The organism is Dermacoccus sp. BD5 (assembly GCF_044878485.1).
Taxonomy (GTDB): domain Bacteria; phylum Actinomycetota; class Actinomycetes; order Actinomycetales; family Dermatophilaceae; genus Dermacoccus; species Dermacoccus nishinomiyaensis.
The window spans coordinates 1-57,042 of the sequence record NZ_JANJER010000010.1; the positions used below are offsets into that span (position 1 = coordinate 1).

The 57,042-nt window shown below is 69.2% G+C and carries 52 protein-coding genes and 2 pseudogenes (1 of these 54 only partly in view); 25 read left to right on the forward strand and 29 right to left on the reverse strand.

Annotation, left to right across the window (positions count from 1 at the left end):
- Positions 1-447: 447 nt before the first annotated feature.
- The 3 genes from NQ706_RS08810 to NQ706_RS08820 form a co-directional block, all read right to left on the reverse strand.
- On the reverse strand, positions 448-1,119 hold the full coding sequence (locus NQ706_RS08810; RefSeq protein ID WP_038569711.1) for a response regulator transcription factor: 672 nt from the start codon (positions 1,117-1,119) through the stop codon (positions 448-450).
- 114 nt (positions 1,120-1,233) lie between these two features.
- A complete protein-coding gene (locus NQ706_RS08815) occupies positions 1,234-2,538 on the reverse strand; it encodes a hypothetical protein (RefSeq protein ID WP_338032962.1) in 1,305 nt (434 codons plus the stop codon).
- Entirely contained in the window at positions 2,499-3,389 is an 891-nt protein-coding gene (locus tag NQ706_RS08820; RefSeq protein WP_242686902.1) for a glycosyltransferase family 39 protein, read from the reverse strand. The genes NQ706_RS08815 and NQ706_RS08820 overlap by 40 nt, the downstream gene beginning before the upstream one ends.
- Before the next feature lie 206 nt (positions 3,390-3,595).
- On the opposite strand from NQ706_RS08820, the gene NQ706_RS08825 reads away from it, so the two are divergent.
- Positions 3,596-4,306, forward strand: coding sequence for a hypothetical protein (locus NQ706_RS08825; RefSeq protein ID WP_051806248.1), 711 nt, complete (start codon positions 3,596-3,598; stop codon positions 4,304-4,306).
- A 62-nt stretch (positions 4,307-4,368) separates the two neighbouring features.
- Here NQ706_RS08825 and NQ706_RS08830 read toward each other — a convergent pair whose 3' ends face one another.
- From NQ706_RS08830 to NQ706_RS08840, 3 genes are all read right to left on the reverse strand, one after another.
- On the reverse strand, positions 4,369-5,241 hold the full coding sequence (locus NQ706_RS08830) for an SDR family NAD(P)-dependent oxidoreductase (RefSeq protein ID WP_038569712.1): 873 nt from the start codon (positions 5,239-5,241) through the stop codon (positions 4,369-4,371).
- Positions 5,242-5,307: 66 nt separating this feature from the next.
- Positions 5,308-6,057, reverse strand: a complete 750-nt coding sequence (locus NQ706_RS08835; RefSeq protein ID WP_038569714.1) for a trans-aconitate 2-methyltransferase — start codon at positions 6,055-6,057, stop codon at positions 5,308-5,310.
- A 138-nt stretch (positions 6,058-6,195) separates the two neighbouring features.
- Positions 6,196-9,555: a DEAD/DEAH box helicase gene (locus NQ706_RS08840; RefSeq protein ID WP_038569716.1), complete on the reverse strand. Its 3,360-nt coding sequence runs from the start codon at positions 9,553-9,555 to the stop codon at positions 6,196-6,198.
- Positions 9,556-9,647: 92 nt separating this feature from the next.
- Between NQ706_RS08840 and NQ706_RS08845 the strand changes: the two genes are divergently transcribed.
- Positions 9,648-10,304: a 4'-phosphopantetheinyl transferase superfamily protein gene (locus NQ706_RS08845; RefSeq protein ID WP_051806250.1), complete on the forward strand. Its 657-nt coding sequence runs from the start codon at positions 9,648-9,650 to the stop codon at positions 10,302-10,304.
- Positions 10,305-10,430: 126 nt separating this feature from the next.
- Here the strand turns inward: NQ706_RS08845 and NQ706_RS08850 are convergent, their stop codons facing one another.
- On the reverse strand, positions 10,431-10,814 hold the full coding sequence (locus tag NQ706_RS08850; RefSeq protein ID WP_038569718.1) for a metallopeptidase family protein: 384 nt from the start codon (positions 10,812-10,814) through the stop codon (positions 10,431-10,433).
- The gene (locus NQ706_RS08855; RefSeq protein ID WP_038569720.1) at positions 10,811-11,386 is read right to left on the reverse strand and encodes a hypothetical protein; all 576 of its coding nucleotides are present in this window, start codon (positions 11,384-11,386) and stop codon (positions 10,811-10,813) included. The genes NQ706_RS08850 and NQ706_RS08855 overlap by 4 nt, the downstream gene beginning before the upstream one ends.
- Here NQ706_RS08855 and NQ706_RS08860 point away from each other — a divergent pair.
- Positions 11,367-11,648 (forward strand): hypothetical protein, encoded by a 282-nt coding sequence (locus tag NQ706_RS08860; RefSeq protein ID WP_144694747.1) that lies wholly within the window; start codon positions 11,367-11,369, stop codon positions 11,646-11,648. The genes NQ706_RS08855 and NQ706_RS08860 overlap by 20 nt on opposite strands.
- Positions 11,649-11,687: 39 nt before the next feature.
- Here the strand turns inward: NQ706_RS08860 and NQ706_RS08865 are convergent, their stop codons facing one another.
- The 4 genes from NQ706_RS08865 to NQ706_RS08880 form a co-directional block, all read right to left on the reverse strand.
- Positions 11,688-12,476 carry an ABC transporter ATP-binding protein gene (locus tag NQ706_RS08865; RefSeq protein ID WP_006946336.1) on the reverse strand — a complete coding sequence of 263 codons (789 nt, stop codon included), beginning with the start codon at positions 12,474-12,476 and terminating at the stop codon, positions 11,688-11,690.
- On the reverse strand, positions 12,473-13,528 hold the full coding sequence (locus NQ706_RS08870; RefSeq protein ID WP_038571875.1) for an iron chelate uptake ABC transporter family permease subunit: 1,056 nt from the start codon (positions 13,526-13,528) through the stop codon (positions 12,473-12,475). The genes NQ706_RS08865 and NQ706_RS08870 overlap by 4 nt, the downstream gene beginning before the upstream one ends.
- A complete protein-coding gene (locus tag NQ706_RS08875; RefSeq protein ID WP_038571883.1) occupies positions 13,525-14,550 on the reverse strand; it encodes an iron ABC transporter permease in 1,026 nt (341 codons plus the stop codon). The genes NQ706_RS08870 and NQ706_RS08875 overlap by 4 nt, the downstream gene beginning before the upstream one ends.
- A gap of 89 nt (positions 14,551-14,639) precedes the next feature.
- The gene (locus tag NQ706_RS08880; protein ID WP_038569724.1) at positions 14,640-15,683 is read right to left on the reverse strand and encodes an iron-siderophore ABC transporter substrate-binding protein; all 1,044 of its coding nucleotides are present in this window, start codon (positions 15,681-15,683) and stop codon (positions 14,640-14,642) included.
- Between the two features lie 221 nt (positions 15,684-15,904).
- Between NQ706_RS08880 and NQ706_RS08885 the strand changes: the two genes are divergently transcribed.
- Positions 15,905-16,777 carry a siderophore-interacting protein gene (locus NQ706_RS08885; RefSeq protein WP_200874221.1) on the forward strand — a complete coding sequence of 291 codons (873 nt, stop codon included), beginning with the start codon at positions 15,905-15,907 and terminating at the stop codon, positions 16,775-16,777.
- A 48-nt stretch (positions 16,778-16,825) separates the two neighbouring features.
- On the opposite strand, the gene NQ706_RS08890 is transcribed toward NQ706_RS08885, so the two are convergent.
- The 3 genes from NQ706_RS08890 to NQ706_RS08900 all read right to left on the reverse strand — a co-directional run bounded on the left by NQ706_RS08890 (position 16,826) and on the right by NQ706_RS08900 (position 19,965).
- The gene (locus tag NQ706_RS08890; RefSeq protein ID WP_038569728.1) at positions 16,826-18,868 is read right to left on the reverse strand and encodes an NAD(+) synthase; all 2,043 of its coding nucleotides are present in this window, start codon (positions 18,866-18,868) and stop codon (positions 16,826-16,828) included.
- 152 nt (positions 18,869-19,020) lie between these two features.
- On the reverse strand, positions 19,021-19,509 hold the full coding sequence (locus NQ706_RS08895; RefSeq protein WP_038569730.1) for a DUF3995 domain-containing protein: 489 nt from the start codon (positions 19,507-19,509) through the stop codon (positions 19,021-19,023).
- 27 nt (positions 19,510-19,536) lie between these two features.
- On the reverse strand, positions 19,537-19,965 hold the full coding sequence (locus NQ706_RS08900; RefSeq protein ID WP_074040449.1) for a dienelactone hydrolase family protein: 429 nt from the start codon (positions 19,963-19,965) through the stop codon (positions 19,537-19,539).
- A gap of 148 nt (positions 19,966-20,113) precedes the next feature.
- Between NQ706_RS08900 and NQ706_RS08905 the strand changes: the two genes are divergently transcribed.
- The 4 genes from NQ706_RS08905 (at position 20,114) to NQ706_RS08920 (ending at position 24,642) form a co-directional block, all read left to right on the forward strand.
- Entirely contained in the window at positions 20,114-21,460 is a 1,347-nt protein-coding gene (locus NQ706_RS08905) for a cytochrome P450 (protein WP_038569732.1), read from the forward strand.
- Between the two features lie 150 nt (positions 21,461-21,610).
- Positions 21,611-22,144: a GtrA family protein gene (locus NQ706_RS08910; RefSeq protein WP_235181956.1), complete on the forward strand. Its 534-nt coding sequence runs from the start codon at positions 21,611-21,613 to the stop codon at positions 22,142-22,144.
- Positions 22,141-22,785 (forward strand): NUDIX domain-containing protein, encoded by a 645-nt coding sequence (locus tag NQ706_RS08915; RefSeq protein WP_038569735.1) that lies wholly within the window; start codon positions 22,141-22,143, stop codon positions 22,783-22,785. The genes NQ706_RS08910 and NQ706_RS08915 overlap by 4 nt, the downstream gene beginning before the upstream one ends.
- 183 nt (positions 22,786-22,968) lie before the next feature.
- Complete coding sequence (locus NQ706_RS08920) at positions 22,969-24,642, forward strand: formate--tetrahydrofolate ligase (RefSeq protein ID WP_038569736.1); 1,674 nt, start codon at positions 22,969-22,971, stop codon at positions 24,640-24,642.
- A gap of 165 nt (positions 24,643-24,807) precedes the next feature.
- Here NQ706_RS08920 and NQ706_RS08925 read toward each other — a convergent pair whose 3' ends face one another.
- Complete coding sequence (locus tag NQ706_RS08925) at positions 24,808-25,251, reverse strand: MarR family winged helix-turn-helix transcriptional regulator (protein ID WP_038569738.1); 444 nt, start codon at positions 25,249-25,251, stop codon at positions 24,808-24,810.
- A gap of 85 nt (positions 25,252-25,336) precedes the next feature.
- Here NQ706_RS08925 and NQ706_RS08930 point away from each other — a divergent pair, with 85 nt between their 5' ends.
- Complete coding sequence (locus NQ706_RS08930) at positions 25,337-25,906, forward strand: DoxX family protein (RefSeq protein ID WP_150112812.1); 570 nt, start codon at positions 25,337-25,339, stop codon at positions 25,904-25,906.
- 222 nt (positions 25,907-26,128) lie between these two features.
- Here NQ706_RS08930 and NQ706_RS08935 read toward each other — a convergent pair whose 3' ends face one another.
- The 7 genes and pseudogenes from NQ706_RS08935 to NQ706_RS08965 all read right to left on the reverse strand — a co-directional run.
- Complete coding sequence (locus NQ706_RS08935) at positions 26,129-26,959, reverse strand: crotonase/enoyl-CoA hydratase family protein (protein ID WP_038569740.1); 831 nt, start codon at positions 26,957-26,959, stop codon at positions 26,129-26,131.
- 228 nt (positions 26,960-27,187) lie between these two features.
- Positions 27,188-27,361: a hypothetical protein gene (locus NQ706_RS08940; RefSeq protein ID WP_167539809.1), complete on the reverse strand. Its 174-nt coding sequence runs from the start codon at positions 27,359-27,361 to the stop codon at positions 27,188-27,190.
- Between the two features lie 124 nt (positions 27,362-27,485).
- Positions 27,486-27,872, reverse strand: a pseudogene (locus NQ706_RS08945) (low temperature requirement protein A); the annotation flags it as partial.
- A gap of 179 nt (positions 27,873-28,051) precedes the next feature.
- On the reverse strand, positions 28,052-28,534 hold the full coding sequence (locus NQ706_RS08950; RefSeq protein ID WP_038569745.1) for a cysteine dioxygenase family protein: 483 nt from the start codon (positions 28,532-28,534) through the stop codon (positions 28,052-28,054).
- A 251-nt stretch (positions 28,535-28,785) separates the two neighbouring features.
- Entirely contained in the window at positions 28,786-29,460 is a 675-nt protein-coding gene (locus NQ706_RS08955) for a nitroreductase family protein (RefSeq protein WP_051806252.1), read from the reverse strand.
- 325 nt (positions 29,461-29,785) lie between these two features.
- On the reverse strand, positions 29,786-30,547 hold the full coding sequence (locus NQ706_RS08960) for a DUF4352 domain-containing protein (RefSeq protein WP_051806254.1): 762 nt from the start codon (positions 30,545-30,547) through the stop codon (positions 29,786-29,788).
- Between the two features lie 273 nt (positions 30,548-30,820).
- Positions 30,821-31,755, reverse strand: a pseudogene (locus NQ706_RS08965) (ATP-binding cassette domain-containing protein); the annotation flags it as partial.
- A gap of 142 nt (positions 31,756-31,897) precedes the next feature.
- Between NQ706_RS08965 and NQ706_RS08970 the strand changes: the two are divergent.
- Together NQ706_RS08970 and NQ706_RS08975 are read left to right on the forward strand one after the other, a co-directional pair.
- On the forward strand, positions 31,898-33,343 hold the full coding sequence (locus NQ706_RS08970; RefSeq protein WP_235182055.1) for a sensor histidine kinase: 1,446 nt from the start codon (positions 31,898-31,900) through the stop codon (positions 33,341-33,343).
- 62 nt (positions 33,344-33,405) lie between these two features.
- A complete protein-coding gene (locus NQ706_RS08975) occupies positions 33,406-34,107 on the forward strand; it encodes a response regulator transcription factor (RefSeq protein ID WP_051806265.1) in 702 nt (233 codons plus the stop codon).
- Between the two features lie 234 nt (positions 34,108-34,341).
- On the opposite strand, the gene NQ706_RS08980 is transcribed toward NQ706_RS08975, so the two are convergent.
- Positions 34,342-35,289, reverse strand: a complete 948-nt coding sequence (locus NQ706_RS08980; protein ID WP_038569747.1) for an aldo/keto reductase — start codon at positions 35,287-35,289, stop codon at positions 34,342-34,344.
- Between the two features lie 270 nt (positions 35,290-35,559).
- Here NQ706_RS08980 and NQ706_RS08985 point away from each other — a divergent pair, with 270 nt between their 5' ends.
- On the forward strand, positions 35,560-36,537 hold the full coding sequence (locus NQ706_RS08985; protein ID WP_038569749.1) for a hypothetical protein: 978 nt from the start codon (positions 35,560-35,562) through the stop codon (positions 36,535-36,537).
- An 89-nt stretch (positions 36,538-36,626) separates the two neighbouring features.
- On the opposite strand, the gene trxA is transcribed toward NQ706_RS08985, so the two are convergent.
- Entirely contained in the window at positions 36,627-37,082 is a 456-nt protein-coding gene (gene trxA / locus NQ706_RS08990; RefSeq protein WP_038569751.1) for a thioredoxin, read from the reverse strand.
- Between the two features lie 145 nt (positions 37,083-37,227).
- On the opposite strand from trxA, the gene NQ706_RS08995 reads away from it, so the two are divergent.
- On the forward strand, positions 37,228-38,175 hold the full coding sequence (locus tag NQ706_RS08995; protein WP_150112813.1) for a hypothetical protein: 948 nt from the start codon (positions 37,228-37,230) through the stop codon (positions 38,173-38,175).
- A gap of 28 nt (positions 38,176-38,203) precedes the next feature.
- On the opposite strand, the gene NQ706_RS09000 is transcribed toward NQ706_RS08995, so the two are convergent.
- Both NQ706_RS09000 and NQ706_RS09005 read right to left on the reverse strand, forming a co-directional pair.
- Complete coding sequence (locus tag NQ706_RS09000) at positions 38,204-39,289, reverse strand: CaiB/BaiF CoA-transferase family protein (RefSeq protein ID WP_038569755.1); 1,086 nt, start codon at positions 39,287-39,289, stop codon at positions 38,204-38,206.
- Between the two features lie 90 nt (positions 39,290-39,379).
- A complete protein-coding gene (locus NQ706_RS09005) occupies positions 39,380-40,777 on the reverse strand; it encodes an MFS transporter (protein WP_038569757.1) in 1,398 nt (465 codons plus the stop codon).
- 276 nt (positions 40,778-41,053) lie between these two features.
- On the opposite strand from NQ706_RS09005, the gene NQ706_RS09010 reads away from it, so the two are divergent.
- The 5 genes from NQ706_RS09010 (at position 41,054) to NQ706_RS09030 (ending at position 46,062) form a co-directional block, all read left to right on the forward strand.
- Complete coding sequence (locus NQ706_RS09010) at positions 41,054-42,613, forward strand: glycosyltransferase family 4 protein (RefSeq protein WP_404360782.1); 1,560 nt, start codon at positions 41,054-41,056, stop codon at positions 42,611-42,613.
- Entirely contained in the window at positions 42,607-43,320 is a 714-nt protein-coding gene (locus tag NQ706_RS09015; protein WP_038569760.1) for a class I SAM-dependent methyltransferase, read from the forward strand. The genes NQ706_RS09010 and NQ706_RS09015 overlap by 7 nt, the downstream gene beginning before the upstream one ends.
- A 14-nt stretch (positions 43,321-43,334) precedes the next feature.
- Positions 43,335-44,480: a hypothetical protein gene (locus NQ706_RS09020; RefSeq protein WP_051806270.1), complete on the forward strand. Its 1,146-nt coding sequence runs from the start codon at positions 43,335-43,337 to the stop codon at positions 44,478-44,480.
- Complete coding sequence (locus NQ706_RS09025) at positions 44,477-45,118, forward strand: class I SAM-dependent methyltransferase (protein WP_038569761.1); 642 nt, start codon at positions 44,477-44,479, stop codon at positions 45,116-45,118. Before NQ706_RS09020 ends, NQ706_RS09025 begins: the two co-directional genes overlap by 4 nt.
- 80 nt (positions 45,119-45,198) lie before the next feature.
- Positions 45,199-46,062, forward strand: a complete 864-nt coding sequence (locus NQ706_RS09030; protein ID WP_150112814.1) for a hypothetical protein — start codon at positions 45,199-45,201, stop codon at positions 46,060-46,062.
- Between the two features lie 86 nt (positions 46,063-46,148).
- Here NQ706_RS09030 and NQ706_RS09035 read toward each other — a convergent pair whose 3' ends face one another.
- Positions 46,149-47,126, reverse strand: coding sequence for a TerC/Alx family metal homeostasis membrane protein (locus NQ706_RS09035; RefSeq protein ID WP_038569764.1), 978 nt, complete (start codon positions 47,124-47,126; stop codon positions 46,149-46,151).
- A gap of 222 nt (positions 47,127-47,348) precedes the next feature.
- Between NQ706_RS09035 and NQ706_RS09040 the strand changes: the two genes are divergently transcribed.
- The 5 genes from NQ706_RS09040 (at position 47,349) to NQ706_RS09060 (ending at position 53,637) form a co-directional block, all read left to right on the forward strand.
- Positions 47,349-47,825: a Fur family transcriptional regulator gene (locus tag NQ706_RS09040; RefSeq protein WP_038569766.1), complete on the forward strand. Its 477-nt coding sequence runs from the start codon at positions 47,349-47,351 to the stop codon at positions 47,823-47,825.
- Between the two features lie 93 nt (positions 47,826-47,918).
- Complete coding sequence (gene ilvA, locus NQ706_RS09045) at positions 47,919-49,205, forward strand: threonine ammonia-lyase IlvA (protein WP_038569768.1); 1,287 nt, start codon at positions 47,919-47,921, stop codon at positions 49,203-49,205.
- A 320-nt stretch (positions 49,206-49,525) separates the two neighbouring features.
- Positions 49,526-50,446, forward strand: a complete 921-nt coding sequence (locus tag NQ706_RS09050) for an alpha/beta hydrolase (RefSeq protein ID WP_038569770.1) — start codon at positions 49,526-49,528, stop codon at positions 50,444-50,446.
- Positions 50,447-50,695: 249 nt separating this feature from the next.
- Positions 50,696-52,867 carry a malate synthase G gene (locus NQ706_RS09055; protein WP_038569772.1) on the forward strand — a complete coding sequence of 724 codons (2,172 nt, stop codon included), beginning with the start codon at positions 50,696-50,698 and terminating at the stop codon, positions 52,865-52,867.
- Between the two features lie 380 nt (positions 52,868-53,247).
- Positions 53,248-53,637 carry an SRPBCC family protein gene (locus NQ706_RS09060; protein ID WP_051806272.1) on the forward strand — a complete coding sequence of 130 codons (390 nt, stop codon included), beginning with the start codon at positions 53,248-53,250 and terminating at the stop codon, positions 53,635-53,637.
- A gap of 120 nt (positions 53,638-53,757) precedes the next feature.
- On the opposite strand, the gene NQ706_RS09065 is transcribed toward NQ706_RS09060, so the two are convergent.
- On the reverse strand, positions 53,758-54,831 hold the full coding sequence (locus NQ706_RS09065; RefSeq protein ID WP_235181958.1) for a hypothetical protein: 1,074 nt from the start codon (positions 54,829-54,831) through the stop codon (positions 53,758-53,760).
- 204 nt (positions 54,832-55,035) lie between these two features.
- On the opposite strand from NQ706_RS09065, the gene NQ706_RS09070 reads away from it, so the two are divergent.
- The gene (locus tag NQ706_RS09070) at positions 55,036-56,088 is read left to right on the forward strand and encodes a MoxR family ATPase (RefSeq protein WP_038569777.1); all 1,053 of its coding nucleotides are present in this window, start codon (positions 55,036-55,038) and stop codon (positions 56,086-56,088) included.
- A protein-coding gene (locus NQ706_RS09075) for a VWA domain-containing protein (protein ID WP_051806274.1) crosses the window boundary here: on the forward strand, positions 56,081-57,042 show its 5' portion. The gene runs 721 nt beyond the window's last position; only the first 962 of its 1,683 coding nucleotides appear in the window; it begins with the start codon at positions 56,081-56,083; its stop codon lies beyond the right edge, outside the window. The genes NQ706_RS09070 and NQ706_RS09075 overlap by 8 nt, the downstream gene beginning before the upstream one ends.

The following is a 57,042-nucleotide window of genomic DNA, read 5'->3' on the forward strand; positions in this document are numbered from 1 at the left end:
GTTCTGTACAATCATTAATCACTCAGCCACAACACGCGACACTCCATAAGTGCCACAAAAATGTTTGGCGATGATCACATCGGCACGCTGTTGAGTTCTCAAAACACCATCGCACACCACACGAAGCAGGACCCTTTTCGTTTCCCGCCCCGCTCGGGGCAACTCGTCAACCCTACCACCCTCGCTCCCCCACTTCAACTCGGCGCTTGCTCCTGGTGGAGCCGGCGCGCTTGTCGAAACTGCGATGAGCTTCGAGCTCGTGAGGCAAACTGCCCGGAAACACTGGGGTTTCTGTGCTGTCTGCCCCTCGGCGACTCGGAAAACATTACACGTCCTCCAGGTGGACGCCAAATCACCGTCAGGTGACGTGCGCCACCCCTTGGACACACCGGGGCCGCCCCACCGTCAGTCGATCCTGACGATGGGGCGGCCCTGGCGTGTGCGCGCTCAGCGATCTTGGACGGTGGGATCCGCGACGATGCGACGGTGGTCGGGCTCGAAGCCGTGGCGAACCCCCCACAGCACGGCCTGGCTGCGGCTCGTGACGCCGATCTTGCGATAGCCGGTGCGGATGTAGCTCTTCACCGAGTTGATCGACAGGTGCGTCTGCGCGGCGATGTCGTTGTTCGACAGACCCTGGGTGATGAGTGCGAGCACCTCGGCTTCACGCGGCGTGAGCCCCTCCTCGCGCCCCGGCCATTCGCCGGCGATGGGGCCGGAGCCCACCTCGGCCGAGACGATGACCTCGCCGGCGTGCACTCGCTCCAGCGCCGAGACGAGTTCGCCCGCGGGCAGCGTCTTGGAGAGGTAACCCCGAACGCCGGCATCGAGACTGCGGCGCACCAGGTCGGGCTGGAAGTTCCACGTGTACACGACGACCTTGTCGACCCGGGGCTCCTTGAGCAGGTGCGCCAGCGCCTCGGGCTCGCCCTGCGCCTGCCCGAACGTGTCATAGAGCGCGATGTCTACGGGGTGCTCGACCGTCGACATCGGGCCCTCGATGTCGAGTTCGGCCACCTCGACCCGGTCGCGGTAGCGCTCGAGCATCTTGGCCAGACCGTTGACGACGACCTCGTAGTCGTCGATCACGGCCAGTCGGATGGGGGAGGCGGAAGTCATCACCCCATGAGGGTACGGGGCACACCCGCGCCTTACCCCACCCCTAGAGGTGAAACACATCGAAGAATGATGATTTCCAATGCGTTTCACCCCTGTCGAGGCCGGCTGACTGCCTCAATCGAGCGGCTGTGTCAGGTCGTAGAAGACCGTCGATCCGATCGTCACCTGACGGTAGGTGGCCTCCGCCCACGCCAGGATGCGGCACGCATCGCTCGTCTGGGCCGAGCTCGTCCCACCGCCCGTCGATGTTCCACCACTGGCCAGCAGGTAGTGAACCTTGCCTGCCTTCACCTCAGCCTGGAACTGTGCGAGCGTCGGGCTCGGGTCGGTGCCGTTGAAGCCGCCGATCGCCATGACCGGCTCGCCCGTTCCGAGCTGCAGTCCGGCCGCGCTCTGCGAACCCACCGCCGCGGCCACCCAGGTGTAACGCTGCGCGTCGGCCCGCAGGGCGGAGATGACGGCGGCGCTCGGCGTCGTGGCATTGAGCAACCCGCCCATGCCGCCGCCACCGACTCCCTTCCCACCTGCACCGGTGGGCACGGTGCCACGCGTCGTCGAGGAAGCGGCCGGCGGCGCGCCTACTGTCGAACCACCCAGGGCGCGAGCACCGGGGCCACGGCCGCCCGCACCCGGCATCCCACCCATGCCGCCCGACGCCGGCCCAGCGGTGACGATCGAGCCGGTGTGCCCGGAGGTCAGCGTCGTGAGCGAGTACGCGGTCGGCCCCGCGAGGCCCGCGACCACGGCGCCCGCGACGATCACGGGCAGGGCCCGCGCGTGCAGCCGTCGCCCGAGGACGAGAAGTGCCGCGCACGTCAGTCCGATCGTCAGCACGCCGACGCGCAGCACGTCGCTGTAGGCGCTCGTGCGGGAGAGCAGGACGAACCCCCAGATCGACGACGCGGCGGCCGCGGCAGCCATGGTCAGGGTGCCGACCGGTTCGCGGCGGCGCTCCCAGGCCTGCGCACCACCCATGCCGACGAGTGCCGCGACTGCCGGCGCCAACGCCACCGTGTAGTAGGCGTGGAAGATGCCGGCCATGAACGAGAACGTCAGCATCGTCACCAGGAGCCAGCCGCCCCACACGGCGTAGGCGGCCCGACGGACGTCGGTGCGCGGCGCACGCGCGCGCATCACGACACCCATGACGCCGAGGATGATCGCGGCCGGGATGAGCCAACTGATCTGGCCGCCGATCTCGGCGTCGAACAGGCGCGTCAGCCCCGTCGAACCCCACTGCCCGCCGGCAGCGCCCCCGCCGCCGCCGACCGAGCCCGTCTCCTCACCGCTGAGTCGGCCGAAGCCGTTGTACCCGAACGTCAGGTCGAGGAAGGAGTTGCTCTGGCTGCCGCCGACGTAGGGACGCATGCTCGCCGGGGTCAGTTCGACGGCCGCGACCCACCACCCGGCGGATGCCACGAGAGCGACGAGGGCCACGAGGCTGCCGACGAGGCGTCGACGCAGTGGCGCCGCAGCGGCGCCGCAGCGAGCAGCAGGAACGCCGCCCCGAAACCGGGGATGACGAGGAAAACCTGCAGCGTCTTCGTCAGGAACCCGAATCCGAGCAACACGCCGACCAACGCCATCCAGCGCACCGAACCGCGCTCGAGCGCTCGCATCGTGGCCCAGGCGGCCGCCGTCATGAGCAGGACGAGCAACGCGTCCGGGTTGTTGAAACGGAACATGAGGACGGCGACCGGGGTGAGCGCCATGACGAGGCCCGCGAGCAGGCCGGCGCCCGCGCCGAAGTGGCGCTTCAGCGTCGCGTGCAGGATGGCGACGGTGGCCACCCCCATGAGCACCTGCGGCACGAGGATCGAGAAGCTGCTCAGGCCGAACAGCCGCACCGACAGTGCCATGACCCACAGCGACGCAGGTGGTTTGTCGACGGTGATCGAGTTCGCCGCGTCGGAACTGCCGAAGAAGACCGCCTCCCAGTTCTGGGAGCCCGCCTGTGCCGCAGCGGAGTAGAAGGCGTTCGCCCAGCCACTGGCGGTGAGGTTCCACAGGTAGAGCGCTGCAGTCGCCGCGAGCAGGGCCAACAGCGCCGGGCGGGCCCAGTTCGGGTCGTCGTGCGGGCCGGTGACGAGGCGCGTCAGCCAGGTGCGGGAGGTGTTCGAGGCCGTGGTGCGGATGCCGAGAGCGCCGGGGGTATCGCCGGCATCGGCGCTTGTCGCGCCACGGAGCGTCATGTCGGTTGCCCGGCGGGAGCGATGACGCGGTGCGCGCCGCGCGAGGCGTGAGCCGGCGGCTGAGATCGAGGAGTTCATGGCCCCGAGCGTCACGACCTCGGCTTTGGCCCGGCTGTGCGACGACCAGCCCGGGGCCGTGCAGTGGCCGGCCGACGGGCGGCTTCATGAACCGACGACACGCCGGGCACAGCTTCTCCACAGTGCCGGCGCGCAACGTCGACGGCGGATGACGGGCGAGCGCCCGCGACGTCGCGCCCCGAGGCGCCAGGCACGAAGGAGACACGATGGACCACGACGACCCCCGACCCGACGCACACAGCATGAACGACGACGACCCGACACTGCACGACATCCCGCCCGTCCGCCGCACTGCTCTGCCCCACACGGGCACCGATGGCGACGCCGGCACGGACTACCGCGGGGGGCCGGAGCAGGAGGCGCCGTTTGCCTCGGGCGCTTCGGCCGGCAACGACACGGCAGGCGCTTCGGCGCCGGCACCCGAGCGATGGTCGGCGAAGAAGTCGGCGCTCGTGTCGGCGCTGGCCATGGGCACGGCGTCGCTCGTGTCGATCGGCGCGGCCGCGGCGATGCCGGCCGGAACGTCGGGGGGCGGCATGGGCGGCGGAATGGGCGGGCCCGGTGGCACGTCGCAGAATCAGCAGGGCACGACTGGTGAGATGGGCCCGGGCATGCAGATGCCCGGCTCGGGCACCTCGGGCTCCGGTACCAACGGAACGTCGGGCGACACCACCAGTTCTGCGGGTGCATCTGGATCTGGCACGTCCGGATCTGGCACGTCCGGATCCGGTGCGTCCGGATCCGGTGCGTCCGGATCCGGCACCGCAGGCCAGGGCAGCGGGACGAGCGGGGGCGCCCAGGGCCAGGCGCCCGGCGGCTCGGCGGGCAATGCGAACCAGCAACCGCCGAGCGGCGGGCAGATGCCGGGCGCCGCGCCCGGAGGCACGGGCGGAAACGCCGGAACGTCAGGAAGTTGACGCCGGACACCACCAACTGGCGGCCTCACACTGGCGATACGGGTGCCCGCGCCGGCCGCCCCTCAGGCAGCGCGGCGTTTCACCCACTGCCCGAGCTGGGTGAGTACCGCGGGCTGCGGATCCTTGCCCGCCGCCACACGTTTGGCAGCGCCGGCCATGGCCGCGTCATAGACGGGCCGGACGAAACGCTTGGCGCCGTAGGCGACCCGGCCGTCCGGGTCGGTGAGGATGATGTGTCGGCGCGCGCCGATCCCGGCGAACGCGGTGCGGGCGACATCCGCCGCCGAACGAGGCGAGCCGTTGATGAGCTCGACGGCGTTGGCCTCCATCTCGGTGTCGGCTCCGGCCAACGACTGCGCGAGGTTCGTACGGAAGAACGACGGGCAGATGACGCTGACGTCGATGCCGAACGGCGCCAGTTCGTTCTGCAGCGTCTCGCTGACGGCGACGACAGCGGCCTTCGTCGCGTTGTATGTCGCCATCGCCGGCGCGTGGACGAGCCCGGCGAGCGAGGCGGTGTTGACGATGTGGCCGCTGCGCTGCGTCTTCATCATCGGGGTGAACGTGCGGCACCCCCGCACGACGCCCATGAGGTTGATCGACAGCGCGCGCTCCCAGTCAGCGATCGCCGTCGTGTCGATGCGCCCGCCGACGGCGACGCCCGCGTTGTTGACGAGGACGTCGAGGCGCCCCCAGTGCTGCTCCACCCAGGCGAGGGCATCGGCCCAAGCGGCATCGTCGCGCACGTCGAGCGTCAGGTAGTCGACGCCGTCCGGCACGCTCGCCGGGCGCTCGGCGCGGAGGTCCGCGACGACGACGCGGGCGGCGTCGGCCACGAAGAGCTTGACGAGTTCGAGGCCGAGACCTGACGCGCCGCCGGTGACGAGGACGCACTGACCGGCGTGGCTGGGGGCTGTTCGGCGGCTGAGCTTCATGGGTTTCACGGTAGGTCAGCCACCGGCCGGTTCGCGGCGCTTTCGTCGCTTCGGATGCGGGATGCGTCAGCGGCGCACCGCGTCGATCTCGAGACGTACGTAGTCGAGCACCGGCTCGACCATGGCCTCGCGCACCGCCCGGGTGAACTCGCAGCCCTCCTGCTCGCTCATGCGCTCGAGGTAGGAACCGAGGCAGACGGTCGCGAGGTAGCGCTCCATGACGTCGGGGTCGGCGAGGCGGATCGGGCTCGGGCGCAGCGCGACGCGATCGACGTCGAAACCGTTGCGCTCCAAGCGTTCTCGCGTCTCCTCGGGCGAGGCGAAGGCCTTCGGGGCGAAGCCCTCGGCGTTGACGGCCGCGATCGCGCGCTCGACGTTCTCGATGTTGCCCTCGCCGCCGGAGTCGCTCGTCAGCCGGCCACCCGGGCGCAGCACCGCGGCGAGGTGGGCGAACAGCGTCTCGTGATCGCTGATCCAGTGAAAGCACGCGACGCTCATGACGGCGTCGAACGGGCCTGGCCGCGCGCCGAGCTCCGCGACGTCAAGTGGTTCGGTGAGGTCACGGACCGCGAATGCGGCCCCAGACCCGACCCGCTCGCGGGCCTGCGCGATCATCTGCGACGAGCCGTCGACGCCGACGAGGTCGACACCCGGATGGCGCGACAGCAACTCGGCCGCGTCGCGGCCGGTGCCGCATCCGGCGTCGAGCACCCGTTCGTCACCGCGCAGCGTCATGCGCTCGATGGTGCGTCTGCCCCAGCCGACGTGCGGCAGCGGCAACTCGTCGTAGCTCTTCGCATCCCATTCGCGGGTCATGGCTGGCGCGCTCCTCACGGTGTCCGGCCGGCCGGGAGACCAGCTCTCTTGACATCAAGATACTTTACATCGAGATAAATATTGGGGCTCCGCCCGTGCGGCCCACCCAAGCCGTGCGATCCGTGACGCCCTCGCGCCCTACCCCTCCAGCAGGCCGGCGATGTCGTCGGAGGTGAGACGACCGCCGCCGGCACCGGCGTCGACGACGTCGTCGAAGAGCTTGCGCTTCTTCTCCTGCAACTCCATGACCTTCTCCTCGATCGTGCCCGCGCTGACGTAGCGGTAGACCATGACGTGCTTGGTCTGCCCGATGCGATGTGCGCGGTCGATGGCCTGATCCTCGGCCGCCGGGTTCCACCACGGGTCGAGGACGATGACGTAGTCGGCCTCCGTCAGCGTCAGCCCAGTGCCGCCTGCCTTGAGGGAGATGAAGAACGCGTCCGCTTCGCCGCTCTTGAACTCGTCGACGACCTGCTGACGGTTGCGCGTCGAGCCGTCGAGGTACGTCGTCGAGACGCCGGCGTCGGCTGCGGCCTCGCGCACGATCGCCAGGAAGTCGGTGAACTGACTGAACACGAGGGCGCGATGCCCTTCCGCTGCTATCGCGGCGAGTTGCTGCACGACCGTCTCGACCTTGCGGCTCACCGAACGCCCGGCGAACTCGTCGTCGACGAGGGCCGGGTCGAGTGCGAGACGACGCAAGCGGGTGAGCGCGGCCAGGATCTCGACACGGTTGGCGTCCGGATCCTTGAGCAGGCCCATGAGGCGCTGCTGCTCGCGCCGCAGGTGCCGCTTGTAGACGCGCTCGTGCTGCGGCGACATCGCGACGTCGACGCGCTGCACCTGCTTCTCGGGCAGATCGGGCGCGACGTCGCCCTTGCGTCGACGCAGCATGAGCGGGCCGATGCGCCGTTGCAGGCCCTTGAGCGCATCTGTGGCGACGTGCCCCTCCCCCTGCTCGATCGGCTTGCGGTAGCGACGGATGAAATCCTCCGGGCGTGGAAACAACCCCGGCGCGACGAGGTTGAACAGCGACCACACGTCCATGACGGAGTTCTCCAGCGGTGTGCCGGAGATCGCGAGCCCGAACGGCGCGCCGATCTTCTTGACGGCCTGGAAGGTCTGCGACGTGTGGTTCTTCACCATCTGCGCCTCGTCGAGGATCAGCGCGCGCCACCTGCAGGCATGGAACGCGTCGGCGTCGAGCCGTGCGACGGCGTAACTCGTCACGACGACGTGCGAAGCGTCCCACTGGATCTCCTCGGCCACATCGGTGCCGCGCTTCTTCGACGTCTCGGCGAGCACCTTCACCTTCAGCTCGGGCGCGAACTGCGCGGCCTCGCGCGCCCATACGCCCAGCACCGACGTCGGTGCGACGACGAGTGCGGGCGTCGTGTCGAGTTCGCCTGCGGCGCGGGCGCGTTCGAGCATCGCGAGGGTCTGGATCGTCTTGCCGAGCCCCATGTCGTCGGCGAGCACGCCGCCGAGCCCCGCGTCCCACAGGTTGGCGAGCCAGGCGTATCCCTCGAGCTGGTAGGGGCGCAGGGTCGCCCGGAACGACGGGGGCAGCTCGACGCTCTCCGGGTTCCACCCCGACCTCGTCAGCCCCTCGACGGCCGCCTGCCACTGGGAGCGCTGCGCCTCGACGATGCCGAGCCCGACGAGCTGATCCCACAACCCGATGTCATAGCGACTGATCTGCAGGCCGTCGTTCTTCTTGTCGGTGAGTTGCTGCGCTTCCTCGAGCACCTTGGCGATGTCGAGCAGCTGAGGTGAATCGAGGCGGAAGTACGTGCCCGACGGCAGCATCATGACGTCGCGCCCCAACCTCATCGCCTCGATGAGGTTGGGGTACGGCACCTCCTGGCCGTCGACGCTGATCGTGATCTGCAGGTCGAGCCAGTCGGTCGCGAGGCCGGCCTCGTTGACGCCGACCTGGACGATCGGATCGTCCTCGGCCTCCTCGTAGGCGGGCAACTCGCCCTTCATGACGACGTCGACGCCGTCGATCGCCCGCAGCTCGGGGATGGCGTCGGCGAGACGCACGGCCTCCAGACCGGTCAGTTCGGCGGTCTGCTTGACCCATAGGTCGAAGGCCGGCACGGCGCGCGTCAGGCGCAGACGACTCAACGGCAGCGCCGCGCGCGCGATGACGGCGGCCTCGCTGGAGAACTGGCGCCCGCGCCCCATCGGCGGCGAGGGGAGGCGACGTTCGCCGTACGTGAAGAACGTCTCGACCTTCGCCTTGCCGACGGTGGCCGGCTCGACGACGAGCAAGAGGCGCGGTTCGACGGCGTCCGTCAGCGTCTGCGACGCATCGCTGACGCTCGTGTGCCGGCGAATCTGCGGCAGGAACTCTGCCTCGAACTCGGGCACGTCGGCTTCAGGCACCTCGATGACGTCGCCGAGCAGGAGCGGTTGGAGCAGGGCGTGCGGCGGTTCGTGGAACGGCACGAGCTTGAGGCTGCCGCGGTCGAGGATGGCGACGCCGTGGGCCGGATCGCCGACGAGCGTCGCCGTGCCGAACTCGGGTTCGAGGTCGACACCGACGACGTCGGCCGTCAGGACGAGCCCGCCGTCGCGTCGGTGGACGCCGAGGCTCACCTCGGCCGCTTCGGCGAGAGTGACGCCCTCGCCCGGCGTCGCGGCGAGCATCAGCGTGACGCCTGCGTCGGTCAGTTCGGCGAGCGCCTGCCAGACGCCGGGGCCCAGTTCGTCGAGGTAGACGGTCTGGCCGTTGCCGACCCGCGGTTTGTGGGGCGTGATGAAGCGGCGCAGCGCCTCGCTCTGGTGCTCCTCGGCCTCGGCGATGCCGGCACTGCTGCGGGCGTCGAGCCACGTCGCGGTGCGCGACCAACGGCCGGTACGCATGAGTTTCGTCGGTTTGAGCTCGAACCGCTGCACGGGCGTCGAATCGGTCAACGACGCCGGCCGAGCCTTCGGCTCGAACTGCAGGCCGACTTGCGCGCGCCATGCATCACTCGACGGGCTCGCCGACCGCGCCGCGGCGCGCTGCGACTCGTCCGGACCGAGGCTCGCCGTGAGCTTGTCACGCCACGAACTCGTCGAGGACGCCGCGGCACCGCCGAAGAGGGGAACGACGTTGGACTCGGCGGCGTTTCGCGTGCCGGACGGGGCCGATGTGCGGCTGACGCTGCCCTCGCGCACCCCCGACGTCAGCGCGCGACGAGCGGCGAGGATCGAGGCGACCGCATGCTTGCACTCGGTCGCGACAGGACATGTGCAGCGCGAGACCCACAACGGCTCACCGTTGCCGGCCTCACCCTTGTACGTGACGAGGCACTGATACGGCGCGAGACCGTTGCCGGTGACCGTGCCCATGAGGACACGCCCGCGATCAGCCGTCGCGAGCGCGATGACCTTGCCCCCGATGGCGTAGTCGAGACCGCGCCCGAAGGCGCCGTCACCGACGACGGCAGCCAGGCCGACGTCCGTGCTCGTCAGCACCCACGTGGCCTCGTCCGGCTCGAACTTCATCACGTCCGCGAGGCTAGCGCAGCGCGGCGACAACCTCGGAATTCCGCGGAAAATGACCGCTCGAGCGACGCAGCGAGTCGTAGGGTGGCGGCATGCACACGCCGTCGATCGTCCTGTGCGCGACGTGGGCGCCCCTCACCGCGGCCGACGTCGCGACGCTGGGCCCCGACAGCCTCGACGACGACGAACGCGCGCGGGCCCTGGCCGTGCGCTCGGACACCGCGCGCGGCGAGTTCGTCACGCGCCGTGCGCTGCTGCGCAATGAGCTGGCCAACCTCACCGCCATTCGTCACGAGGACATCCGCTACTGGCGCGAGCCGTGCACGGCGTGCGGCGAGCCGCACGGGCGTCCACGCGCCGTTGGTCATGACGGGTTCTTCTCGACGAGCTCGACGCCGTGGATCACCGCGCTCGCCTCTGCGGACGTCCCCGTCGGGATCGACGTGGAGGTGCTGGCCGCGGCGTCGACCGTCACCGACATCAGCCGGATGCTGCATCCCGGCGAGCAGGCCGTCATCGACGCAGCGGCGAGCGACGATGACGGACGCCGGGCCTTCACGCAGATCTGGACGCGGAAGGAAGCCCTGCTCAAGGCCACGGGTGAGGGGCTCAATGCGCCCCTCGATCGCGACGACGTCAGCGACCGCGCGCGCATGCCGCCCGGCTGGCGCATCGTCGACATCAGCGACGACCTCGAGGGCTACGACGGCCCGTCGACGTTCGGGGCCTGGGCGATGCGGTCGGATTGAGGGCCGAGGACGCCATCGGAGCCGTCGTCCACGAGACGAATGTGGACGCGAATCGCAGCGGGGGACAGGAATCGCGAATGTGGACGAAAATCGCAGATGGACGCGGGGGCATGCAGGGGCGAGGGGTCAGCCCCAGCCCAGCTCGTGGAGACGGGCGTCGTCGAGGCCGAAGTAGTGGCCGATCTCGTGCAGGAGCGTGACGCGGATCTGTTCGATCACCTGTTCGCGGCTGTGGCTCAGCCGCTGGATGGGGCCTGAGAACAGGAAGATCTGGTCGGGCAGGGCTCCCCAGCCGTAGCCCTCACCACGATCCGGTAGCGCGATGCCGACGTACAACCCGAGCAGCTCGCCCTCGCCGTGCGCGACGCAGGCCTGGGCGAGCTGCTCGGGTGACGGCTCGTCCTCGACCTGGAAGACGACGTTGTCGAGACGGTCGAGGAAGCGCTGCGGTACGCCGTCGAGTGCCTCGCCGACGGCGTCCTCGAACTGCTCCCGACTGAGGTGCGTCACATCTTCTGCGCGGTCTCGGCGACGGTCTTCGCGTACTCGGCAGCCTTGTCCGCCGCAGAAGCACTCACCGTCAGCATCGAGTACGACCCGCTGCCGTTCGGGATGACCATGGAGACACCGTGCACGGTGACACCCTTCGTCGTCAGCGTGTACTCCATCTGCTCACCGGCGCCGGCCGGCGTCGTGATGCGGCTGTACTCACCGGTGGTGACCTTCATGTCGCTGGAACTGTTGGACCCGTTCGCACCGCTTGCAGCGTTGAGCTGGTTGAGTTCTTTCTCCAGCTGGGCCTTGCCCGCCAGGCTCGGGCGCGTCACCTTGAGGACGTTGATGTTGTCGTTGAACCTCTGCGCCCCCGTGGCGTCGATCGCGAGGACGTCTGCGGCCGACGTCATCTGCGCGACGTACTTCTCGGGCGACATGCCGGACTTCTTCGCCACCGGCTCGAGCTGCTTCTTCACCGCGTCCTGCTTGCCGAGCTCACCGTCGACGACGGTCCACGACTTCGGCACCGCGAAGGACAACTTGTTCGCCGTCGCCTTCGCCAGCTGCGTGTCGGCGGGCAGTGCCACGCTCGACGCGGCGACGGAGCTCGATGCGCTCGACGGCGAACTCGACTCGGACACAGGGCTCGTCGACACATCGGTCGACGGCGCCGCACTCGACGAACCGCTCGCATTCGAGGCCGCGCTCGCGGCGGCGCTCGTCGCGCTGCTCGCGGCGGACGTACCGGAGTCGGAGCCCATCGAGCACCCCGTGAGCGTCAGGGCCGCGACGGCGCTCGACGCGAGCATCGCGCCCTTGATCGTCATCCGCCTCGTGGTGCGCTGGTGAGACATGGCAAACCCTCCCGATCGACGTGGTGGCTCGAGCCTAGCGCGGCAGCACCACCGGACGCCCGGTATTCGGGTCAGGATGCACGACGCACGGGATGCCGTACAGCTGCTCGGCGAGCTGCGCCGTCAGCACGTCGGTCGGCTCGCCCGCCGCGACGATCTCACCGTCCTGCATCGCGACGAGATGGTCGGCGTAGCGCGCCGCGAGGAACAGGTCGTGCAGCACCATGACGACGGTCGTTCCGTGCTCGCGGTTGCGGCGGCGGACGACGTCGAGCAGTTCGACGGCGTGGCCGATGTCGAGGAAGCTCGTCGGCTCGTCGAGCAGGAGGATGCCGGTCTGCTGCGCGAGCACCATCGCGAGCCACACCCGCTGACGCTGGCCGCCGGAAAGAGAATCGGCGGTGCGTTCTGCCAGTTCGCTGACGCCCGTCGCCTCCATCGCCGCGGCGACGGCAGCGTCGTCGTCGGGCCCGCCGCGCCCGAGCAGGCCCTGGTGCGGGGTGCGTCCCTGACGCACGAGCTCGGCCACCGTCATCCCCTCCGGCGCAATGGGGTGTTGCGGCAGCAGCGCGAGGGCCTTGGCGACCTCGCGCGTCGGCGTCGCGTCGATGCTGCGCCCGTCGAGAAGCACATCGCCGGCCGCGGGCTTGAGCAGCCGCGCCAGGCCCGCGAACAGCGTCGACTTGCCGCAGCCGTTCGCGCCGATCAGCACGGTGACCGCGTTCTCGGGCACCTCGAAGGTGATGCCTCGCACGATGTCGGGGCCGGCGGACCGTCCGGATCCGTAGCGCAGGACGAGGTCATGGGCGGCGAGGGACGTCATGAGGCACGGCCTTTCGAACGGCGGGGCGGGCGCTGCGAGGTCAGCAGCAGCCAGGCGAGGACAGGCGCACCGGCGAGGCCGGTGATGATCCCGACGGGCAGCTTGTTGTCACCGGGGACGAGGTAGGCACCGACGTAGTCACCCGCGATCGTGATGATCGCGCCGACGAGAGCGGCCGCGACGATGGTGGTGCGGCCCATGAGGCGCCGCGAGATCGGGCCGGCGAGCAGCGCGACGAACGAGATCGGCCCGCAGACACTCGTCGTCACGGCCACACCGATGACGACGACGCCGAACGTCACGGCGCGCACGAACCCGTCGGGCACGCCGAGGCCGATGGCGAGCGGGCGCCCCATCTCGAGCACGCGCAGCCAGTGCGCGAGGGCCGCGAGGACGACGAGCACGAGCGCGCCGACGACGGCGAGCCGGGTGATCTGCGGCCACGACACTGCCGAGACGGACCCGGCGAGCCAGGCCATCGCGTCCTGCGCCTGGTAGGCGTTCGACTCGAGCAGGATCCACTGGATGAGCGACTGCAGCGCGGCGGCCAGGGCGATTCCGACGAGGATCATCCGCGGCGTCTGCCCGCGCGCCATCCCCAGGATCACCGCGGAGACGGCGAGGCCACCCGCAATGGCGGCGCCCGTCACGCCCGCGCCGCTCCAACCGAGGATCGTCGTGCAGAACACGGCCGCGGTGCTCGAGCCGAGCGAGATGCCGAGCACGTCGGGGCTCGCGAGGGGATTGCGCACGAGCGACTGCATCGCCGCACCGCACGCCCCGAACACGGCGCCCGCGAGCAGGCACGCGAGCGCGCGCGGCAGCTTCGACTCCATGACGATGTAGTTGGCGGCCGGCACGTCGACATGCTCGCCGCGAAGGATGCGGACGAAATCGGGAATCGTCACGGTGAAGTCACCGAGCAGGCACCGGGCCAGAAAGACGCCGAACGTCACGAGCACCAGCGCAACCAGCATGACGCCCCGACGTCGGCGGCGCGCGGCGTCGAACGTGTTGGGCGTCGTGGCGTGTGCTGCCGTCGCGCGCTTCACAGCGACCTCATTCGCGCGACGACCCACAGCAGGGCAGGGCAGCCGAGGACGGCCGTCATGATGCCGACCTGCACCTCACCGGGCGGGGAGACGATGCGGCCGAGGGTGTCGGCCAGCACGACGATGCACGCGCCGAGCACGCCGGCGGCCGGCACCAGGACGCGGTAGGACGTGCCGATGAGGGGGCGCAGGACGTGCGGCGCGACGAGCCCGACGAAGGCGATGGGCCCGGCGATACCCGTCGCGGCCGCGGCGAGCATGACGCCCGCTCCGCCGATGACGAGCCGCAGCCGGTCAGGACGCTCGCCGAGGCCAGCGGCGACGGAATCGCCCATGGCGAGGACGTCGAGGCGCCGTCCGGAGGACAGCAGGACGAGAAATCCGATGAGCAGGAACGGCACAGCCGGCACGAGATCGCCGAGGTCGCGGCCGGCGACGGACCCGACCTGCCAGAAGCGGTAGGTATCGAGCGACTTGCCGTTGGAGACGAGCACGGCCTGCGCGATCGACGACGTGCCCGCCGTGAACACCATGCCGGACAGCGCCAGCGTCAGCGGCCCCGACTGCGACGCCTGCCCGAGAGCGCGCGCACCGAACGTCGCGAGAGTCATGACGGCGACCGCCGCGACGGCGGCGCCGACGAGCGACAGCAATACGTACCCGAGTAGGTTCGAGACGCCCCACCACGTGATGCCGATGACAACGGCGAGCGCCGAGCCCGCGTTGATGCCGAGGATGCCGGGGTCGGCCAGCGGGTTGCGGGTGATGCCCTGCATCGCCGTCCCCGCCATCGCGACGGCAGCGCCGACGATGATGCCGATGGCGGTGCGGTCGCCGCGCGAGGCGAGCAGCGCCGAGACGTCACCGCCGTGGAACGAGCCCGCCCCGACGGTGAGCGAGACGGCGACGGCGAACGCGAGCAGCAGCGGCAGCGTCAGCCCGCCTGCGAGCACGCGGCGGGCGTCGATGCGCGGCGTGCGACGCTGATCGGTGCCGGCGCGGGGCGCGGCGGGAGTCGACATCGTCACCCTTTCCAGTGGAACGACGATTCGCCCGGCGCGTCACACCGTCTCGCGGTGGCAGCCGGGCGAATCCTCGAACGAGCCTACGCTCAGGCCTTCTTCGCGGCCTCGGCGAGCTTCGGCAGGAAGGTGTCGATCGCGACGGGGATCGACAGCGGCGTCGGGCTGGCCATCGTCTCGGACGCCTTCTGGTCGGTCAGCGCGAGGTAGCTGCCCTTCTTGAACGCGGGGATCTGCGACAGCAGCTTGTCGGAGGTGATCTTCTTCGTCGTCGCCGCGTCCACCGCGTCGAAGACGACGATGTCGGCGTCGAGCTCGGAGGCCTTCTCGGCCGACAGTTCCGTGGAGAACGTCTTCGCGCCCTGGCTCGCCTTGGTGACGAACGACGGCGTCTTGAGACCGAAGTCGGCGAGGCCACGCGGGCGGTTGTCGTTGAGTGTGTAGACGGTGATCGAGTTGAGCTTGGCCGCGTCGAAGTAGACCCAGGCGACGCTCTTGCCCTTGAGTTCGGGGTGCTTGTCGAGGGCGGCCTTGACCTTGGCCTGCGTGTCGGAGATGACCTTCTCGCCCTCGTCCTTCTTGCCGAGCGCCTCGGCGATCATCTTCGTCGACTCCTGCCACGACGTGCCGTACGGGTACGTCGGGTAGGCGAGGGTGGGAGCGATCTTCGTCAGCTTGTCGTACTCAGCCTGCTTGAGGCCCGAGTTCGTGCCCGAGATGAAGTCGGGCTGGTACTGGGCGACCTTGTCGACGGGCGTGCCGTCGGCATCGCTGTAACGCTCGGGTGCTTTGCCGCCGACCTCCTTGAGCTTCGCGTCGAACCAGTCGCTCGACTTCGCGGCGTTGCCGCCCCATGTGATCGCCGGCGCGGCGACGGGCACGACGCCGAGCGCGAGCAGGATGTCGGCGTCCGACCAGCCGGCCGTGACGACCTTCGTCGGGGCCTTCTCGAGTTTCGCCGTGCCGAGGGCGTGCTTGATCGTGACGGGGAAACCCGCGCCGCTACCCGCCGAGCCGGCTGATCCCGACGTGGCGCTCGAGGCCTTGTCGGACGACGAGCCGGTGCTGCAGGCGGCGAGGGCGCTGGTGGCACCGGCGGCGGCGATGGCGAAGAAGCCACGGCGGTTGATCATGCGGACGACCTTTCGTTCAGGCGCACGACGGCACCCGTGTCATGACGTGATGGTTCTCGCGAGGCCCTGCCGGACCGCGAGTTAGGCAATGCTAACCTTATAGAAGTCGAGATCGTCAACCGCGCGGACTGAGGCTCACGTCGCGTCTCAGATAGGTGCGGGGACGGCATCACCACCGGCCACGGCAGTCACCGCCGGGCCACCGAAGGAAGGCGGGACGCGTGAGCGACCAGCCCCACGACGCGATGACGCCACCACGCACCCTGCTACGGGTCGAGCGCGGCGAGGCGGGCCGTGTGCTGCGCGAACTGCGCGCCCAGGATTTCGTCTTCACCGTGCTCGAGCGCGAACAACCATCTTCACGACTCGTGCGGATTCGATTCTCGGGCAACGGTTTTCTGCGTACACACGCGCCGTATCCGACGATGTGGGTGCGGCTGTGGTTCGCCGATCGCTCCGGCACGGGTGCGGGGCATCAGCGGGCGTACACGCTCGTCGACCCCGACGTCCCGACGGACACGTTCTGGCTCGAGTTCGCCATCCACGACGGTTCCGCGACGGCGTGGGCGCTCGGCGCGCAACCGGGCGATCAGGTCGAAGCAAGCCTCTACGGTTCGGAACCGTCGCTGCCGGGCTGCGACGACGTCGACCATCACCTGCTCGTCGGCGACCCCGCGTCACTGCCCGCGATCAACTCGCTGCTCGACGCCTTGTCGCCGGCGCCGACGACCCTCGTCCTCGAATGGACGCACCCTGACGACCGCGCACTGCCGGTGCGACTGCGCGACGGCGACGCGCTGCGCTGGGTGCGCCGCGAACGTGACGGCGGCGCGCTGCTCGACGCCGTCGACGAGGTGCTCGCCGACCTGAGCCAGTTGGGCGACCCGGCGCTCGGGCGCACGTGTCGAGGTGATCGACCGAATCTTCTTGCCGTACCGGCCGATTGCCCGCGCGTTTTCGCGTGGGGTGCGTGCGACACCGTCACGACACGAGCTCTGACGAAGAAGCTGCGCGCCGCGGGTCTCGCGAAGAACTGCGTCAAGACGCTCGGCTACTGGCTTCCCCCCACGCAGACCGCTGCCCTGACGGGCTGACGCTCGACGCGAACGATCGGCGCAGCCGCCCGCCGTGCTGAGCGTTCCTCACTCGTTCGGGATGTTGCGTTCCAGCTCGGCCAGCCAGGCGCGCGACGACGCGTCGGACGGCATGCGCCAGTCACCACGCGGCGACAGTGCGCCGCCGGCGCTCACCTTCGGCCCGTTCGGCAGTGCCGAGCGCTTGAACTGCTGGCTGAAGAAGCGCTTGTGGAACACCTCGAGCCACTTCTTGATCTCGGCGAGGGAGTAGGCGGGGCGCTCGTCGTCGGGGAAACCGCTCGGCCAGCGCCCTTCGTCAGCGTTCTGCCAGGCGTGCATCGCGAGGAACGCGATCTTGCTCGGGCGCGCACCGTGCGTCAGCACGTGGTACAGCGTGAAGTCCTGCAGGTTGTAGGGGCCGATGGCGTCCTGCGTCGACTGCGGCTTCTCGCCCTCCTTCGTCGGCACGAGCTCGGGCGAGATCTCGGTGTCGAGGATCGACAGCAGCGTCTCGCCGACCTCGGCGGAGAACTCGTCACCCGAGGCGACCCAACGGATGAGGTGCTGCATCAACGTCTTCGGCACGCCCGCGTTGACGCCGTAGTGCGACATCTGGTCGCCGACGCCGTACGTGCACCAGCCGAGCGCGAGTTCGGACAGATCGCCGGTGCCGAGGACGATGCCACCCCTCTGATTCGCGATGCGGAACAGGAAGTCGGTGCGCAGGCCGGCCTGGACGTTCTCGAACGTCACGTCGTAGACGGGCTCGCCGCTGCCGGCGGGGTGGCCCATGTCCTTGAGCATCTGCGTCGCCATCGGCCGGATGTCGACCTCCTCGAACGTCACGCCGAGCGCTTCGGCGAGCTTGTACGCGTTCGACTTCGTGTGATCGCTCGTCGCGAAGCCGGGCATCGTGTACGCGAGGATGTCGGTGCGCGGGCGCCCGACACGGTCCATCGCCCGGGCGGCGACGATGAGGGCGTGCGTCGAGTCGAGGCCACCGGAGACGCCGATGACGATCTTCGGCGCGCCGATCGAGCGCATGCGCTGCTCGAGGCCCGAGACCTGAATCTCATACGCCTCGTAGCAGTCCTGCGCGAGCTGCGCGTCGTCGGCGGGGACGAACGGGAAGCGCTCGATCTCGCGGAGCAGGCCGCGGTCACCGTCCGGGGCGCCGAGTTCGAACGGCACCTCACGCAGCGGACGCGCCGGGCCGATGCCCGGACGGTTGTCGTCGTAGCTGTTGAAGCGCATGCGGGCCTGGCGGATGGCGCCCAGGTCGACGTCGGCGATGCTCGTGCGCGGGCCGCTCGGGAATCGCTCGGATTCGGCGAGCAGCGTGCCCTGGTCGTAGATCATCGTCTGCCCGTCCCAGGCAAGGTCGGTCGTCGACTCACCCTCGCCGCTCGCGGCGTAGACGTACGCGGCGAGGGTGCGGAACGACTGGCTCTGCACGACGAGGCTGCGCTGCGACGACTTGCCGATCGTGATCGGCGAGCCCGACAGGTTCATGAGGACGCTCGCGCCGGCCGACGCGGCCTCGGACGACGGCGGGATCGGCACCCACACGTCCTCGCAGATCTCGACCTGGATCGCGAGGTCGGGCAGGTCGACGGCGCGGAAGATGAGGTCGGGTCCGAACGGCACCTCGCCCAGGTCGCCGAGGTCAATGTACTGCCCGCGCTGGTCGAGACCCGGTGCATACCAGCGCTTCTCGTAGAACTCCTTGTAGGTGGGCAGGTGGCTCTTCGGCACGACGCCGAGCACCTCGCCGTCCTTGATGACGACGGCACAGTTGAACAGCCGCGTGCCCTTGCGCAGCGGCGCGCCGACGGCGAGCACCGGCGTCAGACCTTCGGAGTCGTCGGTGATCGTCTTGATGGCCGCGAGCACGTCGTCGAGCAGCACGTCCTGGAAGACCAGGTCGTCGATGCTGTAGCCGGTGAGGTCGAGTTCGGGGAACACCGCCGCTGCGACGCCCCGGTCGTGCAGCTCGCGGGCGACGTCGAGCACGCGCGCCGCGTTCGTCGTCGGATCGGCGAGCGCGACGGGATGCGTCACCGCAGCAACGCGCGCAAAACCGTGAGCATAGAGCGAGCGGAAGTTCATGCCGTCAGTGTGTCAGCCGGGGGTGACAACCGCGAGCGTCAGGCAGGCCGGACTCGTGGTGATCTCGGAAGCACGCAGCGACGGCGCCGTCGTCGTCGCCTGGTCAGGGGAGGCCGGGTGCGTGGCGCACCTCGCGAGCAGATGCGCCCGCTTCACTCCGTCGGCTGGCCCTCGCTGTGGCGCGTCGACCACAGACCCGCGGCGAGGCTTGCGCCCCACACCAGGAACAGCGGATCCCAGATCCAGGCATGCCCGATCATCGCGGCACGGTCGAAGCCTCCGTCAGGGCGAACAGCGCCGAGCAACACGGCGTTGGCGAGCACCGTGTTCGCGCCACCCCACGCCACGAGCACGACGCTCCCTACCCAGCAGACGGGGCGCGTCAGACGACGCAGCGGCCAGCCCCGCCTCGCCAGCCAGAGCGGAGCGACCGCACTCACGCCCTTGACCAACGCCACCGGGTACAAGACCCACATGATGTCGGCGAACTGAGCCACGAAGCTGTCACCCATCGTCCACAACAACCCCCGCTCACCCAGCGCCCAGTAGAGCGTCACCGCGGCATGGATGACGCCGGCGAGTGCGGCGAGGACGAACCAGCACGACGCTGACGAGCGGCGACCTGACGGTTGGACGGTCACGCTCTCACCTGCCCGTCGAAGGGATGATCATGCCCGCTGAGTCAGCTGACGGTAGGTGCCGACGCTGCTGCCGGAACATGCAGATGGGCGTCGAAATAGTCGTGGATACGCTGCTAGGCGCGCTCGGCGTCGTCGCGGCTGCCGCCGAAGCCGGCCACGTGCCACAGCGGCGCGAGCGTCGGAATACAAATCGGGCACGATGACGACGTACCCCCACGACGCCATGCGTTCCGCGTGCGCACGCATGTCGTCGTTCACGCCGAAGATCTCCATCACCATGACGACGCCGGGCCACGGCCCGTCCCCGCCAGGGCGCGCAAGGTAGGCCGAGAGGCGCTCAGAGCCACCCTGCTGCCTCGAAGCCTGAGCCAGATCAACGGTGCGCATCAGGACGTCAGCCATGCCGTGACCGTACTCCAGAGGCCCCCACGCCCCGCTACGCCGCGACGTGAACATCGAACGAACACCCGTGCGACGAGCGGGCACAGCGCGTCGAAGGCGCCGTGCCAGAGCCGGAGCGGGCGACGTCAGCCGCGAGGTGTTCCCGTCACCGCCCTACATCTGTAGTGTGACGTGAGACACGTTCACAGCCGTTGGAGGCCTCATGTCCGCCCTCACCACGCGGATCCCCCGCCGCCTGGTCGAGCACGCCACACCCAGCGTGCGCTGGAGCCTGCAGCACGCCATCCCGCGCAGGGCGCTGGTGCGCGTCGCGTCGCAGGGCGACCCACAGGGGGTGCTGAGCACCGAGACGACGGGCCTGCTGCCGGAGGAGCTCGCGCCGATCCTCGCGCGCATCCGCGGCGGCGGCGCCATCGTGACCGGCAAGCTCTCGACGCTGACGGGCGAGCACGACGCCGTCAAGGAGGTGCTGACGAGCAACGACTTCCGCACCGGCCTCCCCGGCGACACCTCGCGCGCGGTCCGCGGCGCGCTGACGTGGGCGGCGAGCACGACGATCGGGCCGCTCGAGCCGCCGTCCCTGCTGGCCACGGACGGCCCCACGCACACGCGCAACCGCAAGCTCGTCACCCGCGTGTTCACCGCGCGCGCCGTCGAGGCCCTGCGCGAACGCACCGAGCAGGTCGCCACCGAGCTGCTCGACGACCTCGAGGCCGACGCGCGCGCCGGGCATGACGTCGACCTCGTCGCGCGCTACTGCGAGCAGCTGCCCGTCACCGTCATCGCCGAGATCCTCGGGGTCCCCGAGAGCGAGTACGAGACGGTGCTGCGTCTCGGCGGGCACGCCGGTTCGAGCCTCGACCTGGGGCTCGACTGGGCGACGTTCCGCCGCACCGAGAGCGCGCTCGACGAGTTCGACGCGTGGCTTGAGACCCACCTCGCCGCCAAGCGAGCGCAGCCGGGTGACGGCCTGTTCAGCGCGCTCATCCAGGCGCAGGACGACGGCGTCGGCCTCAGCGACCAGGAGCTCAAGTCGGTGGCCGGGCTCGTCCTCGCCGCCGGTTTCGAGACAACCGTCAACCTGCTCGGCAACGCCATCCGGCTCATCGTCGACCACCCCGAGCAGCTCGCGGCGCTGCGCAGCGGCAAGGCGTCCTGGCTCAACGCCGTCGAGGAGACGCTGCGTTTCGACCCGCCCGTGCTGCTGACGGCGCGCACGGCGACGTGCGACACGCGCGTCGCAGACGTCGACGTCGCCGCCGGGACGCTCGTCGTCACCGTCCTGGCGGCAGCCAATCGCGACCCGAAGATCTTCGACGACCCCGACGCGTTCGACGTGCACCGCGAGAACGCGCGCGAGCACCTGGCGTTCTCGTCCGGGCGCCACTTCTGCCTCGGCGCGGCCCTGTCACGGATGGAGAGCGAGGTCGCGCTGCGCGTGTTCTTCGACCGCTTCGACGTCGAACTGCTGCCGGGCTCCACCCGTCGGCCCACGCGCATCCTGCGGGGATACGCGACGCTGCCGGCGCGGTTGGCGGCGCGCGCCTGATCGGAAGGTGCGACGAGAAGCACGCGAGGCCGACCGCGGCGCGATCGTCGCAGGTGCCGCGCACGACCCAGGCGCCCCGACGGACAGCGCGGCCCCCGTCATCACCGCCCTAGAATCGAGCGACCCCGACGTCAGCCGAAAGCAGCCTCAGTGACCATTCCCGACGCACCGCCCGGATCGACGAAGAGCCGCCGCATGATGGAGCGGCTGCTGGCCGCGCGTCAGCAGCTCATCAGCTTCGTCGTCGTCGGCGGGCTCGCCTTCGTCGCGGACGCGGGCGGGTTCAACGTGCTTCGCTATGCCGGCCCTGATGGGCACGGCATCATGTACGACCAGGCCGTCACGGCGAAGCTCGTCTCGACGGCGCTCGGCGTCCTCGTCGCGTGGCTCGGCAACCGCTACTGGACGCTCAAGGACACGCGGCGCGAGCAGGTGCACCACGAGGTGCTCATCTTCCTCGCCGTCAGCGCCGTCGGCGGACTCATCGCCATGGGCTGCCTCGGATTCAGCCACTACGTCCTCGGCCTGACGAGCAAGCTCGCGGACAACATCTCTGCCAACGGCGTCGGGCTCGTGCTCGCGACACTGTTCCGGTTCTGGGGCTACAAGACGCTCGTGTTCGTCGCGGGCAAGCCTGCTGAGGACGTCGAGGTCGAAGCTATTGACGCACCGCCGGCCGCATGAGTGACGCGCACGGCGGGTGGACGACGACGGGCTCCCGCGAGGTCTACTCGAACCCGTGGATCGCCGTGCGCGAGGACGCCGTTCTACGGCCCGACGGCGGCGAGGGCATCTACGGCGTCGTGACGATGCAGCATCCGTCGGTGTTCGTCGTCGCGATGGATGACGACGGGGCCGTGCTCATGGTCTCGCTGTATCGCTACGCGACGCGCGGCATGTCGCTGGAGGTCCCGGCAGGCGGGTGCGACGGCGACGACCTGCTCGACGCAGCACGCCGCGAGCTGCTCGAGGAGACCGGTTTCGTGGCATCCGAGTGGCACGAGATCGGGCGGATGAACGCGCTCAACGGCGTGTGCGATGCACCCGAGTTCGTCTATCTCGCAACGGGTCTGACGATCGGCGGCCGCGCGGACGTCGAGCCGCCCGGCAACGTCGGTGCCCTGGGTGACGGCACCGTGGCCGACGCAGCCGACATCGCGAGCGCCACCGTCGACGTGGAAGCCGAGCAAGCTGCCGAGGGCATCGACGCCGTCCGCTTCGTACCATGGGACGAGGCGATGAGCCTCGTCCGTGACAGCACCATCAGCGACGGCGAGACCGTCGCGGCCCTCATGTACGCGGCACTCGCGACGGGGCGCATCTGAAACCCGGAGATCGTGTCCTGCGCGCCCTCGGAACGCAGCAGCACACTCCAACCAGGCCCACCCGTTCGCATCCGAACGACACCTTGCGTCAATCGCGCCCCAACTCGTCAGTAACGCTCTACCGTCGAGACGGACGCTCGCGCTCGGGCGTCCGACCTGCGCTTCACCAGACCCGAGGAAGACATGCCGACCGACGTCGAAATCGCCGCTGCCACACCGATGCTGCCGATCGAGGAGATCGCCGCGAAGATCGGCATCCCCGCGAACGAGATCTTCCGGTACGGCCCGCACAAGGCGAAGGTCTCGCTGCCATACGTGCAGGGCATGCAGCGTCGCGAGGGCAGCAAACTCATTCTCGTCACCGCGACGAGCCCGACGCCCGCCGGTGAGGGCAAGACGACGACGACCGTCGGCCTCGTCGACGGCCTCGCCCACATCGGTGAGACGGCCGCCGCTGCGCTGCGCGAGCCGTCGATGGGCCCCGTGTTCGGCATGAAGGGCGGCGCCGCCGGGGGCGGCAAGAGCCAGCTCAACCCGATGACGGACATCAACCTGCACTTCACCGGCGACTTCGCCTCCATCGCCGAGGCGCACAACCTGCTCGCGGCGCTGATCGACAACCACCTGCAGCAGGGCAACGAACTGGGCATCGACCCGCGCCGCATCACGTTCAAGCGCGTGCTCGACATGAACGACCGCGCACTGCGCGACATCGTCATCGGCCTCGGCGGCCCGACGAACGGCGTGCCGCGCGAGTCGGGCTTCGACATCGTCGTCGCCTCCGAGGTCATGGCGATCTTCTGCCTCGCCACGTCGATCGACGACCTCAAGGAGCGCCTCGGCCGCATCGTCGTCGGCCACACCTACGACACGGAGCCCGTGACGGCCGCCGACCTCGGCGCCCACGGCGCGATGACGGCACTGCTCGCCGACGCGCTCGCGCCCAACCTCGTGCAGACGCTCGAGGGCAACCCGGCATTCGTCCACGGCGGCCCGTTCGCGAACATCGCGCACGGCTGCAACTCGGTGACGGCGACGAACACTGCTCTCGCCCATGCCGATTGGGTCGTGACGGAGGCCGGTTTCGGCGCCGACCTCGGCGCCGAGAAGTTCATCGACCTCAAGTGCCGCTTCACCGGCCTGCGCCCCGACGCCGCCGTCCTCGTCGCGACGATCCGCTCGATGAAGTACCACGGCGGCGTCACCGTCACCGACCTGACGAGCGAGAACGTCGACGCGATGCGCTCCGGCATGAGCAACATCGAACGGCACCTGCACAACCTGCGCGAGGTGTGGGGCCTGCCCGTCGTCGTCGGCCTCAACCGCTTCCCCAGCGACACCGACGCCGAGATCGCCGCGTTCGTCGAAGGCATCGAGAAGCTCGGCGCGCGCGTCGAGGTGTGCACCCACTTCTCCGATGGCGGCGCCGGCGCGGCGGGCCTCGCGCGCGCCATCGTCGAGGCGACCGAGGGCGGCACGCCCGATCTCCATTTCACCTACGACGACGGTCTGACGCTCGTCGAGAAGGTCGAGAAGATCGCGACGACGATCTACGGTGCCGGCTCGATCGCCATTCCGCCGGCGGTGGCGAAGCAGATCGCGCAGTTCGAGGCCGAGGGCTACGGCCACCTGCCCGTCTGCATCGCCAAGACGCAGAAGTCGTTCACGACCGACGACGCGATGCGCGGCGCCCCGTCCGGCCACGTGCTCGAGGTGCGCGAAGTTCGCCTCGCCGCCGGCGCCGGTTTCGTCGTGTTCGTCTGCGGATCCCTCATGACGATGCCCGGCCTGCCCAAGAAGCCCGCCGCGCTGGCCATCGACGTCGACTCCGAAGGCCACATCACCGGCCTGTTCTGAACCACCTGATCTGACCAGGCGATTCCAGGTCTGTGCCCGGCCGGCCCGCGGCCGGCCCCGCCGTTCCACGTCGCGTCGCGGCGCCGCCCGCCCTCTTGCGTGCACGTGCACCCGGGTGCACTTGCACGCAGGTGCATGTGGGCGCATGGGGTAGGCGACGCGTCGTCAGGGAACGAGTTTGCGCAGGATCCGCGCGAGGTCGACGCGATCAGCCGCGTCGAGACGGTCGATGAACACCTCACGCACTCTCGCCACATGAGGGGGCGCGGCCTTCTCGATTGCTGCGCGCCCCTCACGCGTGATGACGACGCGCGCGCCACGCGCGTCCTCGGCCACGTCATGGCGCTCGACGAGACCACGCTTGGCCATGCGCGTCACCTGGTGAGAGACGCGGCTTCGTTCCCACTGCAACCCGGCGGCGAGTTCGGAGAGGCGACGTTGCCCGTCGGGTGCGTCGGTGAGATGAACGAGTACCTCGAAGTCAGGCTCGGAGAGACCACTGGCCTTGAGGTCGCGCGCGATGACCACGTGCTGACGAGCATGAACACCCAGCCAGGCGCGCCACAACGCTTCCTCGTCGGAGCGCAGCCATCGACCGTCGTGATTCATACCACTCACCCTAGCGCCTGGTTGACACGTCACCTACCGAGCATGCCAAGCTTTAGGTGACACATCACCAACCTTGTGAGGACCGATGCGCACCACCGGCAACCTGTTCACCCTGCCCGCCCCGATCCGTGACGCCGGGCTCCTGCTGGCCCGCGCCCTGCTCGGAGCCGTCCTCATCGCCCACGGATGGCAGAAGCTGCACACGAACGGCATCGACGCCACCACCGCGATGTTCGAGAAGATGAGCGTCCCGGCGCCGCACGCCTCCGCATGGTTCGCGGCCCTCACCGAACTCATCGGCGGCGGCATGCTCGTGCTCGGCGTGCTGACGCCGCTCGCCGGCCTCCTCGTCGCCGTCGACCTCGCCGGTGCCTGGTGGTTCGTGCACCGCAGCCACGGCGTCTTCGTCGACGAGAGCGGTTGGGAACTCGTCGCCGCCCTCGGCCTCGCCGCCTTCGTCTTCGCGATCGTCGGCCCCGGCCGCTGGAGCGTCGACGGCCTGCTCAACCGCCTGCGCAGCCGCGGAGCCACCAGCGACGAGAGCCGCACTCCCAACGCCCTCACGCACGAGGACACCGCCGCGCGCGGCGCTCACGTCGCCGGCGCAGCCACCGACGCAACGGCTGACGACGCGCGCGCGACGGCGCCGGCCTGAGTCTGCTCCGAGCCGGCGGCCCCACCCGCCGTACCGAAGAGACGAGGCCCCCGACCTGCACGAGCAGGATCGGGGCCTGGCGCATCAGAGCCCGGCGCTGACGACGATGGGAATACTCACGTAGCGACTCGGTGGCCGATCGTCGAGGAAGGCCCGACCCCAGCGGGGACGAGGGCGCTCACAGGTCGGCCAGACATCACGCCGCTCAAGGCAGGACGCGGCTCAGGGCAGAACGCGCGGGCTGTATTTCGCCGCGCGAGCTTCGGCCAGCTGCGCCTGCTTGGCGCCGGCCTTCGCGAACGCCGCCTTGCGCGCCTTCGCCGTGTTCTGCGCCATGAGCAGGACGAACTGTTCGGCGCGCTCGCGCCGGAACGTCGTGCGTGCGGACGTGTTCCATGACCGGTTGAACAGACGCTTGGCGGCGGCCAGCTGGTCGGGAGACTTCTGCGTCAGCTCGTGCGCCAGATCCATCGCCGCGGCGAGCGGGTCGTCAGCCACCTCCGACGCGAGGCCCAGCTCGACCGCGCGTTCACCGGAGAGCATCTCGGCGGTCATCGTCAGCTTCTTCGCGACGTCGATGCCGACGAGTTCCTTGAGCGACTGCACGCCCGACATGTCGGGAATCAGCCCCCACTTGCCCTCGAGCACCGACCACTGCGCATCACTTGTCGTGTAGCGGTAGTCGCCGGCGAGCGCGATCTGCAACCCGCCGCCGTAGCAGTGACCGTGCACCGCGACGATGACGGGCACCGGCACGCGCCGCCACGCCCAGCACGCCTCCTGGAACGTGTTCGTGCCACGCCACGGACGCGGCAGGAAGACGGGCACGATCTTCACCGGCTTCGCCATGACCTCACCGAAGTCGAGGCCCGCGCAGAACGACCGCCCCTCGCCCGAGATGACGACAGCGCGCACCCCCTTGTTGCGGCGCACGTGATGCGCAGCGGCGACGAGCTCGCCGAGCATCGGCAGCGTCAGGCCGTTCAACTTCTCCGGACGGTTCAGCTTCACGTGCGCGATGCCGCCCGTGATCGTCGTCTCCACATTCGCCATCCCGCCAGCCTAGTGACGCGACCCGCCCTCGTGGGGCGATTCGTCGACGCCGGCACGCGACGTGGCGTGCGGGCACGGATCCGGCGCAGCCATTCCGAGCACCGGGCCCAGACGTCACGACACCTCGGCGCGACGGCCGTCGACCTCGTGCCCCTCGACCCCGAGGCTCTCAAGGACGTGCGCCTCGTGCTGGGCACGGGAGAAGAGTTCGAACGCGATGACCATGATTCACGGCACGATCGTGCAGATCGCAAGGACGACAGGGTCGACGTGCATGACCGAGACGTTCTCGAACGCCTGCGCCATGACGTGCAGACCACCACCGACGGCCGCGAGCGCCGGCCAGATGAGGACGTGGCTGTACCCGAAGCCGGACGAACGCCCACGGTGACGGTGCAGCACCGCGCCGAAGTTGGGGATGCAGTACGCCCACCAGAACCCGAACGCGATCGCGGCGGCCGCTGATGGCGACGAGCACGGCGCCCGTCCAGTCGATGCCCTGGCCCTCGATGTCCTTGATGCCCTGCAGCGTCAGGACGGTACCCGTGACGATCTCACCGATCGTGATGATCGTCAGCTGGCCGTGCCGTTCGACGATGTGATGCGCGTGCCATGGCGCCCCGGTGCCGCGTTCGGCGACGGCGGGCTCGGCGAGTTCGATGGGCGTCACGAGCGTGGTGATCGTGAAGATGACGACACCGATCATCTGCACCATCGTCAGCAGCCGGTGCAGCCAGTCGTCGGTGTCGTAGGCACTCGCGAACCACGAGTAGTCGATCCACGCCCAGATGATGCCGAAGCTCGTGAAACACGACGATCCGACGCCCGCCGCGACGTGCCCGTGCGCGAGCGAGTGCGCGAGCTGCGACGCGCCCGTGGCGACGGCGACGGCGAACGTCAGGTCGAAGAGCAGCTCTAGCGTGCTCCGACGCGTCCGCCCTCGTGCGGTCGCGCCCGCTCATGGGGCGCAGACGCGAACGCAGACTGTCGGGACCGACACGAGTGGGCGCGGCTTCACTCATGCGCACCATGTGACGGCAGTGCGACGCCGCCCCGCGCCTTGCCCACTTCGGCTCCTGGCGCGTCCGCGGCTCAGGCGGCGATCGCGACGAGCGAGCCGTCCACCACCTCGTACATGCGGGCCCCGACGAGCGACGGCGCGTAGGCGTGAACGCTCAGCGCCGGGGCATCGCCGACGGGGGCCGTGCGGTGCACGAGATCACCGGCGAACGTGCGGCTCTCCCCCGCCTCGACGATCGCGCTGACGGTGGTGCCGCGCACCCAGCGCTTCTCGCGCAAAGCTCCCTTGACGACGACGAACGCGCCCGTCGCGCGCCCGTGGTCGTGCCATTCGCTCGTCGACCCGGCCGGCCAGCTGATCGCCCACATCTGCAGGTGCGGCGTGCTCGCGAGCTCGACGCGGCGTCGCTCACCGCCGTCGGGCAGGTCGTCGAGGTGCGCGGCGAGCGACTCGTCCGAGGCGAACAGGCGCGCGACGCGCATGAGTTGCTCGTCGGTGAAGCTCGTGATGCCGGGGGCATCGGCTGCGGTGTCGGGTTGCGGGTGGCGGTTCATGCTGAGGCTCCGAGAGCTGGGGGTTGGCGTGAAGGGCGCCTGATGGGGCGCGATGGTGGCCTGATGAAGAGCGGGTAGGGCACGCCGACGGTGCGTCGTGGCCCTCCCCGACCTGACGACTGGTCCCCCCACCGTCTCACGTCGAACGTCGACGGTGGGGGCAGCGCGCCGACGAAGTCGTGTCGACTGCGCGTGTTCGCGGCGAGCGAACGCGAGCAGCACGAGCCAGCGCGTCGCGTCGGGGTCGTCGATCAGTCGAGTTCGAACGCGACGTCCGTCAGCGAGCGGCGGCGACGCGGCTTGTTCTCGCGCTCGATGTTGGCGGTGAGGTCGTATTCCTCGACGCGGCCGGCGAGCGTCGTGACGGCGGCGTGCTCACCGTCGCGTTCGGCGTCGGGCCAGGCGCGGCCGACGGCGATGCCCGCCATCGGCGCCCATGCCTCACCGAACGCGGCTCGCGTAGCGATGGCGTCGTGGTCGAACCCGGCGAACTGGTGGACGGCGAGGCCCATCGCGTGCGCCTGCAGCGTCAGGTACGCCGTCGCCTGGCCCGTGTCGTGTGCGGCGGTGGCACCGAAGACGAACTCCTTCGACGTCTCCGGCTGCTTCGCAACCTGCACGAACGAGACGGCGAGCATCGACGCAGCCGGCGCCCAGCGTCGATTGCCGCGCGCGAGCGTCTCGACGATGGCGGTGAACGTCGGATCCCACTCGTCGCCCTGACGGCGACCGACGAGGTAACGGTACGGCTGCGAGTTGCCGGCGCTCGGCGCCCAGCGGGCCGCGTCGAACAGCGTCGCGAGGTCGGTGTCGGAGAGGTCGTACGTCGGATCGAACACGGCCGGGCTGCTGCGGCGGGCGACGACATCGAGCACGGCGTCGGCCGGGGCCTCGCTCGTCGAGGAGAGAGCATCGTGAAGATTCATGCCACCACCCAAGCACGTCGCGCTGACAAGCACGGAATCCCGGCGCTGTGGGGAGGCTGAGAGTGCTGCGGAACGGAAGCGCCCGCCACCGCGGATGCGATGACGGGCGTCTCCCTCTTCCCCAAGAGTCCTGCCGCCGATGCGTGCCGGTTCAGGCGTGCAGGGAGCGGGCGCGGCGCCGGCGGGAAGAACACCGGGCGCCGCCGAACGTCGACGCGGGAGGTGTCGCGCGGCGTTCAGGTCGATGGGACGAGGGGGTCCGAGAGCCCTGCGCGGGGCGTGATGTGGGGATCACGCTGCGGCACACGGCGTCAGGGGTGAGCCTTCAGAGGGAGGCTTCGACGCCGTTGGAGAACATCGAGTCGTGCAGGCGCACCTTCGTCAACTTCGTGCCCTTCGGCGCGTCGAAGACGAGGATGCCCTTGAGCGTGTTGCCGGGGTTGATCTCGGTGTAGAGGGTGTCGTTGCCCTCGATGTAGATGGCGCCGTCCGAGGTCGCCTCGTAGCCGACCCCGTTCGCGTCGTAGGCCTTCTGGTCGTCAGCCGACAGCGACTGCGTCTCGGTGCCGGTGTTCTTCACCGTCACGTGCACGAGCGTGTACGCGCCCTGCGCCTTCTTGTTGAGATATTCGCCGCCGATGCTCGGCACGTCGCGCTCGATCTTCGTCACGGTGAAGGTGAACTTGCCGTCCGTCACCGACTGCCCGACGGCCGGCAGAGCGTCCTTCTTCTCCTCCTTCTTCGACTCGTCATTCGCGGTGTTCTTCGCGTCGCTCTTCGACGTGCCGGACGAGGACGCGCTCGACGCGGACGAGTCGTCCTTGTTGCCGCCGCCTGCCGCGCTGGCGATGCCACCGACGACGCAGAGGGCGAGCAGCCCCGTCAGGATCTTGTGACGGACGAAGAAGTTCTTCTTCTTCGGCGGCTCCTGCGGTTGCCACTGCTGCTGCGGGTAGCCCTGCTGGCCGTTCTGCGGGTAGCCGTTATGGGGGTAGCCCTGCGCGCCCTGCGGGTAGCCTTGCGCGCCGTTGTTGCCGTTCTGGCCGGTCGAACCGTCGAAGGGGGTAGCGCCGTTGCTGTTGTTCATCGTGCACTCCGGGGAAGAGTCGACGCAGATCGCGTCGGGTGAATGGAAGTGCCGCATCCGCCGATTGCTCGGCTGCGACCCCCGAAGATTCGCTGCCCGGCAGCACCTGCCACATCACCCGATCAGTCAGACGTCACCTGCCCGATCGGGCAGAGCCGCCGAGAATGGTGTCGAGCGATCGAGCCCGCCCCCCTCACTCGCCCCGGCGAAGCCAACTGAGTCAGTTGGTGCGACCTGCGTCAGCCGTGACTGACTCACCCGGCAACAACTGACTCAACCGCGCTCGCGCTCACGGCGAGAGCGCGCCGCGCGTACGTCATCACCGCCCGCGGTTCGGGCCCCCACGTACGACGCGAGGTGCTGGCCCGTCCGGGTCGAGGGGGCGGCCACGAGGTCGGCCGGCGTCCCCTCGAACACGACGCGGCCACCGTCATGACCGGCGCCGGGGAGGTCGATGATCCAGTCGACGTGCGCCATGACGGCCTGGTGGTGCTCGATGACAACGACGTTCTTGCCCGCGTCGACGAGTGCGTCGAGCAGTTCGAGCAACGTGCGGACGTCGGCGAGGTACAGGACCGTCGTCGGCTCGTCGAGGATGTACGTGCCGCCCTTGTCGCCCATGTGTGTCGCAAGCTTGAGGCGCTGGCGCTCGCCGCCCGACAGCGTCGTCAGGGGCTGACCGATGCGCAGGTAGCCGAGTCCGACGTCGTGCAGCCGGTCGAGGATCTTCGTGGCCGCATCCTTGCTCAGCATCGAACGCTGGACGCGCGGGATGACGCCCTCGTACGTGAGGTTGACGCCGTCGACGTTGATCTTCGTCGGCTCCTTGTGCAGGAGGTTGTCGAGCTCGCGCTTGGAGTAGTCCTTGATCGGCTTGTCCATGTCGAAGAACTTCGAGCAGGCGAAGATGCGGCCGTACCAGCCGTCCATCGTCATGCCGGGACGGTGAGAGCGCCCTCGGCGAGCGACTTGGCCTTGTCGAAGAGCTGATCGAGGCCGAAGTCGCTGACGCTGCCGCGCCCCTCGCAGCGCACGCACATGCCCCCGGTGACGGTGAACTGCCGCACCTCGCGGGTGCCGTCGGCTTCTGAGGGAGCCCGACCCGAAGCCGACGCGACGATGAACGAGTACGCCCGCGGGCCGCCGAGGCTCGGCGTCGCGATGCGCGAGAACAGGATGCGCAGCATCGCATTGACATCGGTGACGGTGCCGACCGTCGAGCGCGGATTCGCGCCCATGCGTCACGGAAACCGGCCCTGCGAATATGTACGAAAATCGCAGATGTGCACCCCCGACCAGGCGCAGAACGCCACGTTGTCGGTGGCCACGTCTAGGGTGAGCGGCGTGACGATGCCAGCGCCCCGCACCGACCCGCCGAACAGGCCGGCTGCGTCCTTCGGCACCCCGCCCGCGGCCACGAATTCGACTGCGCCTCTTGGCAGCTCCTCACGTGCACGTCGTCGTGCCGCGAACGTCGCCATCATCGTCGGCACCATCTTCTCCGCGTCGCTGGCCGCGGCCTACGTCACCCCGCGCATGGACGGCGCGGCGCCCGGCGGCTCGGGCAACGCGCTCAGCGTCACCGCGTTTCTCGCCTCGATCGCAGCGTCCGTCGGCCTGTGCTGGCGGCTGCGTTCGACGACGGCGCTGCTCGTCACCGCTGCCCTCGCGTGCCTGCCCGGCCTCGTCCTGCCCACCGACAGTCTGCCCGCGCTCATCGCGATGGCGAGCGTCATCGTGTGGCACCCTGACGTCCGCGCGCACGTCGCCGTCAGTGCCGCTGCCACGCTGACGACGTTCGTCGCCGTCTGGCGTGACTCGCGCGGCACCCGCGACGGCACGAGTTTCTGGAACAGCATCGAGCACCCTGACGGCTCGTCCGGCTCGTGGCCGGCGATGCCGTGGTGGCAGGTCGCGCTCATCACCGCCCTGCTCGTCGGCCTGTTCGCGGGGGTGGCGCTCGTGCGTCGCAGCCGCCGTGACGCCTCGCGCGCCGCCGCCGTCGCGCACCACGAACGCGCCCATGCCCAGCAGGCGCAGGCGCAGGCGCGGCAGTCGGACGTCCGCGCGCAACACGCCGTCAGACAGGCGGACGAGGCGCGCGCCCGGGCCCAGCAGACGCAGGCAAAGGTGCATGATCTCGGCCGGCAGATGGCGGAGAAGGACGAGCGCGAGGCCCTCGCACGCGAGGTGCACGACGTGCTCGGCCACCGCCTCAGTCTGCTGTCGATGCAGGCCAACGCTCTCGAGATCGAGGCGCAGGAGGCGGGTTCGCGTGACGTCGAGGATCGCGCACGGCAGATCCAGGAGGGCGCGGCCGGTTCGATGACGGATCTGCGTTCGCTGCTCGCGATGCTGCGCACCGGCGCGACCGACGAGTCGGCGGATCACCACGATCTGGCCGACATCGCCGATCTCGTGCGCGAGTGCATCGACGCGGGCACGCCCGTCAGCTCGAACGTGTTCGTCGATCAGTCGCACCCGCTGGACCCCGTCATCTCGCGCAGCGCGTACCGCATCACCACCGAACTGCTGACGAACGCGCGCAAGCACGCGCCGGGCTCTCTCGTGCAGCTCGACATCCGCGGTGACGCGCGCGGTGGCATCACGATCTCGACGACCAACCCGCTGCCCGATGTCGCGCGCGCTGCCCGATCGGATGGTTCGGGAACCGGCCTGACGGGCGTGGCGCGGCGCGCTCAGGACGTCGGAGGATCGTTCTGGGCAGGCCCGTCACCCGACGGTCGCCGCTTCACCGCGAGCGCCACGCTGCCGTGGACGATGCCGCGTGTCTGACGACGGCTCGATCCACGGCACCACACGTGTCGAATGCGACGAGAGTACGAAAGCAGTTGAGCATGAACGACATTGACCGCCCCGACGGCGCATCCCTTCCGGCCCATGACGGCGCTGAGCGCGCGATCCGCGTCATGGCCGTCGACGACGACCCTATGGTGCTCGACCTCATCCGCGTCATGCTCAAGGCCGCGCCCGGTATCGAACTCGTCGCGACGGCGAGCGACGGCGATGAGGTGATCGGGGTCGTCACAGCACATCACCCGGATGTCGTCCTCATGGACGTGCGTATGGAGCGCATCAACGGCATCGACGCGACGCGCGCACTGACGAGGCGGCCGAACGCACCGCGCGTCATCATTCTCACGACGTTCGACGAGCAGGAGTACGTGCCGCAGGCGATGGACGCCGGTGCCGTCGGGTTCATCCTCAAGGCGTCGGCGCGCGAGGCGCTGTACGGCGCGATCCGCGACGCACACGAGGGGCGCAGCCCCATGTCGCCCGCGAGCGCTGCGCATCTGCGCACCGGATACCTCGACGCCGGGGGCGCCGCGCGCATGGACGCTCGCGCGAAGCTCGCACGGTTGAGTGACCGTGAGCGCGAGATCGTCGAGATGGTGGCGCAGGAGATGTCGAACCCCGCCATCGCCGCCGAATTGTTCTTGAGCGAGAGCACGGTGAAACAACACCTGACGTCGGCCGCCACCAAACTCGGCGTGACAGGCCGCGTCGGCATCGCGATGGTCCTGGCCCGGGCGGAATAGCGTCGAGGATGCGGTTCCTCACAGACGGCAGCCACGACCCGAACGGAGGCGCACCCGTGGCGCGGTGCCCGTCCGGCGCGCTCGAGGTGCACGAACACGACGCGATTTCCTGACGGTTTCCTCGGACGCGACGACTCACCGCCTCATCTCTTCATCTCGCGGGCTGACGCACATGAGGAAGCCTGACGCGCTTACCACCCGCACTCGCGCCACCCAGCGCACGAGGGGGGATCGTCAGCGAGCCGAGTCGAGGCGCGCCATGTGTTCCTCGCTCAGCTGCGGAGCCGCCAGTGCGGCGTCGAGCTGCTCGAGCGAACTTGCCCCGACGATTGGGCGCATCGACGGGCTGCCCTGCACGAGCCAGGACAGCACGACCTGCCCGGGCTGCGCGCCCAGTTCGTCAGCCACCGACCGCAGCGCCGAGAGGCGACGCGTCGTCCCCGGGTGGTCGTAGACCTCGGGCAGCGGCCGGTCGTCACGGTCGTACGCACCCTGGATCAGCGGGCTGTAGGCCCAGCACTCGAGGTCGTCATGCGTCTCGAGATAGTCGATCGTCTCGTCGCTGACGAACCCGAAACGGTGATCCTTGCCCGGCACCTGCGTGTCGGGGCGCGGGCGGACGTATGACGTCGTCAGCTGCAGCGCCGTGAACGGCTCGACGCCCTGCTCGGCGGCCAGCATGCGTGCCTGCTCGACGCGCCACGTCGGGTGGTTGCTCACACCGAGCCGGCTCACCTTCCCTCGCGCAACAAGGGAACCCAGCGCCGCGACGACGTCGGGCATCGGCGTCGAACGATCCTCACCGTGCGCCCAGTAGACATCGACGACGTCGATGCCGAGACGTTCTCGGCTTCGCTCGAACTGGGTGGCGATGACGTCAGGCGCGAGGCCCTCCCACTCGGTGAAGTCGCCGGCCCGCGCCGGTTCCTGACCCACCTTCGTCGCAATCGTCAAACCTTCGCGGATGCCGGCGTTGGCGCGCAGCCACGCCCCGATCGTCTGCTCGCTCTGGCCGCCCGCACCCGTCGGATTCGCCCAGAACGCATAGCAGTTGGCCGTGTCGAGCGTGCGCCCACCGGCGTCGACGTAGCGATCCATGAGGGCGAATGACGTCGCCCCGTCCGTCTTCGTGCCGAAATGCATCGTGCCGAGGACGAGATGCGGGGCGATCCAAGAAGTCATGCGCCCATCCAACACGCAGCCGGCCACGCACCTCAACGTGGAGGGGCGGCCTCGAGACCCCCTGATCCCGCCGGTCCACAGGAAACCCCTCGCCGCACACGTCGGGCCAAGAAGTGCCTCGTGCGATCTCGTAGCCCGGCGGCGGCGCGCGAAACACACGCGATAGAGCACTGCCGTGCGGTGCGCCGGCACGCCATCACCACCGGCCTCGACGGAACCACCACACCCCGCGCGCACGTCACACCAGCACACCATCGAGGGAAGCAAGACATGCGCCGGTCCATCATCATCACCATCGCCGTCGCGGTGCTGGGCATCATCGGCGCCGTGTCGGCGTTCGCGCTGTCGTCCCGAATCGGTGCCCCAGGCGGGCACGGCGGATCGGAGCCGGCACAGCCGGACCCGGCGATCGCGCGCGACATCGAGAACGCCGTGCGCCACCAGCCTGGTGTGGCGAATTCGCGCGTCGTCATGAAGGTCAACTGCACCGACGGCTGCCAGGGCCGTGACCATGAGTTCACGGTCGACGTCACACTGACGGACGACGCCAGCGCACGCCACGTGCTCGACGCCAACCGCACGATCAACGAGCTCTACCCGCGCACGGCTCCGCCGGAGTGGGCACGTTCTCCCGGGCGAATCCGCTTCAGCCTGCACTCGCCGCAGGACGGTGGTCTCATCGTGCCGACCACCAACGGCAGCCACGGCACGGCTTCGTCACCGACCAGGGCCGGCGCGTTGACGAGCACGCAGGTCGACGCGTTCTTGGCGGCTGCCCGCGTCAACCCGTCGTCGTCGGCGTCATGGTCGTCGTCAGGCAGGGACGACGCGCCGTCGTTCGTCGTTCGCTCCACCATCAAGACCAGCGATTGCGCGACGCTCGACGCGATGGCCGCGAACACCGTCACCGCGCTGTCGGCGATACGCCGCAAGGGCACGCCAGCGGAGTTTCACTTCCGGTGCGAGCACGCCGCGGGTGAGGTGCCGATCGGCGCGACGACGCACACGACCGGATGGTCGACGATGACCCACACCCTGTCGCGGCTCATGACCCCGCCGGCGGGCAGCAGGTCGTACCGACGTGACGGCGTCTACCTGAAGTACAAGCACGACAGCGCCGTCCTCACGGTGACGGGCGAACCGTCGAATGCGACGTCCGAGGTGAAGAACGACGCGACGACGGTCGTGGCGCAGCTTCGCGCACTCGAGGTGCCGACGCCCACGCTGGACCTGCGGCCCCCACCGTGACCGGCGGCGCTCGACGGCGAACGCATGATGCGTCATGAACACGCGAACGCCCGGCACCCCTCGTCGGGGCGCCGGGCGTTCGTCGAGGCTCAGGCCTGGGCTGCGGTCTCTTCGCTCTCGGCGCGACCGCAGTTGCACCCGCCGCAGCCGCAGCCGCCACCGGCGCCCATCCCGGCTTCGCGGGCCTTGGCGTCGGCCTCCATCTTGGCGCGGATGTCGTCCATCGGCAGCTCACGGATCTGACGGATCAGGTCCTCGACGGCCGCCGCGGGCAGCACGCCCGAGTTGGAGAACACCATGAGGCCGTCGCGGAACGCCATGAGCGTCGGGATGGACTGGATGTTCGCGGCCGCCGCGAGCTCCTGCTCGGCATCGGTGTCGACCTTCGCGAAGACGATGTCGTCGTGCTTCTCGCTCGCCGCCTCGAACACGGGCGCGAACTGACGGCACGGGCCGCACCAGGCCGCCCAGAAGTCGACGAGGACGATGCCGTTGTTCTCGATGGTCTCGGTGAACTTCTCACCGGTCAGTTCGATGGTTGCCACAGGCCTTGCTCCTCGAAAAAAGATTGTGGTTCGTCGGCCATTCAAACAAACACCGGAGGCAATCTCTTCCCGCCGCGCTCGCCCGCCAGAACCGCTCGCCGCGCGGGCCGTGGAACCGGCGCGCGGGCGTTGCCGTCCAAACACCATGACAACGACACGACGCTGGCCGCTGACGGTGGCGCTCGCCCTGGTGGTGGCGCTGATCGCGGCCGGTGTCGCCGTCGTCAACCTCACAAGGCACGATTCCTCGTTCCGCGAACCGACCCAGCCGGCGCCTGCCTACGCACATGCTCTCGAGGAGCAACTCGAAGAGCGGCCCGGCGTGGCACGGGTTCGCGCCGAGGAAGCGATCGAGTGCATCGACGGCTGCAAGGGTCAGCGCTACGGGTTCGACGTCGCCATCGACCTCACGGACGACGTGACGGCCGCGAACGTTCGGAACGCCGCGGCCTTCGTCCGCAGCCGCTACCCCGAGGGCGCGCACCCAATGGCGGCAAACATCCCAGCGTCCATCCACTTCTTCACCGCCGGGTTGAACGCGAGCGGCGACAACAGCCTCGCCGTTACCACCTCCGGCCCAGCCCTGACGACGGCGCAGGCGCAGGCCTATCTCGACGTGGCGCGCACGAACCCGCGGACGGAAGCGCGCTTGCTCCCCGACCGCGCACAGCCCGCGGCGAAGGCGACCTTCGTCGTAGAATCCGACGTCATCGCAACGAAGTGCGAGGATCTCGACCGAGTGACCGCTCCGACGGTCGCCGTCCTGCGCAAGGCGGCCGGCACCGACGGCATAAGCACGCATCTGACCTTCCGGTGTGCGCAGACGTACGCCACCGTCGCCGTGGGTCCGACGACGTGGACCCACGGATGGTCGGATGCCGCGACGGCCTTGAGCACACTGGAAGCGACGCCGCAATCGAGCGCCGCGGAGAGGCCCTACGTTCGCCTCGGCGTGCGAGACGGCGCAACACGCCTGACGGTGAGCGCCCGCTCCGATGACGCGGTGAGTCCGGAGACCCGCCGTCGTGCGGGCGTCGTCATCGAGCGCCTTCGCACGGTGGGCGCGGTGAATCCTCAGCTCGATCTCGACTGAGTCGCCCTCGCCTGACTCGACGTCGACGTCACGCCTCCAGGCGAGGCGGGCGGCGCCGATAGCTCGCTGGCGTCGCCGACATCCGAATCGGGTTGGCGACCTGCGCGACGCCCTCGACGTCGACGCGCATGTCGAGGCCGACTGAATCGGCGAGCGCGAACGCCTGCGCGAGATCGTTGACGGGCCCGGCGGGCACACCGGCGTCCGCGAAACGCTCGGCCCATCCCTGCGCGCCATGTGCCGACAGCGCCTCGAGCATCAGCGGGACGAGGTCGTCGCGATGCTCGACACGGGCGGAGTTGGTCGCGAAACGGGCATCCTGCGCCCACTCACCATGACCGAGAACCTCTGCGGCGCAGGCGAACTGGCGATCATTGCCGGCGGCGATGGCGAGCGGCCGATCCGCAGTCTCGAACACTTCGTACGGCACGAGCGACGGGTGACGGTTGCCCATGCCGCGCGGCACGGCCCCCGTCATGACGTGCGCGCCGGCCTGATTCGTCAGCGCCGACAGCAGGGACGACAGCAACGACACCTCGACGAGTTGCCCCTCCCCCGTCGCGTCGCGATGCCGCAACGCCGCGAGCATGCCGACGGCAGCATGCAGACCGGTGACGACGTCGACGAGCGCGACGCCGACCTTCGTCGGCTCGCCGGGCGGCCCGGTCACCGACATGAGGCCACCGACGGCCTGCACGAGCAGGTCGTACCCGGGCAACGCCGACTCACCGAAACCGGTGATCGAGACGTACACGACGTCCGGGTTCCACTCACGCACCTGCTCATACCCGAACCCCAGCCGCGCCATCGTCCCCGGCAAGAAATTCTCGACGACGACGTCGGCGCGCGTGACGAGATCGCGTGCGGCGGCGAGATCGTCCGCCTCGCGAAGATCCCAGAACTCGCTGCGCTTGTTGCGGTTGACCGACAGGAAGTACGTCGCCTCCCCGTCCTCGGTGAACGGCGGACCCCAGGCGCGCGTGTCGTCACCGCCGTCAGGGCGCTCGATCTTGACGACGTCGGCGCCCAGGTCGCCGAGCAGCATCGTCGCGTAAGGGCCGGCCAGGACACGGCCGAAATCGGCGATGAGCAGGCCGTCGAGAGCTGATGGCACGCAGGCTCCTCGAGGGAAAGTTGGACGAACGAACGTGGACGAGATTCGCCGATGGGGACAGGAATCGCAGATGAGGCGGGCGCGCGACGCTCAGCGACCCGCCGGGCGGGCGTCATCGGACGACGGTGCGTCCGGCGCGTCACCCCAGGCGGAGCCGAAGTCGCGATCGAGTTCAGTCACCGTCTTGTTGCGCAGCCCCCACAGGTACACGGCGAGCGACACTGCGACGCACGCGAGCAGGTAGACGCGGAAGCCCTTCTCGTTGCCATGGGAGGCGAACCAGGTGCCGATGTAGGGCGCGGTGCCACCGAAGACGGCGTTCGCGAGGCCGTATCCGAGTCCGACGCCGAGGGCGCGCACGCGCGTCGGGAAGAGCTCGGCCTTCGCGACGGCGTTGACCGACGTGTAGAACGCGACGATGAGCAGCGCGAACATCTGCAACCCGAACGCCGCGAGGCCCGATTCGACCGAACGGATCGCGCCCAGCACCGGCCACGTGATGATGAGCGAGCCCACGCCGAAGATGAGCAGCATGGTGCGTCGCCCGATCTTGTCGGACAGCAGTCCGTACAGCGGCTGCACGATCATGAACACCGTCAGCGCGCACAGGTTGACGATCGAGACGGTGTCCGCGTCGAGCCCCGCCACCTTCTTCATGTAGCTCTGCATGAGGGTCGTGTAGACGTAGAACGACGTCGTCCCGCCGATCGTCAGGCCGACGACGACGATGAAGGGCCGCCAGTACTCGCGGAACAGCAGGCCGAGCGAGCCCTTGTTCTCGGTCGGGGCGCCTGCCGCCGCGTCGCCCGAGGCGGTATCCGCGACGTCAGCCGTCTCGTCCATGCTGCGCCGCAGCCACAGCACGACGAGTGCGCCCGCGGCGCCGATGAAGAACGGCAGACGCCACCCCCAGGTGTGCATCTGCTCCTTGTCGAGCACGTGCTGGAGGACGACCTGCAGCAACGCTGCGAGCACCTGGCCGCCGACGAGCGTCACGTACTGGAAGCTCGAGTAGAACCCGCGACGGTTCGGCGTCGCGATCTCCGACATGTACGCGGCCGTCGTCCCGTATTCACCGCCGACGCTGAAGCCGCTGATCGCGCGCCCCACCCAGAGCAGGACGGTCGCCCAGATGCCGATCCGGTCGTACGTCGGCGCCGCGCCGATCATGAGGGTGCCGAGCGCCATGAGCAGCACCGACGTCGTCAGGGCGGCGCGGCGGCCCTTGCGGTCGGCGTAGCGTCCGAAGAACCACGACCCGATGGGCCGCATCAGGAACGTGATGGCGAAGACGGCCCACGTGTCGAGCAGCGCCTGCGTCTCATCGCCCTTGGCGAAGAAGTTCGACGCGATGTACGTCGTGAAGATCGCGTAGTTGTAGAAGTCGAACCACTCGATGAGATTGCCGAGCGAACCACGCGCGACATTGCTCATCACCGAGTTGCGACGCTCACCGCCGACGCGCGGGGCGGATGCTGTTGAGCTCATGGGATCCTCTCGGGGCGAACGTGGACGCCGTTCGCCGATGTGGACGAAAATCGCGAAGGGGGACAGGAATCGCAGATGGGGACAAGAGGTGCAGATGTGGACGAGAATCGCGGTGCAGTCAGGCGCGAGAAGCCACCTTCATCGACGGCTGATGCAACCTGCACCCTATGTGGTGATCGACGCCACGGGTGTGCGTGCCGCCACACGATGTCATACCCGCGAGTAGCGTCCGAGTAGGCTGACCACCGAACCACGCCGCTTGCGAAGGAGGGCCCGATGCGCATCGCGCTGTCCTCCTATCGCAGCAAGCCGCACAGCGGCGGCCAGGGCATCTACGTGCGTCACCTCAGCCGCGAACTCGCCGCTCTCGGCCACGACGTCACCGTCTTCTCCGGCCCTCCCTACCCCGAACTGGACGACGCCCGCCTTGTGGCTGGCCGTGCGACTGACCGGGCGACGGGTCCAGCGAGTCGCCAGACGTCGTCAGCCAAGCGGGCCGGCGCGACGGCGAGCATCGAGCCGGCGAGCATCGAGCCGACGAACCCCGGCAGCCTGCACCTCGAGAAGCTCGCGAGCCTCGACCTCTACAACGATGACGACCCGTTCCGTCACCCCCATCCGCGCGAACTGCGCGACCGCATCGACGTCGTCGAATACGCGGGGATGCTGTCGGGTTCGTTTCCCGAACCACGCACGTTCGGGATGCGACTGGCGCGCGAGATGCGTTCGCGGTCGAGAGAGTTCGACGTCCTGCATGACAACCAGACGCTCGCGCCGGGCCTGCTCGACATCGCGCGCGGCGGCCTGCCCGTCGTCACGACGATCCACCACCCGATCAGCGCCGACCGCCGCCTCGAGATCGAGGCCGCGACGAACCCGTGGCGCAAGTACACGAAATGGCGTTGGTACTCGTTCGTGCCGATGCAGGCGCGCGTCGCCCGCGCGAGCAGCCGCATCATCACCGTGAGCGAGACGAGCCGCGACGACATCGTCCGAGAATTCGGGGTCGACCCCGAACGCATCAGCATCATCCCCGTCGGCGTCGACGTCGAGACGTTCACGCCCGACGCCGGCGTCGCGAAGAGTGCACCTGGGATCGCCGTCGAGACGTCCGCCCCGGGCATCGACGTCGAGACGTTCTGGCCTGACGGCTCGGCGCGCCACCGCGTGCCCGGACGCCTCACGACGATCACGAGCGCGAACGTGCCACTCAAGGGGTTGAGTGTGCTCATCGACGCGCTCGCTTTCCTACCGCAGGACGCGTGGCGCGAACTCGTCGTCGTCGGCACACCGAACCGCGCGGTCGAGACCCAACTCGAAGCCCTCGGGTTGTCCCCTCGCGTCCGGTTCGTCAGCGACATCAGCGACGACGACCTCGCGGGTCTGCTCGCGAGCGCCGCCGTCCACGTCGTGCCGAGTCTCTATGAAGGTTTTTCGCTGCCCGCGGTCGAGGCCATGGCGTGCGGCACACCCGTCGTCGCGACGCGCGTCGGCGCGCTGCCGCAACTCGTGCACGGCACCGACGGCGAGACGTCGGCTGTCACCGGCAGCGCAGGCAGGGCTCCCGCCACCCACGGCGGGAGCGCCGGCCCACGCGCCCACGCGACGGGCGAGGCGGACACGAGCGCTGACGCCGACGGCTCTGACGCCGGCATCCTCGTCGAGCCAGGTGATGCGCGCGCTCTCGCGGGCGGCATCGTCAGCCTGCTCGAATCCGAGGAGACCCGAACACGATTCGGACGCGTCGGTCGCCGTCGCGCCGTCACGACATACTCATGGCGGGCTGTCGCCGAGGCGACGGCCGCCGTCTACACCGAGGAGATCGCCCGATGCTGACCGTCGACTTCAACCGCTTCACCCTGGGCCCGGGCATGACGGTGCTCGACGTCGGGTGCGGGCAGGGGCGTCACAGCTTCGAGGCGCTGCGTCGCGGCGCGGACGTCACGGCGTTCGACTTCAGCCAGTCCGACCTCGACGAGGTGCAGACGATGTTCGACGCCATGGCCGCCGAGGGCCAGGTGCCTGCGAGCGGCGCCTACCGCACCGTCCGGGGTGACGCCCGCGCGATGCCGTTCGACGATGCGAGCTTCGAGCGCGTCATCGCCTCCGAAGTGCTCGAGCACATCGTCGAGGATGACGCCGCCATCGACGAGATCGTGCGCGTGACCAAGCCCGGCGGCCTCGTCGCCGTGACGGTGCCGCGGTACTGGCCCGAGAAGATCTGCTGGGCCCTGTCGACGCCCTACCACGAGGTCGAGGGTGGCCACGTGCGCATCAACAAGGCGAGCGAACTCGTCGGCAAGCTCGAGAAGCGTGGCCTGACGACGCTCGGCACGCACCACGCGCACGCGCTGCACTCGCCGTACTGGTGGCTCAAGTGCGCGGTCGGGGTCGACAACGACACCAACCCCGCCGTCAAGGCGTATCACCGCATGCTCGTCTGGGACATGATGAAGGCGCCGGCGCTGACGCGTCAGGCCGAGAAGGCGCTCAACCCCGTCATGGGCAAGAGCTTCGTCGTGTACCTGCAGAAGCAGTACTGAGCCCCGTCGCGCCGATGACGCCAGCCCTCACCAGTGAACAAGTCTGCGAGACAGGCCTGTTCATTGCTCGCCTCCAGGGCGAAGACGGCGCGCTGCCGTGGTTCGTCGGCGAGCAGTGGGACGCCTGGAACCACACCGAGGCACTCATGGGCCTGACGATTGCCGCCCATGTTTCACGTGAAACCGGATCACCCCGTGTCAATCACACCGCCGAGCAGCTGAGCGAACGCGCCCGTCTCGGCCTGCAGCACCTGCGCGAAACGCAGCGTGAGGACGGCTCGTGGCCGATGCGCGTGAGAGACGGCGTCGTCGAACAGGACGAGAGCGACACGAACCAGTGCGCCTACCCGGCCGTCGGCGTCTGGCATCTCGCGCTCGTCACCGGCGCAGGGCGCGGCGACGGCCCCGACCGCGGCATCCTCGCCGAGAACTGGCCGATGGTCCGTGCGGCGATCCGACACGCCCTGACGGCCCAGCGCGACAACGGCACGATCGCCTGGGCGATCAACCGTCGCGGCGGCCTCGGCGACCATGCGTTGCTCACCGGCAACGCCAGCATCCTGCAGTCGCTGTGGGCCGCGGCCGCCATCGCGGATACCCTCGGCCACGTCGATGACGCTGCGTCCTGGCGCGCATCCGGCGCCCGGCTCGCGGCAGCGGTGCGTCAGGTCGAACTGTTCGCCGACCGTCGCCGCTTCTCGATGGACTGGTTCTACCCCGTCCTCGGCGGCGCTCTCGTCGGCGACCACGCGGCCACGCACCTGCGTCGCGACTGGGATCGCTTCGTCATCGAGGGCCAGGGGGTCCGCTGCGTCGACGACCGACCGTGGGTCACCGGCGGGGAGAGCGCCGAACTCGTCATGGCGCTGTGTTGCCTCGACGGCACGCCGCACGAAGATCGCGCGCGACGCGAGGCCCGCGCCGTCTTCGCCGACCTGCAGCACACACGCGACACGAGCGGCGGCTATTGGACGGGGTACGTCGTCGACGACGACGCCGTGTGGCCCGTCGAGCAGACGGGATGGAGCGCCGGCGCGATGCTGCTCGCCGCCGATGCCCTCGACGGCCTCACGCCCGCCGCCAACTTCTTCCACGCCATGACGTGGCTGGCCCGCACGCCGAGCCACAGCGCCGCCAGAGACCACGAGGAGCCCCGATGAGCACCCCGCCCCTTCCCCAGGACGTCCTCGACGCCTTCCACGCGACGACCGGTTTCATGCCCGACGACGAGGGTCAGGCCCTGTACGAGGCGGCCGCGAGCGCCCGTCCTGGCACCTGGCTCGAGATCGGCACGTACTGCGGCAAGTCGACGGTGCTGCTCGCGCAGGCGGCGCGCGTCGTCGCCGGATCGTCCGACGCCGCAACGCAGGTGGTGACCGTCGACCATCACCACGGCAGCGAGGAGAACCAGCCCGGCTGGGAGTGGCACGACACGTCGATGGTCGATGAGCACTCGGGGCTGCTCGACACGCTGCCCGCATTTCGTCGCACGTGGGACGAGCACGTCAAGGACGTCGTCAGCATCGTCGTCGCGACGACGGCGCAGGTCGCGACGTGGTGGCGCACCCCCGTCGAGTTCCTCTTCCTCGACGGCAACCACGTCGAGGAGATGGCGCAGCACGACTACGCGGCGTTCGCGCAGCACGTCACGCCCGGTGGGCTGCTCGCGGTGCACGACGTCTTCCCCGACCCGAATGACGGCGGGCAGGCACCGTGGCATGTCGTCGAACGCGCCCTGGGCGACGGCTTCGAGCAGGTGTCGCAGACGGGCTCGTTGCGCATCCTGCGGCGCCGCTGACCCCAGCAACCTAATTTCGGCCTCCGCCACCGAATTGTTGCCCCTTGCACAACTTATGAGTCGGATCTCATAATGCATGAATGAACGGGGCGCCTGCGGCCGTCACCGTCAGCCGGGGGCGGAGGCCGATGAGCAATCCGATGACGAGCTTGGTGCTCGACGAGGGGATGAGCGTCGAACTGCGGGGGCAGTTGGCGCTGTGTGAGGACGAGGTCGTCCTGACGGGCTGTGGGATGCTGCCGTTCGGTTCGCCGCCGCATCTGACGTGGGAGCAGACGCCCTTCGTAGCACTGGCCACCGACTGCGCGAAGAAGGCGCGGCCGCTCGTGGGGCAGCCCGTGTTCGGGCGTGCGACGTGGACCGGGTACGAGATCAGTGCGTGCGAACTCGAGCCGGGGGACGCTTGGGCGCACGCACACGACATCCCCGATCCGCTGACGAAGGACCGCACCCCCGTCAGCGCGCACGTGCGCTCCGTCGAGGCCGGCTTGTTCTCGAGCGGCGCCATGCTGCGTCGCGTCCGTTTTCTCGACGACGGGCGACCGCGCGTCATCGCCAGCGCCACTGACGTCGAGCTCACGACGCGACTGCTCACACCCATCTACGGTGATGCGCTCGAGGTGCATCGCAGCCGCTGGAGCGTCAGCGAGGTGCGTGGCCTCGACGACATCCTCAACGATCTGCCCGAGGACAAGGTGCTCAAGATCGAGTACCGCATGGACGGTGACGGCACGATCAGCCGCAAGCTGCGCGTCAACTACGTCGACGATGACCTCGCGCGCTCCCTCGCCCCATTTCCGCCCGAGATGCTCGCCGTCTACGCCGTCGTCGAACCCGAGGGTTCGCCGCAGGATCGTGACCCCTGGTTTCCCGCGCGAGCCCGGCATCTCGTGCGTTCGGCCGGCACCCCCGATGTGCCGGCGCGCGAACACGCGCGCGTGTAGCGCGCCAGTGGCCCGGCACCCGGCGATGCAGACAGCGCGCCGCCGCGCAGGCCTGTGAGGCCTGCGCGGCGGGCTTGTCTCGTGATTCAGCGACGACGGGTGGCGACCAAGCTCGTCGCCGTCACCGTCAGCAGCGACACGATGATGACCGACAGCGACACGGCCGTCGAAGGCGTCCACACCCAGTGCCAGACGTCGTGCGCCCAGTGCGCGATGAGCTTGTACCCGATGAACGCGAGGATGACGGCCAGACCGTAGCCGAGGTGTACGAGCCTGCCGAGGACGCCCTCGACGAGGAAGTACAGCGCGCGCAGACCGAGCAGCGCGAACGCGTTCGTCACGAAGACGAGGTACGGGTCGGACGTGATGCCGTAGACGGCGGGCACCGAGTCGAGCGCGAACAAGGCGTCCGTCGCGAGGACGGCCAGCGTCACGACGGCCAGAGGCGTCAACGCGCGACGGGCGGACCGGCCGGTGGCGCCGGCGTCAGCGTCTTCTCGCACGAGCATCGCGGAGCCGCGGTAGCCGTCGGTGACGGGGAAGAAACGGCGGATGACCTTGACGACGCGCATGTCACCCGGGTCGACGGTGTGGTCGTCGCCCTGACGGGTGTCGCGCCAGACCTTCACGGCCGTCCACAGCAGGAACGCGCCGAAGATGACGAACATCCAGGCGAAGTTCGTGAGCAACTGCGCGCCGAGCGCGATCATGATGGCGCGCATGACGAGGGCGCCGGCGACGCCGATGAGGAGCACCCGCTGCTGGTACACCTTGGGCACGGCGAACGCCGTCAGCAGCATCATGAACAGGAACAGGTTGTCGACGCTGAGTGACTTCTCGACGAGGTAGCCGGTGTAGAACTCGGTGCCCGTCGTCGAGCCGTGCGCGCTCCACAACCAGGCGCCGAACGCGACCGGCAACGCGATGTAGAACGTCGACCAGACCGTCGCTTCCTTGAGCGATACCTCGTGAGGTTTGCGCGTGACGAGGAAGTCGAGCGCGAACAGGACGATGAGCCCGATGAGCGTCACGGCCCAGAGAGTGGGGGTGGCCAGGGAGTGCATGGAACTACCTCAGATCGCATGAGTGACGAACTGAGGTCTCCTTCGCCGCGGAACGATCCGCCGCTCTCGAACCGGGAGCGCGCATGATCGCGCTCGTATTGACCGGAGCCGAGACGTGGGAAGTACTCCCCTCGCCAACCATCATAGCCGATCTGCGGACCCTGCCCCACTCGACGAGCAGACTTTCTTGATTCGTTCCAGAAATCGCGGCATCATGGAGGCATGACGACGACGCCCGCCACCGATCCGCGCACCATGCTGCGTCAGGTGAACCTGCGGATCACCGGCCCGCGCGTCGCCATCCTCGATGCCCTCGAGACGCGCCCCCACTCGGATGCGGAGACCGTCATCCAGGCGGTGCGCGATAGTTACGGCAAGGTCTCGACGCAAACCGTCTACGACGCCCTGCATGCGATGACGGCGCACGGCATCATCCGCCGCATCGAGCCGGCCGGCCAATCCGCGCTCTACGAACGACGCGTCGGCGACAACCACCACCACCTCGTGTGCCGACAATGCGCGACGATCGTCGACATCCCCTGCGCCGTGGGCGACACACCGTGCCTGACGGCGGCGCACGAGTCCGAACTCAGCGAGGGGTTCGACATCGACGAGGCCGAGGTGACGTACTGGGGCGTCTGCCGCGCGTGCCGCGAGGAAGCTGCCGCAGCTTCCGCTGCGTCACCCGTCGTCGGCTGAGCCGCGCCCGAGGTTGCCGGGTCGCACGCGGGAGAGCAGGGGGGCATCCGCGATCCGGTTCATCCCGACATTCGCGGGCTCGCCCGTGAGACGGTGGCTGACGTGACGAGCACACCCACCCTGCGTCCCGAGGTCGATGCGTCCGACGTCGAAGCCGCCGCCGAGCGCCTCACCGACCTGCTCCACCCCACGATGCTGTTCGAGAGCAGCCGCCTGTCGACGAAGTTCGGCGCGAGCGTCGTGCTCAAGCGCGAGGATCAGCAGCCGGTGCGCTCGTACAAGATTCGCGGAGCGAGCAACCTCATCGCGCAGCTCGACGACGACGCGCGCGCGGCGGGCGTCGTCTGCGCGTCGGCCGGCAACCATGCCCAGGGCGTCGCATACGCGTGCTCGCGCCTCGGCGTGAAGGCGACGATCTTCCTGCCCCGCACGACGCCCCGTCAGAAGCGTGAGCGGGTTCGAGTGCTCGGCGGGCCGTGGGTCGAGACGGTCGTGGAGGGCGACACGTATGACGTCGCCGCTACCGCTGCAGGCGAATTCGCTGCGACGACCGGGGCGACGCTCGTGCCCGCGTTCGACGACGTGCGCACCATCGCGGGGCAGGGCACCGTCGCGCTCGAGGCGTTCGCGCAGTGCGAGGCGCAGTACGGCAAGGTGCCGGACGTCGTCGTCGTGCCCGTCGGTGGCGGCGGGTTGCTGGCGGGCATCACGGCGTGGGTGCGGGAGCGCCATCCGTCGACGCGCATCGTCGGCGTCGAACCGGTGGGGGCGCCGTCGCTGCAGGCGGCGCTTGCTGAGGGACGCCCGGTGGCGGTGCCGGTGACCGATCCGTTCGTCGACGGCGCGACGGTCGGTCTGCTCGGCGCGCACACGTACCCGATCATCGCTGCCGGCGGCGTGCCGTGCTTCAGCGTGCCGGAGGGGCAGATCTGCACGGAGATGCTCGACCTGTATCAGAGCGACGGCATCATCGCGGAGCCTGCCGGCGCGCTCGCGCCCGCAGCGTTGCCGGGTGTCGACTTCGCCGGTGGCGAGCTCGTCCTCGCGATCCTGTCGGGCGGAAACAACGACGTGTCGCGCTATGCGGAGGTCGTCGAGCGTTCGCTCGTGTTCGAGGGCCGCAAGCATTACTTCATCGTCGAATTTCCGCAGGAACCCGGGCAGTTGAGGCGTTTTCTCGACGGGGTGCTCGGGCCTGACGACGACATCACGTTGTTCGAGTACACGAAGCGTTCCAACCGCGAGACGGGCCCGGCGCTCGTCGGCCTGGAGTTGGGCGACCCGTCGTCGTTGCCCGATCTGCTTGCGCGGATCGATGCGTCGCCGGCGCGGGTGGAGCGGGTGGATCCCGACTCGCCCCTGTTTCGGATGGTTCTCTGAGGATCTAGTGAACGAAGGTAGGACCGCAGCGCCGTGTCCGTCGAGTACGGCATGGGTGGGGTCACCGCAGCGAAGCGAGGATTGCTCCAGCCATGCCGGGCGCGGGCGGACGCGCATGTCACAGCGAGGATCCTGCCGAAGTGAACGTTGACGAAGAGAACCGAGAAGAATGGTTCTGTAGTTCTCTGACGATCGCTCGATGTTGCCCGGGATCTGGGGCACGGGAGCCCCGAATCCCGGGCAACATCGCGGGTCGGCGTGGTTCGATGGGGTCTTCACGCCCCATCCAAGAGCGTCGCGGAATCACAGCGGAGGTCAACATGGCAGCAGAGCAGTACGAGGTCGTGGCGAGTGACGGCGTCGTCATCCGCGGTCAGCGGTGGTTGCCGGACGGAGAAGCGCGCGCCGTCGTGCAGATCGCTCACGGCATGGCGGAGCATTCGGCTCGCTACGAGCGGTTCGCGCAGGAGTTGAACGCGGCCGGGTACGCCGTCTACGCGAACGATCACCGTGGGCACGGGCGCACCGCCGAGGGTGGTGTGCTCGGTCATTTCGCTGACGATGACGGGTGGGCGCGCGTCGTCGACGACCTGATCCAGGTGACGCGGCGCGCGCAGGCCGAGGTGCCGGGTCGCCCCGTCGTGCTGCTAGGGCACAGCATGGGTTCGCTACTGGTGCGTACGTTCGCGGCGCAGCACGGCGATCTGCTGGCGGGTCTCATCATCTCCGGAACGCCCGCCGATCCTGGGCTGCTGGGCCGCGTCGGACGTCAGGTCGCGCGCGCCGAGGGCCGTCTGCGGGGGCGCACGCACGCGAGCAAGCTCCTCGACACGATGTCGTTCGGGGCGTTCAACAAGCAGTTCGCGCCTGCGCGCACGGACTTCGACTGGCTCTCGCGCGACGAGGCCGCCGTCGATGACTACGTCGCCGACCCGTTGTGCGGGTTCGTCTGCAGCGACGCGTTCTACGCCGACATGCTGGGCGGGCTGCGCCTCGTCAACCGGCGTTCTTTCGCGGCCGGCACGCCGTCGGATCTGCCGGTCCTCGTCATCTCCGGCGAGGCCGACCCGGCCGGCGACAACGGCAAGGGCGTGCGACCCGTCGCCGATCTGCTGCGCGGCGTCGGCGTGCACGACGTCACCCTGACGCTCTACCCCGGCGCGCGCCACGAGATCCTCCACGAGACGAACCGCGACGAGGTCGTCGCCGACATCCTCGCCTGGCTCGACGCCCACGTCTGAGCCGCCGCGGGGCGAGAGGTCGTCGCCCCGGCAATCGCCTGCGTCACCGGTCGACCTTGCCACCATCTTCAGTGGTTTGTTCGTGGCGCCGTGGCGCGGCTTGCAAAAGTGGACGAAACTCGCCGACGAGGACAGGAATCGCCGATGTGTCCGGGAATCGCGGAGGCCGGCTTGGAGGATTTGCCCCACAGAAACGTTACCGACCAGTAACGTAGGGGGCAGCATGCCCCCGCGAGGAAGGAAACGCTCATGGCTGACACGCAGCGCACCGAGGTGAACAGTCTGCAGGTCGCGACGATCCTGTACGACTTCATCAACGACCAGGTCCTGCCCGGCACCGGTGTCGACGCCGACACGTACTGGAAGGGCTTCGCCGACGTCGTCGCCGAACTCGGCCCGAAGAACCGCGCCCTGCTCGCCGAGCGTGACGACCTCCAGGCCAAGATCGACGAATACCACCGCGCCAACCCGGGCAAGCCCGACTTCGACGCGTACAAGAGCTTCCTCACCGAGATCGGCTACCTCGTCGACGCTCCGGCCGAGTTCAGCATCACGACGCAGAACGTCGACCGTGAGATCACCGACCAGGCCGGCCCTCAGCTCGTCGTGCCGATCCTCAACGCCCGCTTCGCGCTCAACGCGTCGAACGCCCGCTGGGGTTCGCTCTACGACGCGCTCTACGGCACCGACGCGATCGACGAGGCCGACGGCAAGGAAAAGGGCACCTCGTACAACACGGTGCGCGGCGACGCCGTCATCGCGTTCGCGAAGAACTTCCTCGACACTGCCGTCCCGCTCGCCGAGGGTTCGTACACCGACGTCACCGGCTTCGGCGTCGACGGCGGCGAGCTCGTCGTCCACCTCGACGGTGAGCGCACGACGTCGCTGAAGAACGCCGACGAGTTCGCCGGCTACGTCGGGCTGCCTGCGCAGCCGGAGGGAATCCTGCTGAAGCACAACGGTCTTCACCTGGAGATCCAGATCGACGCCGAGTCCCCGATCGGCGCGACCGACCCGGCCGGCATCAAGGACGTCCTCGTCGAGTCGGCTGTCACGACGATCATGGACCTCGAGGATTCCGTCGCCGCCGTCGACGCCGAGGACAAGGTGCTCGGTTACACGAACTGGCTCGGCCTCAACAAGGGTGACCTCGCCGAGGAGATCACGAAGAACGGCAAGACGTTCAAGCGCGAGCTCAACCCCGATCGCGAATACGTCTCCCCCGGCGGCGACACGTTCACCCTGCCGGGCCGCTCGTTGCTGTTCGTCCGCAACGTCGGCCACCTCATGACGAGCGACGCCGTCCTCGATGCCGACGGCAACGAGATCGGCGAGGGCATCCTCGACGCCCTCGTCACCGTCCCGGCTGCGATCCACGGCTTCGCCGACAAGGACGGCGTGAGCAACACGCGCACCGGCTCGATCTACATCGTCAAGCCGAAGATGCACGGCCCGCAGGAGGTCGCGTTCGCGAACGAGCTGTTCGAGCGCGTCGAGAGCGTCGTCGGGCTGGCGAAGAACACCGTCAAGATGGGCATCATGGACGAGGAGCGCCGCACGACGGTCAACCTCTCCGCCTGCATCGACGCCGCGAAGGAGCGCGTCGTGTTCATCAACACGGGCTTCCTCGACCGCACCGGCGACGAGATCCACACGTCGATGCTCGCGGGCCCGATGATCCGCAAGGGCGAGATGAAGGGTTCCACGTGGATCAAGGCGTACGAGGACAACAACGTCGACGTGGGCCTCGCTGACGGTCTCGCGCACAAGGCGCAGATCGGCAAGGGCATGTGGGCGATGCCCGACCTGATGAAGGACATGCTCGAGCAGAAGATCGGCCAGCCGAAGGCCGGCGCGACGACGGCGTGGGTGCCGTCGCCGACCGCCGCGACGCTGCACGCGCTGCACTACCACCAGGTCGACGTGTTCGCCGTGCAGGAGGAGCTCGCGAAGCGCAAGGCCGCGTCGGTCGACGACATCCTGCAGATCCCGCTCGCGGAGAACACGGACTGGTCGGACGCCGACAAGCGCGAGGAACTCGACAACAACTGCCAGTCGATCCTCGGCTACGTCGTGCGCTGGATCGACCAGGGCGTCGGCTGCTCGAAGGTGCCCGACATCCACGACGTCGCGCTCATGGAGGACCGGGCGACGCTGCGCATCTCCAGCCAGCTGCTCGCGAACTGGCTGCAGCACGGCATCGTCACCGAAGACGAGATCGTCGAGTCGCTGAAGCGCATGGCGCCGGTCGTCGACCAGCAGAACGCCGGTGACGCGAAGTACGAGCCCATGGCGCCGGGCTTCGACGGCATCGCGTTCAACGCGGCCAAGGAGCTGATCCTCGAGGGAACGAAGCAGCCCAACGGCTACACCGAGCCGATTCTGCACCGTCGTCGGCGAGACAAGAAAGCCGCGCGCTGAGGATCAAGCGAGCGGAGTCGAGGGTGTGGATGCCGAGCTTGCGAGGCGTTCACACCTCGGCGTAGGGAGCGTTGACGAAGCGCGCCGTGGGCTCAGTGACGATCAAGCCCGACCGAGGTAGGTCCGCGCCGGAGCGTGCGACGGCCCGGCCCTGCCGAATCGGGCGCTGAGGAACTGAGCCAAGGAGTAGTCCGCGCGCAGAGGATCAAGCGAACGGAGTCGAGGGTCGCCTGACCCTGAGGATGGCGCGTAACTCACAGGTAGGCACGCAACTGCACGCCTGCGTGTGAGTTACGCGCCATCGTGCGTGCTGGGGTCGGCGCGGGGCGTCCGAGGGCTGTGCGCGACCTGGGTTCCGTTGGAACGCCTAGCATTCGGACATGAAGCGCATCGACGTCCATGCTGACGGGCCCGCGAGTGTCGACGCGGCGTGGCAGGCCTACGTGCACGTCGATCGGTGGCGTGACTGGTCGCCGCACATGCCGCCGGTCGAGGCGGATGCCGTGGTGATCCGTCCCGGCACGCAAGGACGATGGCGTCTCGGGCCGGTGACGGTGGGGCGGTTCGTCATCACCGACGTCGATGCGGTGGCGAGGACGTGGAACTGGCGCGTCAGCGTCCTGGGGCTGACGACGACGGGCGAGCACCGCGTCGAGGTTCGTCGGGGCGGGTGTCGCTGCCACATGGCGATGGATCTGCCGCCTCTCGTCGGCCAGGCCTACCGGCCGCTAGCGTGGTGGGCCCTCCATCGGCTCGCTCGCAGCTCGTGAGGCGTCGAGGGACACGAAGAGGGTGTGGAGAAACGCGTCACGGATGACGCGTTTCTCCACACCCCTGGTGGCTTCTCTTTGCGCCCAGATGCACCCGGGTGCATCTGGGCGCATGGGACGTCAGACGGCGACGTTCTCCTCGAGTTCCTCCTCGGTCTCGGGGTCGAGCTCGTCGCGCTCGTCCTGATGCGCGTGCTCGGCGTGGCGTCCGACGGGGTGGGACGCAGCTTCCTCGAGCTCACGGGCTCGTACAACACGTCGCTGTTCGACCGCGTATCCGACTGCGAGACAGAGCAACCCGACGACCAGCCAGCCGAACAGGATGGTGAGCGGACCTGCGATCGAGGCGTCCGGGAAGTAGATGATGCGACGCAGCGCCTCGACGAAGCCGGAGCCGATCCAGAAGTCGTGCAGCCAACCGAAGAAGCTCGGCTGCATGACGGGCGCGAACACGCCGCCGGACGAGGTGAAGTTGAGCGCGACGAAGATCGCCGAGTACAGCAGCGTCGCGAACCGTCCGACGATCGGGTGCAGGCCGACACCGACCGTCAGCACGCCGGCTGTGTAGAGCAGTGACAGCGCCCACGTTGCGAGCACGTGCCCACCGAACATGTCGTAACCCCACGCCGCGATCGCGAGTTCGATCGTCGAGATGACGACGGCGGCGCCGGCGGCGAGGGCGATGCGCTGGGCGAACGGGCGGCTCGCAGCCGCCGCGCCGATGGCGATCGACGTGGCGTACGCGGCGACCGTCAGGGCGACGAGGAAGAAGAACCCGTTCTGGCCGGCGGGGTCGTCCTCGGTGAGGGGCGCGACGTCCTTGACGGTCAGCGCATCGTGCTGCTTCTCCGCGACGGGGCGGAACATCTTCTCGACGACGGACTTCGTCGTGTCGGACGCGCCACCGGCGGTGAGCAGTTCGGCCTTGCCGTCACCGGGGACGTAGGCCGCGGAGATCTTCAGCTGCTTCAGCTGATCCGTGGCCTGCTCGGGCGTCGCGATCGTGCGGACGTCCGCCTCGTCGCCGAACGCGTCCTGCACCTTGGCCGCCAGGGGGCCGGCCTGCTGAGCCTGACCGACGACGGCGACGGGCACGTGGTGGGGCGACGGCTTGTGGAAACCACCGAGGTAGGCGGCGCACATGATGAGCCCCATGAGGATCGGAACGATGACGTGCGACAAGACCGTCCTCATCGGGGCCTGCGCGGTTGGCGGATGCGCGGTGGACATCTCTTCCCTTCGTTTAGTTAGGTTATCTATGTTTAATGGTACACCTGACTGCGAGGTGTGCGCGAGCTGTGGGGCCGGCGTCACGTCGGATCGTTCCGAGGGCCTACCCGGTCAACCCGTTCTGCGTTTTCGCCGATCGCGGCCTGAGCCATCCGCGACAATGGCACGGTGACTGCGCACTTCGAATCCGTCGACGACGTCCGCGACCGCCTCGCCGAGGCCGGCTACCTCGCGAGCGACGCCATCGCGACGACCGTCTTCCTCGCCGACGCTCTCGGCAAGCCCCTGCTCGTCGAGGGGCCGGCCGGCGTAGGCAAGACCGAGCTGGCGAAGGCGGTGACGTCGGCACTGACCGGCGCGACGGGCGAGAACGCCGATCTCGTGCGGTTGCAGTGCTATGAGGGCATCGACGAAGCGCGCGCCCTCTATGAGTGGAACCACGCCAAGCAGCTCCTGCGCATCACCGCCAACACCGCTCTGGCGCAAACGTCTTCGTCGGGCGTGGCCACCTCCACATCGACCACGAACAGCGCCGCGGACGCTCAGCCGGACGCCACGCCGGGCGCCACGCCGGGCGCGTCCGGTGTGGCGTCAACGAACGCCTCCAGCCCCGCCGGCTCGCCATCGAGCGGCGCCGCCCACGACTGGGACGAGCTCGCGACGGACATCTTCACCGACGACTTCCTCCTGACGCGTCCGCTGCTGCGCGCCATCCGCAACACACAGCCGACGGTGCTTCTCATCGACGAACTCGACAAGGCCGACGTCGAGGTCGAGGGCCTCCTGCTCGAGGTGCTGAGCGACTTCCAGGTGACGGTGCCCGAACTCGGCACGATCAGTGGGACGCAGCGACCGTTCGTCGTGCTGACGTCGAACGCCGCCCGCGACCTGTCGGAGGCGCTGCGTCGACGCTGCCTGTTCCTGCACATCGACTACCCGACTCCGGCGCTCGAGCAGCGCATCGTCGAACTCAAGGTGCCGGGTCTCGACGCGGTGCTCGTCGAATCCGTCGTGCGACTCGTGCACCGACTGCGCCAGATGCCACTGCGCAAGGCACCGAGCGTCGCCGAGACCGTCGACTGGGCGCGCACCCTCATCGCCCTCGGAGCCGACGGCACGGGCGATCTCGACGCGGCGGTGCTGCGCGCCAACCTCGGCGTGCTGCTCAAGCACCAGGACGACATCGAACGCGCCTCCACGCTCCTCAAGCTCGATGCCTGACGACGCCGTCGTCCCCGCCGGCGCGGGTGCGCCGGGCACCGGGCGGCGAGCTGCGCACTCGGACACCGCGGGCTCCGGACCAAGCGCCTCCGTGACGTCATCCGCCGGCCCGGGCATCGCGTCTGCGGGCGTGCTGCGTCGACTCGTGTCGTTGGCGAACGCGTTGCGGCGCCACGGCGTCGTCGTCGGCACGAGCGACGTCATCGACGCCGGGCGCATCGTCACCGCTCTCGGGCTCGACGATCGCGAGCGTCTGCGCGAGGGTCTCGCGTCGGCGTTCATGCGACGCGGCGAGCAGCGGCGCGTGTTCGACGAGTTGTTCGACCTCTACTTTCCCGCCGCCCTGGGCGCGCGCACGCGCCTGACGGACCTCGAAGAGGACGGCGCCGCAGGCGAATCCGGTGGTCACCACGACGGCGAGCCCGAACCCGACTCGCTCGACGCACTCGACGACTTCGACCCCCTGACGGCGGACGCCGCGGCCCTGCGCGAGCGCGCCAGGGCGCTGCAGGAGATCCTCGCGCAGGCTCTCGCCGCTCAGGACGAGCGGGCGTTGAACGCCCTCGCAGCCACCGTCGTCACGGAATTCGGCGTGCTGCGGCGCGAGGGTGAGAACGGGTTCAGCGCGAACCAGGCGATCGAGCAGTTCCAACCGAACCTCGCCATCGCGCGCGCGTCCGAGCTCATGCAGCAGGGCCCAGAAGTCGAAGGTTCTGACGGCGGCACGGCCGGCGGCAGCTCCGGCGGCGGGGGTGGTGGTAGCGGTCAGTCGATGGGTGCCGATCAAGGGTGGCAACCGGAGCGCTTCACGCAGCGGCTCGATCGTGACGACGCCCGCGAGCGCGTCGCGGCCTTCCGGCGCCGTGTCGAGACCGAGACACGGCGACGCAACGCGGAGATCCGTGGTGTCGAACGGCTGGCGGAGCACGCCGTCACGACGCCGCTCGAGCGTCG

Bases quoted from the DNA above. Each gene is read 5' to 3' on its own strand.
- NQ706_RS08810 (WP_038569711.1), bottom strand. From the start codon at position 1,119: ATGACTTCCGCCTCCCCCATCCGACTGGCCGTGATCGACGACTACGAG.
- NQ706_RS08820 (WP_242686902.1), bottom strand. From the start codon at position 3,389: ATGAACTCCTCGATCTCAGCCGCCGGCTCACGCCTCGCGCGGCGCGCA.
- NQ706_RS08825 (WP_051806248.1), top strand. From the start codon at position 3,596: ATGGACCACGACGACCCCCGACCCGACGCACACAGCATGAACGACGAC.
- NQ706_RS08830 (WP_038569712.1), bottom strand. From the start codon at position 5,241: ATGAAGCTCAGCCGCCGAACAGCCCCCAGCCACGCCGGTCAGTGCGTC.
- NQ706_RS08835 (WP_038569714.1), bottom strand. From the start codon at position 6,057: ATGACCCGCGAATGGGATGCGAAGAGCTACGACGAGTTGCCGCTGCCG.
- NQ706_RS08840 (WP_038569716.1), bottom strand. From the start codon at position 9,555: ATGAAGTTCGAGCCGGACGAGGCCACGTGGGTGCTGACGAGCACGGAC.
- NQ706_RS08845 (WP_051806250.1), top strand. From the start codon at position 9,648: ATGCACACGCCGTCGATCGTCCTGTGCGCGACGTGGGCGCCCCTCACC.
- NQ706_RS08865 (WP_006946336.1), bottom strand. From the start codon at position 12,476: ATGACGTCCCTCGCCGCCCATGACCTCGTCCTGCGCTACGGATCCGGA.
- NQ706_RS08875 (WP_038571883.1), bottom strand. From the start codon at position 14,550: ATGTCGACTCCCGCCGCGCCCCGCGCCGGCACCGATCAGCGTCGCACG.
- NQ706_RS08880 (WP_038569724.1), bottom strand. From the start codon at position 15,683: ATGATCAACCGCCGTGGCTTCTTCGCCATCGCCGCCGCCGGTGCCACC.
- NQ706_RS08890 (WP_038569728.1), bottom strand. From the start codon at position 18,868: ATGAACTTCCGCTCGCTCTATGCTCACGGTTTTGCGCGCGTTGCTGCG.
- NQ706_RS08900 (WP_074040449.1), bottom strand. From the start codon at position 19,965: ATGTTCACGTCGCGGCGTAGCGGGGCGTGGGGGCCTCTGGAGTACGGT.
- NQ706_RS08905 (WP_038569732.1), top strand. From the start codon at position 20,114: ATGTCCGCCCTCACCACGCGGATCCCCCGCCGCCTGGTCGAGCACGCC.
- NQ706_RS08915 (WP_038569735.1), top strand. From the start codon at position 22,141: ATGAGTGACGCGCACGGCGGGTGGACGACGACGGGCTCCCGCGAGGTC.
- NQ706_RS08920 (WP_038569736.1), top strand. From the start codon at position 22,969: ATGCCGACCGACGTCGAAATCGCCGCTGCCACACCGATGCTGCCGATC.
- NQ706_RS08925 (WP_038569738.1), bottom strand. From the start codon at position 25,251: ATGAATCACGACGGTCGATGGCTGCGCTCCGACGAGGAAGCGTTGTGG.
- NQ706_RS08930 (WP_150112812.1), top strand. From the start codon at position 25,337: ATGCGCACCACCGGCAACCTGTTCACCCTGCCCGCCCCGATCCGTGAC.
- NQ706_RS08935 (WP_038569740.1), bottom strand. From the start codon at position 26,959: ATGGCGAATGTGGAGACGACGATCACGGGCGGCATCGCGCACGTGAAG.
- NQ706_RS08950 (WP_038569745.1), bottom strand. From the start codon at position 28,534: ATGAACCGCCACCCGCAACCCGACACCGCAGCCGATGCCCCCGGCATC.
- NQ706_RS08955 (WP_051806252.1), bottom strand. From the start codon at position 29,460: ATGAATCTTCACGATGCTCTCTCCTCGACGAGCGAGGCCCCGGCCGAC.
- NQ706_RS08960 (WP_051806254.1), bottom strand. From the start codon at position 30,547: ATGAACAACAGCAACGGCGCTACCCCCTTCGACGGTTCGACCGGCCAG.
- NQ706_RS08970 (WP_235182055.1), top strand. From the start codon at position 31,898: ATGCCAGCGCCCCGCACCGACCCGCCGAACAGGCCGGCTGCGTCCTTC.
- NQ706_RS08975 (WP_051806265.1), top strand. From the start codon at position 33,406: ATGAACGACATTGACCGCCCCGACGGCGCATCCCTTCCGGCCCATGAC.
- NQ706_RS08980 (WP_038569747.1), bottom strand. From the start codon at position 35,289: ATGACTTCTTGGATCGCCCCGCATCTCGTCCTCGGCACGATGCATTTC.
- NQ706_RS08985 (WP_038569749.1), top strand. From the start codon at position 35,560: ATGCGCCGGTCCATCATCATCACCATCGCCGTCGCGGTGCTGGGCATC.
- NQ706_RS08995 (WP_150112813.1), top strand. From the start codon at position 37,228: ATGACAACGACACGACGCTGGCCGCTGACGGTGGCGCTCGCCCTGGTG.
- NQ706_RS09005 (WP_038569757.1), bottom strand. From the start codon at position 40,777: ATGAGCTCAACAGCATCCGCCCCGCGCGTCGGCGGTGAGCGTCGCAAC.
- NQ706_RS09010 (WP_404360782.1), top strand. From the start codon at position 41,054: ATGCGCATCGCGCTGTCCTCCTATCGCAGCAAGCCGCACAGCGGCGGC.
- NQ706_RS09015 (WP_038569760.1), top strand. From the start codon at position 42,607: ATGCTGACCGTCGACTTCAACCGCTTCACCCTGGGCCCGGGCATGACG.
- NQ706_RS09020 (WP_051806270.1), top strand. From the start codon at position 43,335: ATGACGCCAGCCCTCACCAGTGAACAAGTCTGCGAGACAGGCCTGTTC.
- NQ706_RS09025 (WP_038569761.1), top strand. From the start codon at position 44,477: ATGAGCACCCCGCCCCTTCCCCAGGACGTCCTCGACGCCTTCCACGCG.
- NQ706_RS09030 (WP_150112814.1), top strand. From the start codon at position 45,199: ATGAACGGGGCGCCTGCGGCCGTCACCGTCAGCCGGGGGCGGAGGCCG.
- NQ706_RS09035 (WP_038569764.1), bottom strand. From the start codon at position 47,126: ATGCACTCCCTGGCCACCCCCACTCTCTGGGCCGTGACGCTCATCGGG.
- NQ706_RS09040 (WP_038569766.1), top strand. From the start codon at position 47,349: ATGACGACGACGCCCGCCACCGATCCGCGCACCATGCTGCGTCAGGTG.
- NQ706_RS09050 (WP_038569770.1), top strand. From the start codon at position 49,526: ATGGCAGCAGAGCAGTACGAGGTCGTGGCGAGTGACGGCGTCGTCATC.
- NQ706_RS09055 (WP_038569772.1), top strand. From the start codon at position 50,696: ATGGCTGACACGCAGCGCACCGAGGTGAACAGTCTGCAGGTCGCGACG.
- NQ706_RS09060 (WP_051806272.1), top strand. From the start codon at position 53,248: ATGAAGCGCATCGACGTCCATGCTGACGGGCCCGCGAGTGTCGACGCG.
- NQ706_RS09065 (WP_235181958.1), bottom strand. From the start codon at position 54,831: ATGAGGACGGTCTTGTCGCACGTCATCGTTCCGATCCTCATGGGGCTC.